This window comes from Nocardia sp. NPDC055053 (assembly GCF_053608285.1).
The window spans coordinates 1-45,783 of sequence record NZ_JBSGVD010000043.1; the positions used below are offsets into that span (position 1 = coordinate 1).

The window sequence follows — 45,783 nt, forward strand, 5'->3', positions numbered from 1 at the left end:
CGTTGCTTGCTCCTTCGTCGCCTACGCAACGGCGCCTGACCGACGGGACGGCCGCGAACCGCCGCTGACGCGGCGGCCCCTCCTCGAGGTCGGGGCGTGGTGGTTGCGTCGCCAGGATGGTGCCGGCCCTACGGCGAGACGAGGCCGTCCTTGGGTGAGCCGTTGACCCCGTTCTGCTCGCGCCAGCGGGTGGTCAGCACCTCGTTGACCTTGCGGGGGTTCTCCTGGTGGGCATAGTGCCCCGCACCCGGAATCGGCACCAGGGTCCGATCCGGCGACAGGCGTGCCCCACGGTGGATCGTGGCGGGCAGCAGATAGGGGTCGTGTTCGCCGCGCAGGCCGAGCACGGGGATGTCGATCGGGGTGCGCATGGTCGCCATGAAGCGCTTGCCGTCGGGACGCCACTGGCTGCGGAAGGACCACCGCTGGTACTCCAGCGCGCTGTGCGCGGCGCCGGGGATCCGGATGGCGGTGCGCATCCGCGCCGCGGTTTCGGCGAATTCGGCCGTGCGCGACCAGGATTCGCTCACCCGTTCGCGCAGCAGCCGCTCCACCTCGGCACCGTCGCGGCGGGTGAGCAGGTGCTCGGGATAGCGCGGCAGCTGGTAGCGCAGGAAGTCGGGCAGCCAGGTGGCGCGCTGGGCGGGATCGCGCAGGACCGCGCTCTTCAGTGCCGCGGGGTGCGGTGAGCTCACCACGGCGATCGAGCGGACCAGCCGGGGATGCAGCACCGCGGTGGCCCAGCAGACCAGTCCGCCCTCGGCGTGGCCGACGAGCGTGGCCTCGGTGTGGCCGAGCGCCCGGATGAGGCCGGCGATGTCACCGGCGAGGGTCCAGCCGTCATAGCCGCGCGGTGGCTTGTCGGTGTCGCCGTAGCCGCGCAGGTCGACGGCGACGGTGCGATACCCGTGGCCGGCGAGCCCGGTCAGCTGATGCCGCCACGACCACCAGAAGTCGGCGAAGCCGTGCAGCAGCAGCACCAGCGGGGCATCGGACCGGTCCGGGCCGTCGGCCTCGACGACGTGGAAGCGGATCCCGTTGGCGTGCACGTCCCGGTGCGTCCACGGTCCGTCGTAACGGACGCTGGACGGATCCGGGGATGAGTTGGACGACACGCCGATCGAGCCTAGTAGGCGGGTCCGGCCGTCGCGACCGGGCCCGCCCGGCGCGTCATCGGTTGGCCGACTTCTCCAGCGCGGGAGTGTGCTCACTGTGGGTGAGCGCGGCAGGCAGGACCTCGGCGGCCTGCTTGAGCGAGTTGATCGTCTTCTCCGGCGCCCGCAGCTTGCGGACCTTGAGCCAGCCGAGCAACGCGAGCAGCGCGGTGGCGGCCACCATCAGCACGAACACGATCAGGAACGCGGCCCAGCGGTACAGCCACACATCCAGCAGTTCGGCGAGGAAGAAGAAAAAGAAGAACGAGCTGAACAGCAGCACGGTCAACGCGAGAATGAAGAAGACACTGCCGGTCAGGCCCTTGCGGACCTCGGCGGTGACCTCGGCCTTGGCCAGCGCGACCTCGGCGCGCACGAGGGTGGACATCTGCTCGGTCGCGTCGCGGACGAGGCTGCCGATGCTCGCCGATCCGGGCGGGTTGGCGTCGGTCAACGGGATGGAAGTGACCGTGCGACCGTCATTTCCGCCTTGGGTGTAACTCACTTCGTCGACCCTTCTCCCTGTCCTGGCACTACTAGGCCTCACTGTCCGGTTGTAACTCGTCCGCGTCGCGGCGTGCCTGGTGCACATGTCCTCGGCGCAACAGTAGCGCCGATCCGAGCAGCGATGCTGCCATGGAGGTCACCAGGACGGCGGCCTTCGCCAGATCGATGGCGTCGTCACCGACATCGGCCAGCGCGAGTTCCGCCACCAGCAGGCTAACCGTGAATCCGATCGCACCGAGTACCGACAGGGCGAAGATGTCGCGATATTCCAGCCCCGCCGGTCGTTTCGCCACGCCGAAGCGGATCGCCAGCCAGCTGATTCCGAAGATGCCGATCGTCTTGCCGAGCAGCAGTCCGAGGATGATCGCCAGCGACAGCCGGTCGGTGAACAGCGAGCCGAACACCGCGCCGTCGAGCGGGACGCCGGAGGCGAACAACGCGAACAGCGGCACGCAGACACCGGCCGAGATCGGCTGCACGACATGCTCGAGATGGGTGGCGGGCGCCAGCTTCTCACCGGGGTCCCTGCGCACCCGGGTGAGCAATCCGAGCGCGACACCGGCCAGCGTCGGATGGATACCCGCTTCGTGCAGCGCGTACCAGCAGACCAGCGCGACCGGAATGTAGAACAACGGCGTGTGCAGCCGCTGCCGTTGCGCCAGCGCCCAGGCCGCGCAGCAGGCGATGGCGACGCCGAGCCACAGCATCGACAGCGACGCGGTGAACAGCACCGCGATGAGGATGATCGCGAGCAGGTCGTCGACCACGGCCAGGCTCAGCAGGAACACCCGCGCGCTGGCGGGGATCCGCGAGCCGGTCATCGCGAGTACGGCGAGCGCGAAGGCGATGTCGGTGGCGACCGGGATGGCCCAGCCCTTGTCCATCCCTGGCACGCCGTTGCCGACCACGATCGCGATCACGGCAGGGGTGACGACGCCGCCGACGGCGGCGATGACGGGCAGCGCGGCCCGTTTGGGGTCGGCCAGCTCACCGACGACGAATTCGCGTTTGAGCTCGAGCCCGGCGACGAAGAAGAAGATCGCGAGCAGCCCGTCCTTGGTCCAGTCGGCCAGGGTGAGATCGAGGTGCAGCGCGGAGATACTCAGATGGGTGTCGACCATCGTTTGATAGCTCGCGCCCCACGGTGAGTTCACCCAGATCAGCGCGATGGCCGCGGCGATGAGCAGCAATGCTCCACCGACGGTTTCGATGCGCAGATAGCGCGTCAGCTCATTACGAACACGGGTGATCACGGGCGGGCCTTTCGGCAGGGTGGACAGCGCTGCGGGCGCTCATCCCGTCGGAGGTTCACGACCGCATGCCGACCAGGCTTCCCGGCACACCTGACGGCGATTCTAACGGATACGGCCGGTGACATCGCACGTCACCGGCCGTATCCTGCGCGTTCGCTGCGCGCCCCGCTCAGTTGCCGCCGGTGCGGATCGCCTCGAAAACGCCGGGGTCGACCAGCGTCGAGGTGTCGCCGAGTTCGCGGCCCTCGGCCACATCGCGCAGCAGCCTGCGCATGATCTTGCCGCTGCGGGTCTTGGGCAGCTCGGGCACGATGTGGATCTCGCGCGGCTTGGCGATCGGGCTGATCTCCTTGGCCACTTCGGCCTTCAGCTCGTCGACCAGGGCCGGTCCGGCCTGCCCGGCCGCGTCACCGGTGAGGATGACGAAGGCGACGATGCCCTGCCCCGTCGTCGCGTCGGTCGCGCCGACCACGGCGGCCTCGGCCACGCCGGCATGCCCGACGAGCGCGGATTCGACCTCGGCGGTGGAGATCCGGTGACCGGAGACGTTCATGACGTCGTCCACCCGGCCCAGCACCCACAGATCACCGTCGGCGTCGAGCTTGGCGCCGTCGCCGGCGAAGTACCAGCCCTGTTCGGGGTAGCGGTCCCAGTAGGTCGCCCGGTACCGCTCCATGTCGCCCCAGATGCCGCGCAGCATCGACGGCCACGGCTTGTCCAGCACCAGGTAGCCGTTGGCTTCGGTCTCGCCGAGCTGCACCGGCTTGCCCTCTTCGTCGACGACCTTCGCCGAGATTCCCGGCAGCGGGCGCATGGCGGCGCCGGGCTTGGCCGCGGTGACGCCGGGCAGCGGGGAGATCATGATGGCGCCGGTTTCGGTCTGCCACCAGGTGTCGACGATGGGGGTTGTGTTGGCGCCGATGACGTCTCGGTACCAGCGCCAGGCTTCGGGGTTGATGGGTTCGCCGACGGAGCCGAGCAGTCGCAGAGTGGACAGGTCGTGGGCGTCGGGGATCTCGCGGCCCCACTTCATGAAGGTGCGGATCAGCGTCGGCGCGGTGTAGTAGATGGTGACGCCGTACTTTTCGATGATCTCGAAGTGACGGTGCTCGTTGGGGGAGTTCGGAGTGCCCTCGTAGACGACCTGGGTGGCGCGGTTGGCGAGGGGCCCGTAGACGATGTAGCTGTGGCCGGTGACCCAGCCGATGTCGGCGGTGCACCAGTAGACGTCGTGGCCTGCTTTGTGGTCGAAGACGTTGTGGTGGGTGTAGGCGGTTTGGGTGAGGTAGCCGCCGGTGGTGTGCAGGATGCCTTTGGGTTTTCCGGTGGTGCCGGAGGTGTAGAGGATGAACAGGGGGTGCTCGGCGGGGAATGCCTGTGCTTCGTGTGAAGGCGAAGCGAGAGCGACGGTTTCGTGCCACCACAGGTCACGGCCATCTGTCCACGGCACCTCGGTCCCGACCCGGCGCACCACCAGCACGTGCTCGACCGACGACGGCACATCACCCTTGGCGGCGAGCGCCTCGTCGACGGCCTCCTTGAGCGGCGCCGGCTTGCCGCGCCGCCACTGCCCGTCGGTGGTGATGATCAGCCGGGCCTCGGCATCGTCGACCCGCTGCCGCAGCGCGCTGGGCGAGAAGCCCGCGAACACCACCGAGTGGGTGAGGCCGAGGCGGGCGCAGGCCAGCATCGACACGATCGCCTCGGGCACCATCGGCAGGTAGATCGCGACGCGGTCGCCCGCCTCGAGGCCGAGCTCGGTCAGGTAGTTCGCGGCGCGCGAGACCTCGTCGAGCAGTTCGCGGTAGGTGATGTCGCGGGAATCGCCCGGCTCGCCCTCCCAGTGGATGGCGACCTGGTCGCCATGCCCGTCGACGACATGCCGGTCGACACAGTTGTAGGCGACATTGAGCTCACCGTCGGCGAACCAGCGCGCCACCGGGGCATCGGCCCAGTCCAGCACCTGGGTGAAGGGCTTGTGCCAGTGCAGCCGGTTGGCCTGTTCGGCCCAGAAGCCGTCGCGGTCGGTCTCGCCGCGGTCGTAGAGGGCGGCGCCCGCGTTGGCGGAGGCGGCGAACTCCGCGCTCGGGGGGTACGAGTCCTGGTGTCCTGCAGCGGTTTCGGTCATGTCGAATCAGCCTCACATGCCTGGTGCGGTCGGGTCGGGCGCGGGGGGCTCGCCCCTGCTACCTCGACAGTAGTCAACCGGGGTGCCCTGTCGGGGCGTTGTATCGGCGAGGTTTCGCGGGCAAGTTCATCCGATGACTTCGCGGACAGACCGGCCGGTCGCGGGCTATCGTTTTAACTCAACCGTTCAGCTGATGGTTCCGAGAATTGTTCATTCTTTTCTGTCGAGCATAAAGCGCGTTATGCCACGGGAATCGAACCGGGAGAGAGCGTTGAGATTCATCAAAGCGACTGCGCTGATCGCAGCGGGCCTGGCGGCCACCAGCCTCAGTCTTACTGCGTGCTCGTCCGACGACAGTGCCGACGCGAGCATTGTCACCACCAACGCGGGAGAACCGCAGAATCCGTTGGTGCCGACCAACACCAACGAGAACATGGGTGGACGCGTCGTCGACCGTTTGTTCGCGGGGCTGAAGTACTACGACGCCACCGGTGAGGCGCACGACGAGATGGCGGAGAAGATCGAGACCGCCGACCGCAAATCTTACCGGATCACGATCAAGCCGAACTGGAAATTCACCGACGGCACCACGGTGACCGCGAAGTCGTTCGTCGACGCGTGGAACTACGGCGCGCTCGCCTCCAACGCGCAGCTGCAGAGTTACGTGTTCACCCCCATTGTCGGATTCGACGAGGTGAATGCCGAACAGCCCAAGGCGCAGACGATGTCGGGCCTGAAGGTGGTCGACGACCGCACCTTCACCGTCGAACTGAAATCCCCTTCGATCGATTTCGAGAGCGCCCTCGGCTACGCCCCGTTCTATCCACTGCCCGATTCCGCCTTCAAGGACATGAAGGCCTTCGGCGAGAACCCGGTCGGCAACGGCCCCTACGCCTTCGAATCGTGGGAACACAATGTCAAGATCGACTTGAAGCCCAACCCGGATTACCCCGGTGGCCGTCCGGCCAGGAACAAGGGCCTGCGGTTCGTCATGTACCAGTCCTACGAGACCGCCTACGCCGATCTGCAGGCGGGCAATCTCGATACCCTCGACACCATTCCCGACAGCGCGCTGACCTCCTACAAGAGCGATCTCGGCGACCGCGCGATCACCAAGCCGACCGCGCAGAACCAGCACATCGGCATCCAGACCACCGTGCCGCACTTCGGCGGTGAGGAAGGCGTGCTGCGCCGCAAGGCGATCTCCATGGCGATCAACCGCCCGCAGATCATCGAGAAGATCTTCAACGGATTGCGCATTCCCGCCCGCGATTTCACCGCATCGACGCTGCCCGGTTTCAACGGCAACCTGCCGGGTGCGGAAGTGTTCGACTACAACCCGGATCAGGGCAAGAAGCTGTGGGCGCAGGCCGACGCGATCTCGCCGTGGTCGGGCAAGTACACGATCACCTACAACTCCGACGGCGGCCACCAGGCCTGGATCGAGGCCGTGGCCAACAGCGTCAAGAACACCCTCGGGATCGACGCCGTCGCCAACCCGGTACCGACGTTCAAGAACGTGCGTGACGCGGTGAACGCCAAGACGATCGGCACGGCCTTCCGCTACGGCTGGCAGGGCGACTACCCGACGATGATGCAGTTCCTGTCCTCGCAGTACTACAGCTACTCCGAGACCAACAATGTCGACTACGACAACCCCGAGGTGGACCGCCTCTTCGACGCCGCCATGGCCGCGCCGACCCAGGCGGAGTCCTACCAGCTGATCGCGCAGGCGCAGACGATCATGATCAGGGACATGGCCGACATCCCGGTGTTCGACTATGTCGCCGCCGCGGGCCGGTCCGACAGGGTGACCAAGGCTGAACTGGCCTGGAACGGCCTGTTCGACTTCGAGAACATCGAGAAATAGGCACTCGGAGCTGGGCCGGGCCACGTGAAGTGGCTCGGCCCCAGTCGTTTTCGGAGGAATGATGGCTTGGTACATACTTCGGCGCCTGCTCCAGATGATTCCGGTCTTCCTAGGCGCGACACTGCTGATCTACGCGATGGTTTTCCTGATCCCCGGTGACCCGATCAAGGCGCTGGCCGGTGAGAAACCACTGACCCCCGCCGCCGAGGCCGCATTGCGCGCCCGATATCACCTCGATCAGCCGTTCATCGTGCAGTATCTGCACTATCTGAAGGGAATTCTCACCCTCGATTTCGGCACCTCGTTCTCGGGCAGGCCGGTGCGCGAGGAACTCCAACGCGCCTTCCCGATCACCATCAAACTGGCGTTTCTCGCGGTGCTCATCGAGGGTTTCTTCGGCATCGTGTTCGGCCTGATCGCGGGCCTGCGCAAGGGCAAGCTGTTCGATTCGACGATGCTGATCGCCAGCCTGGTGATCATCGCGCTGCCGGTGTTCGTCGTCGGTTATCTTGCGCAGTACTTCCTCGGCGTGAAATGGGGGATCGCCCCGGTCACCGTCACGGGCAAGGCGAGTCTCGGCGAGTTGCTCGTGCCCGCCTTCGTGCTCGGCTCGCTGTCGTTCGCGTATGTGTTGCGGCTGACCCGTAACTCCGTGGCGGAGAACAAATCCGCCGACTATGTGCGCACGGCGACCGCGAAGGGACTCGGCCGCCGCCGGGTGGTGACCGTGCATATCCTGCGGAATTCGATGATCCCGGTGGTCACCTTTCTCGGTGCCGATCTCGGTGCGCTGATGGCGGGCGCCATCGTCACCGAGGGCATCTTCAATATTCCCGGCGTCGGCGGCACCGTGTACCAGGCGATCATCCGCGGCGAGCCGCCCACGGTGGTGTCGTTCGTGACGGTGCTCGTGGTGGTGTTCCTGGTGATGAACCTGCTCATCGACCTGCTCTACGCCGCGCTCGATCCGAGGATCCGTTATGCATGAGAGCCAACAGCATTTCGTGGCCCCCGCCGACGAGGTGGAGGTGCTCGCCACCGACCGGGTGGTCGACACGGGCACCCCGACCAGCATCTGGGGCGACGCGTGGCGGCGGTTGCGCCGCAATCCGGTGTTCCTGGTCGCGGTGGTGCTGATCGTGCTGGTACTGCTGGTCGTGGTGTGGCCGTCGCTGTTCACCAGCCAGGACCCGAAGCAGTGCCTCGGCGAGTTCGGCATGGACGGCCCACGTCCCGGTCACCCGTTCGGGTTCGACAAGCAGGGCTGCGACGTCTACGCGCGCACGATCTACGGCGCGCGGGCTTCGGTCAGTGTCGGTGTCGGAGCGGCGATGCTGTTCCTCCTGGTCGGCGGGGTGCTCGGGGCGCTGTCCGGCTTCTTCGGCGGCCTGGTCGACACGATCTTCTCGCGGATCGCCGAGATCTTCTTCGCCATCCCGATGGTGCTTGCGGCGATCGTGCTGTTGCAGCTGCTGCGGCCGACGACGGTACTGACGGTGATCCTGATCCTCGTCGCGTTCACCTGGCCGCAGGCGGCCCGGATCGCCCGTGGCGCGGTGATCGAGGCCAAGAACAGCGAATACGTCACCGCTGCCAAGGCTTTGGGTGTGTCGCGGTTGGGCACCTTGGTACGGCACGTGCTGCCGAACGCGGCGGGCCCGTTGATCGTGGTCGCCACGCTGTGGCTCGGCGTCTTCATCGTCACCGAGGCGACGTTGTCCTTCCTCGGCGTCGGCCTGCCGCCCGACATCGTGTCCTGGGGCGCCGATATCGCCCGCGCGAAGTACGAGATCCGTACCTCGCCGATCCTGTTCTACCCGGCGGCCGCGCTGGCTCTCACCGTGCTGAGCTTCATCCTGCTCGGTGACGCGGTGCGCGACGCGCTCGATCCGAAGGGGCGCACCCGATGAGCGACGACACACCACTGCTGGAGATCCGCGATCTGGATGTCGGCTTCACCACCGACGGCAAGCAGGTGCCCGCGGTACGCGGGGTGAATCTCACCGTCTTTCCTGGTCAGACCGTCGCCATCGTCGGCGAGTCGGGGTCGGGCAAGTCGACGACCGCGCACGCGATCATCGACCTGCTGCCCGGCACCGGCAAGGTGACCGGCGGGCAGATCCTCTTCGACGGCAAGGACCTCACCAAGGCATCGGCCAAGGAGATCATCGCGATCCGTGGCAGCGGCATCGGCCTGGTGCCGCAGGACCCCATGTCGAATCTGAACCCGGTGTGGAAGATCGGCTTCCAGATCAGGGAGACGCTGGTCGCCAACGGCATCGCCACCGGTGACGCGGCCCGCGAACGCTCGGTGGAGCTGCTGGCCGAAGCGGGGATGTCGGATGCGCGGCGGCGGGTCAACCAGTACCCACACGAGTTCTCCGGCGGCATGCGCCAGCGCGCGCTCATCGCGATCGGGCTCTCGTGCAGGCCGAAACTGCTGATCGCCGACGAACCGACCTCGGCGCTGGACGTCACCGTGCAGCGGCAGATCCTGGGCCACCTCGAACAGCTCACCACCGAGCTGGGCACCGCGGTGCTGCTGATCACCCACGATCTCGGCCTGGCCGCGGAACGGGCTGAGCATCTGGTGGTGATGTATCGCGGCCGGGTCGTGGAATCCGGCCCGGCACTGCGGATCCTGCGCGATCCGCAGCACGCCTACACCAAGAAACTGGTCAATTCGGCGCCTTCGCTGGCCGCGCAGCGGATGTCGTCATCGCGGGAGCGCGCCGCCGTGCGCGCACAGGCCGTCGAGGTGGCCGAGGCCGGGGACTCGATCGGTGACACCGTGCTGGAAGTGCGGGACCTGACCAAGGCGTTCAAGATTCGCGGCAAGCGGCCGTGGCAGTCCACCGACTTCGTCGCCGTCGACGAGGTGAGCTTCACCGTCGAACGTGGCACGACCACCGCGATCGTCGGCGAGTCCGGCTCGGGCAAGTCGACCATCGCGCAGATGGTGCTCGGTCTGCTCGAACCCACCTCGGGCACGGTCGCCTTCGACGGCAGGGACGTCGCGAAGCTGGACAGCAAGGGCGCGTTCGCCTTCCGTCGCCGGGTGCAACCGATCTTCCAGAACCCGTACGGCTCGCTCGACCCGATGTACTCGATCTTCCGCACGATCGAGGAGCCGCTGCGGGTGCACAAGATCGGCACCGCCAAGGAGCGGGAGGCGGTCGTGCGCGACCTGCTCGACAAGGTGTCGCTGCCGTCGTCGGTGCTGCGGCGCTATCCCAACGAGCTGTCCGGCGGGCAGCGCCAGCGGGTCGCGATCGCGCGGGCGCTGGCCCTGTCGCCCGAGCTGGTGGTCTGCGACGAGGCGGTCTCGGCGCTCGACGTCCTCGTGCAGGCACAGATCCTCACCCTGCTCAACGATCTGCAAGCCGAGCTGGGGCTGACGTATCTGTTCATCACCCATGACCTGGCCGTCGTCCGGCAGATCGCGGACAATGTGCTGGTCATGCGGGAGGGCAGGGTGGTCGAGGCCGCGACCACCGACGAGGTGTTCGCCGCGCCGGAGCAGGAGTACACCCGGGCGCTGCTCGAGGCGATCCCGGGACGGGAGCTGCTCACCGGGTAACCGGCCGTCGACGATGTGTTGGCGACGACCGGCCGAGTCGACGCGGTCGGGGTCGCCGCGTCCAAGTGGACTCGGGCGCGGCGATCGGTGGTTCCGGTTGTCGCGGGGCGAAGGGGCCGGGCGTCGGGCTGCCCGTGCGTCGCGACGCCGAAATCGCCGCGTAGTCGCAGCTCACAGGCGTACCGTGAGCGGGGTCCGAGGTGGTGCGGATCGCAGGGGCAGGAGACGCCGATGGATCGGATCGATGCCGAACGACAGGCCGAGCTGGAATCGCGCAGGCGCCGGGCGCTGACCCCGGCGGCGAAGCGACTCGCCGAGGTGCCGTGGCCGGACCGCACCTGGCCGCGGATCCGTGGGCTGGACGTGGCCGTCGGGGAGACGGTGTTCGAACGGTAGCCTCGTATGCCGTGACTGATCCGCTGCAGCCCCTGGTCGACCTGCCCGGCGTGCGTGAAGCCGCCGACAAGGCCCGCGACGCGCTCGCCGCGGTGCATCGGCACAAGTCGAACCGGCGCGGCTGGGCGACCACCGCCGCCGAAGCGGCGGTCCGCGCCGCGCGGTCCTCGGCCGCCATCGAAGGCGCGAGCACCGACCTGCCCGCCGACGGGCAGGTCAGCGATCCGGTGCTGGCCGGCGCGCTGCGGGTGGGCCAGGCGCTCGACGGTGACGCGCTGACGAACCTGGTCGGCACCTGGCAGCGCGCGCCGCTCCAGGCACTGGCCCGGCTGCATCTGCTCGCCGCCGCCGACCTGGTCGCCGACGAACAGGAACTCGGTCGGCCCCGATCCACCCCCGGTGTCGCCGAGCGTCTGGATCTGCTGGTGCAAACAGTCCAGACGAGCAAGGCGCCCGCGCCCGTCATCGCGGCGGTCGTGCACGGTGAGTTGCTGTCCCTGCGACCGTTCGGCACCGCCGACGGTGTCGTCGCGCGGGCGGCGTCGCGCCTGGTCACGGTGTCGAGCGGGCTGGATCCCCGGTGCCTCGGCGTGCCCGAGGTGTTCTGGCTCCGGCGCAGGCAGGCCTACCTCGACGCGGCCGCCGGGTTCGGGATGGGCACCGCAGAGGGTGTCGGCGGCTGGGTGCTGTTCTGCGCCGGCGCGCTCGAAGACGGTGCCCGCGAAGCGAACTCGATCGCCGACGCCGCTGCGGGCTGAGGCTCCCCACACATCGAAACGGGCGGCGTGCCGATTACTCGGTCTCGCCGCCCGCTAGCACGGAACACCTGGTTACCAAGCGTGCTCGGTGGGTTGTGTTCGGTGGCCTCGGCGATCATCCGAGCCCCGCCGGTTCATCCCCGCAACCTGTGCGAGGCGTTCGCCGACGACTGCCCGAATTTCGCAGGCCCACAACTCTGCTGCCCTTGTCGCGGCGCGCTCCGCGTGGGTACCTGGCGTCCGTGCTGGGAAGGGTGGGATGGGAGGCGAAGCCTTCTCTTCCGGCTCCGTCTTGGCCTTCCGTCCTTCCGTAACTCCATTCTTACACTGTGATGGCATTCACATCAAGGGTTTCGAAGGCATCACCGGATACGACTGTTTTCGGCGTGTCGCCTGGCGATTCGTGCTTCTCCGTCGCAGGTCAGCGACGTTTCCGCAGCAGTCGGTAACTGATGGCGCCCGCGATGATCGCGCTCAATCCGACCGCCGCCGTTGCCGCGACGGTGGTGGTCGACGGCGCCTGGAATCGCGACCACAGCGACACCGGATTGGAGAAGGTGAGCACCGGCCAGCCGCGCGCGACGGCCTCCTTGCGCAGCGCGCGGTCGGGGTTGACCGCCGTCGGGTGGCCGACCGCGCTCAGCATCGGCAGGTCGGTGATCGAATCGGAGTACGCGTAGCACCTGGACAAGTCGTAACCCTCTGCCGCGGCCAGCTTTTCGATCGCGGCGACCTTGCCTTCGCCGTAGCAGTAGAACTCGATGTCGCCGGTGTACTTGCCGTCCTCGACGACCATCCGGGTCGCCTCGGTGTGCGAGGCGCCGAGCACCTCAGCTATCGGGGTGACGATCTCCTCGCCGGACGCCGAGACGATCACCACGTCGTGCCCGCGGATCTTGTGATCGGCGATCAGATCGGCGGCCTCGGCGTAGATCAGCGGGTCGACGAGATCGTGAAGTGTCTCGGCCACAATGGATTTCACCTGCTCCACATCCCAGCCGGCGCACATGTTGGCGAGGTTTGCCCGCATTCGTTCCATCTGGTCGTGATCGGCCCCGGAAAGCAGGAACAAAAAGTGCGCGTAGCTGCTCTCCAGCACGGCGCGACGGTTGAGCAGACCCTGTGCGTAGAACGGTTTGCTGAACACGAACGCGCTCGACTTCGCGATCACCGTTTTGTCGAGATCGAAGAACGCCGCGACGCGCCCGCCGGGCACCGGCGCTCGGCCCGAATGGGCGAGTCTTGTGTCCGGAAGCGGAGTCTGGTCACGTTCGGCCGTCACGTGAACAGGATAGGCACGCCTCGCGCGGAGTGCAGGAGGCGGCCGTCCAGGGCCCTCCGTAGGGTTTGCCCCGGGGACGCCGGAGGCCGCGAATCGCCGAAAGATGGTGGCGAACGCTACTTGCGCCTGCGCCGGGGGATGGGTGTAGTATTGCTGGCACCTGGACATGGTCCAGGCGCGTTCAGCCCGACCCCCCGGGGCTGAACCCGACGGCCCCAGCCTCCTCCCCCCCGGCTGGGGCCGTCCTCTATTTCCGGGTAGGTCGAGAAAGTTCTCCACACCCCCGAGTTATCCACAATCGGCTTTCGCCGTCTTTCCGCTCGCTCGCAATTCCTCCACGCTGAGCTGCATGAACCTCCTCGCCGCACCACCCGCTGTCGGACTGGCTCCCGCGCTGGTACTCGTGCGCGACCATCGCCTGCGCGCCGAAGTGCGCCGGGTGGCGGCGGCCGCGGAACGCGCCACCGACGAGCGGACCATGCCGGTCGGCAGGCACGCGTGGTCGGGCGCTGGCATGGTGATCCTCGACACTGCGGCCGCTGCGGCAGCCGCCGCCGAGGGCTGTCCGCGGCGTCCGGGGATCGTGCTCGTCACCGAGGGGGAACCCGCGGTGCCCGACTGGCAGGCGGCCACCGCGGTCGGCGCCGAGCGGGTCGTCGCGTTGCCTGCCTGTGCGGTCGAACTGGTCGAGCAGTTCGCCGAGCACGCCGAATCCCGGACGGGGGAGGGCGTGGTCGTCGCGGTCGCAGGCGCGGGCGGTGGAGCGGGCGCGTCGACACTCGCCGCCGCTATCGCCCTACGTGCGGCCGCGCGACGGGCGCGACCCGACACCGTGCTCATCGACGGTGCTCCGCTCGACGGTGGAATCGACCTGGTGCTCGGGATGGAGAATGTCCCCGGCCTGCGCTGGCCGGACCTGGTCATCGAGGACGGCCGGGTCTCCGCGACAGCGCTGCACAACGCGCTGCCCGCTGCGGCGGCCGGGCTCGCGGTGTTGTCCTGCGGACGGCACGGCGCGGGGCGGTCACCTGCCGAGCTGACGCCTGCCGCTGTCCGTGCTGTCATCGAATCCGGCAGGGCAGCAGGCGATCTGGTCGTCTGCGATGTGTCCGCGGAGCGCGGTCCGGCGGCCGATGCGATGGTCGACGCCGCTGATCTGGTGGTCCTGGTCGTCCCTGCCCGGCTGCGCGCTGTCGCTGCCGCCGAGGTGGTGGCGGCCTATCTGGGTGAGCGAAATCCCAACCGGGGCTTGGTTGTTCGCGGTCCGGCGCCGGGTGGGTTGCGTGGTGCGGAAGTGGCCGAGGTGCTCGGGCTGCCGCTGCTGGCCGCGGTGCGCGGGCAGTCGGGGCTGGCGGCCCGACTCGAACGCGGTGGGCTGAGCGTGCGCAGGCGCGGGCCGCTGCGCGACGCGGCCGACGCGGTGTTGTCGATGGTGGGTGCGCGATGACCACGTTCGTCACCGTCGACCTGCTCGAACGGGTCCGCGAACGGCTCGCCGAGCATGCGGGCGTGCCCGATGCGGCGCAGCTGGCCGCCGCGATCCGGGCCGAAGCCGGTGGCGTGCTCGCCGACACCGACCTGCTGCGGGCGCTGCGCCTGCTGCAGACCGAGATGACCGGCGCGGGTCTGCTCGAGCCGCTGCTGCACGATCCCGCGGTCGCCGATGTGCTCGTCACCGGCCCCGGCTCGGTGTGGGTCGACCGTGGTCACGGGCTCGAACAGACCGACGTCCGGTTCGCCGACGAGGCCGCGGTCCGCAGGCTCGCCCAGCGCCTCGCCCTCGCCGCCGGACGCAGGCTCGACGACGCCCAACCCTGGGTCGACGGCAAACTCACCGGCGCCGAAGCGACTCTCGGCGACGCGTTCGGTGTCCGTCTGCACGCGGTCCTCGCGCCAGTCGCCCACGACGGCACCTGTCTGTCTCTGCGCGTGCTCCGCCCGGCCACCCAGGGCCTCAGCGCACTGGCCGCCGCCGGCTCGGTGCCTCCTGCGGCACTCCGGCTACTGACCGACATAGTCCGCGCCCGGCTGGCCTTTCTCGTCGTCGGCGGTACCGGCGCGGGCAAGACCACCCTGCTTTCCGCGCTCCTCGCCGCCGTAGAGCCGACCGAACGGATCATCTGCGTCGAGGACGCTGCCGAACTCGCCCCCGTCCATCCCCATGTGGTGCGGCTGGTCGCACGCACCGCCAACGTCGAGGGCGTCGGCGCGGTCACCGTGCGCGACCTGGTCCGCCAGGCACTGCGCATGCGCCCCGACCGCATCGTCGTCGGCGAGGTCCGCGGCGCTGAGGTGGTCGACCTGCTCACCGCCCTCAACACCGGCCACGACGGCGGCGCCGGCACCGTCCACGCCAACTCCCCCCAGGAAGTCCCCGCCCGCCTCGAAGCCCTCGCTGCCCTCGGCGGCATGGACCGCGCCGCCCTGCACAGCCAGCTCGCCGCCGCCGTCCAGGTGGTCCTCCACGTCCACCGCCGAGCCGACGGCACCCGCGGCCTCCGCGAGATCGGCGTCCTCGAACGCGACAGCGCCGGCATCCGAATCACCCCCGCCTGGCGCTCCGACAGCATGCCCACCCCCGGCGCCACCGAACTGAAGCGGCGGATCGAGGTGCGACTCGGATGAAAACCACAGGTGCCGGCGCATGGCCGATCCGCGGCAACAGCGCGTCGGCAGGGACGCATGCCGTGCGTACTGATATGTCCTCGGTCGGCGGCGATGGTGCGTCGCCGCAGGACGGTGACGGGCGCTCGGCTCAGAGCCGCACGGCGGCGGGATCGTCCAGTGCGGGCGCGGGTGGGATTCGATCGGTTCGGCTGCGCAGCTGGTTGAGGCGAGTGGTTCGGATGGCGACCGGGGTGCAACTGCGGGATCGGTTGGCGACCGATGGTCGACGGTCGGGCGGCAAGCGACGGCAATCGTCATGGGTGGGATCGAGTGTGTGCTCTTGCACGGTGGGGCATGCCGAGGGGACCTCGCGAGTCAGGGTGTCGCCGTTCAGTAGCGCGGTGCCGGCGTCGTTCTTCGGCACCGTGGGCGACGGGCCGGATCGCATGGGCGGTTCCAGATTCGATGTGGCGTTCGCTGCTGTGGATGCGGCGCTACCCAGTGACCTTGCGCTCGTTGCGGAATCGGTCCTGACTGCGACGCCGACGGCTTCCCTTCCGCGGACAGTGGTGCCGACTCACGTATCGGTAGCAGGTGCGGATTCAACGCGAAACATTCGGTGGCACAGCACTACTAGATGGCACGGGAGCCGCGATGGAGATCGGACTGCTTTGCTGCGCGGCGGCGGTGCTGATGCTGCCCGCTGCGGGCGATCGGCGGCGCTTTCGGCGGCTGTTCGAGGCGGGCGGTGTGCGTGCGGCGCGACGGATGCCTGTGGAGTGGTGTGCGGGAATCGGACTGGCGGGCACGGCCTTCGCGTTCGGGATCGGGACGGGACTGGCGGCGCTCATGGTGGGCGTCACCGTCGCGGTGCGGAATCGGCGCGGTCGTGGTGAGCGGGCACGTCGAGCGGAGTGCGGTCACCTGCTGGCCGGGCTCGAGGCCGTCGTCGGCGAACTGCGAGTGGGTGCGCATCCGAGCGCGGCGGCGGAGGCCGCGGCAGCCGAGTCGCGGGGAGAGGCGGCGCGGGTACTCGGGATCAGCGCGGGCCGCAGCAGGCTCGGGGGCTCCGGTGCCGACGGCTGGCTGCATCCGGATTCGATTGTCGCCGAGGAGTTGTCGAGGATCGCCGTCGCCTGGCGGGTGGCCGAAGAACACGGCCTCGCCCTCGCCGAGCTGCTGGCCGCGGCTCGCACCGACCTACTGGGCCGCATCCGCTTCCGCGACCGAACCGAAGCCGCTCTCGCGGGAGCCCGCGCCTCGGCCACCGTCCTGGCCGGTCTCCCGCTGGTAGGCATCGGCCTCGGCCAGCTCATGGGCGCGGCTCCCCTGACAGTGCTCTTCGGCTCACCCGCCGGCGAACTTCTCCTACCGCTCGGCGCCGCCCTCGCCTGCTGTGGACTGCTGTGGACAGATGTGATCACCCGCCGCGGAACGGCCTGAACCGGTGGGCGTCCGCTTGCGCCCGGCCTGCACGCTGTGCACAACCCCGGTGGGACAGGGGCGAGATGGGACACACGGTCGAACTGTGGCTGCGATCGGCCGGCCGACGGCGCTGCGGCAGGGCATTTCGCACTCTGGTGTGTGACGCGAAATACCTATCGCAGAGCCGTGATCGGGGATGGTGACGCCCTCGAGGCGTTTTCGGGAGGACAGAGGCGCCGCCAACTACTGACCGCGAAGCTGCAGGTGAGCATGCGGAGACAGGCCGCGGCGTCGGCATCGCCGGGTTGCTCGATACCCAAGACGCTCCAGCTGAACATCGTTGCAGCACAGGAAGTCCAGGTCCGTGGGGCATGGGCCAGGCGCCGGAGCGGAACGTGCGCGCGGCGGTCTAGACCGCACTGCGCTGCACGCCAGCGAGATCGGCGCCGGGGTCGAAGGTCTGGATTGGTCGAAACGTCATGGGGAGGGATTGCTGTGCAGGACATGGTGGGTACGCCGTCACCTTTCGCGCTGCTGGTCGCGGCCATAGCTGTGGTGCTATTGCCCGGTCGCGTGGCGGTGAGCCGGCGGATGCGGGCGCTGGGCCGGTCGCCGACGGCCACGGCGAAGGCGGGGAATGGGTCGGCGAAGGCGGATCCGCTCGGGTCGGCATCGGCGTTCGATCTGCTGGCCGCTTGTCTGCGGGCGGGGCTGCCGATCGCCGCGGCCGCGCGGGCAAGTGCGGGGACGGCGCCGCCGGTGTTGCGGGCCTCGCTGCTGCGGGCCGCCGATCTGCTGGCACTCGGCGCTGACGCGGCGACGGCGTGGGAGCGTGCCGCGGCGGATGCGGTCGGGTCGGCGGGCGCCGAGGAGGTCGAGTCGCTGGCCAGGATGGCGCGGCGCTCGGCCCGCTCGGGCTCCTCGTTGGCCGCGGCCGTCGGCGAACTGGCGGACCAGCGTCGGGAAGCCGTGGAAGACGCGGCCGGCGCGCGCGCCGAACGCGCCGGCGTGCTGATCGGCGGGCCGCTCGGCCTGTGCTTCCTGCCCGCCTTCGTGTGCCTCGGCATCGTCCCGGTCGTGATCGGCCTGGCGGATCGGGTCCTCGGCGACGGCGGACTGCTGTGACCGGCCTCGGCGAGGCCGGCGAATCGTCACCGCGCGGATCGGCCGCGTGGTGTGGAAGGAGAGGGGATCACGATGACGCTCGTACGCGCCGTATATATAGGGGCGAAGACGCGGATCACGCGCCTGCTGATCGACGACGACGGCATGTCCACCGCGGAGTACGCGATCGGCACCATCGCGGCCGCGGCGTTCGGTGCGGTGCTCTATGGGGTGGTGACGGGCGACAGCATTGTCAACGCGCTGACCCAGATCATCGACAAGGCACTCAACACGAGTGTGTAAAGCGGTGCGGCGCAGGTCATCTCACTGACGACGCGGGTGCGGTGACGGTCGAGGCCGCCATCGCCCTCGCCGCACTGGTGTGTGCGGTGGTGCTGTGCATCGGTGCGCTGCTGGCCGCGTCGACCCAGGTGCGCTGTGTCGACGCGGCTCGCGAGGCGGCCCGGTTGGCCGCTCGGGGCGACACGGCGCACGCTGTGGCCGCGGCCAGGACCATCGCGCCACCCGGCGCAGTGGTCGATATCCGCAGTGAGGGCGATCGGGTGGTGGCCGCCGTCGCCGCGGGCACACCGCTGCTCCCCGGACTCAGGTTGCGTGCCGAGGCGGTCGCGATCGCCGAGCCGGGGGTCGGGCGATGACCGGCTCGGTGGCGCGGCGGCTCGCCCGGGACGCAGGTGGCGCGACGGCCTTCGCGTGCTTGGCGCTGGCCGGGCTGATCGCGCTGACCATGGTGATCGGTCAGGTGGGTGTCGTCGTGGTCGCCCGGCATCGGGCACAGGCCGCGGCCGACCTCGGCGCGCTTGGCGCCGCGAGTGTGCTGGCAGAAGGGGCGGAGGCGGCGTGCGCCGAGGCCGGGGAGGTCGCTTGGCGGATGGGCGTGCGGGTGCGACGGTGCACGGTTGCGCAGTGGGACGTCGTGGTCGCGGTGGAGGCGAATGCGTCATTCGGAGTGTTCGGTGTGCGCACGGTCTCCGCTGCTGCTCGCGCCGGTCCGGCGGACGATAGTGCGTGACACAGAAGTGTTATCACTGGTCGGTGGATGTTCCGCACCGAGCTAATGCGGAATTCGCCGGAACGCATTCTCCGAATTCTCCCGAACATTGTTTTAGCAGGAGAGAACTAAATGAAAAGAATGATGTGGCCGACTCATATGCCCCGTTGGCAATGGGTCAGTTAACAGAAGAGTCGTCCTTTTTATTCCCGGGGGAGTCGGTCGCGGACGCGTCGGTGCTGGTCAACGCAAATATGGTCGAGCGACCAGCATTCTTGCGGTGACGTGTAGCACCAGTCACGTCACCGCCGCGGCGGCATCACGGAACAGGCGCCGGGCTCGGCTGGGCACGCAACTCGCCCAGAACAGCGACAAGAAGCCGGCCTGCGGCGTCCTTGTCCAGGGGGTTGTTCCCGTTTCCACACTTGGGTGACTGCACGCACGAGGGACAGCCGTCCTGGCACCCACAGCTGCGGATGACGCTGAGAGTGGCAGCCAGCCATTCCGCGAGCTGGGCGAAACCGCGCTCGGCGAACCCGGCGCCGCCTGGCTGGCCGTCGTAGACGAACACGGTCGGCGCGCCGGTGTCGGGATGCTCGGCGATGGAGACGCCGCCGATGTCCCAGCGGTCGCAGCCGGCGACCAGGGGCAGCATGCCGATTGCGGCGTGTTCGGCGGCATGCAGAGCGCCGGGGAGCTCGTCGTCGGAGATTCCCGCGGCGGCGAGCAGCCGGGGCGTGACGGTGTAGAGAACGGCCTTGGTGTGCAGCGTCTGGGCGGGCAGGTCGAGTTCGACCTGGTCGAGCACCTCGCCGGTGACCAGGGTGCGCAGGTAGCCGACAACCTGATTGGTGACCGCGACCTGCGCGGATGCGGTGGTGACGGCCCCGAAGACACGCTCCTCGGTCACCGCTTCGATGGTGATCGAGGTGACCTGACGGGCACTGGTGGTGAAACCGGGGTCCACCTCGTTGACGAAGGCGACGCCGCCGTCGAGGTCGAGTTCGTCGACCAGATAGGTCTCGCCCTGATGCAGGTGCACGGCTCCTTCGTGGAGGGTGGCGGGCGCCCGTCCCGCGTCGGCTGTGCCGAGTAGCCGTCCGGATTCGGCGTCGACGATGGCGACCGGTGTCCCGAGCCCACCACGCACGTCGACGGAGTCGTGGGGATGGGTGTGTGCGGTGACGTGCCAGCGTGCGGGTGTACCGCGCGTGCCGGGCCTGCGCCGGATCAGGCCCTGTCCGGCCAGGTCGGCGAGTACTTCGCCGGCCCGGAGCTCGGTCACCTCGTCGTCGGTGAGCGGCAGTTCCATGGCGGCACAGAGCAGCTGCGGCCCCAGCACATAGGGGTTGTAGGGGTCGGTGATGGTGGCCTCGATCGGCCGGTCGAGCAGTGCGGAGGGGTGGTGCACCAGGTAGGTGTCGAGCGGATCGTCGGTCGCCACCAGCACGACGAGCGCGCCCTGTAGCCGTCTGCCCGCACGCCCGGCCTGCTGCCAGAAGGACGCGACCGTGCCAGGGAAACCGGCGATGACCACGGCATCGAGACCGGCGATGTCGACGCCGAGTTCGAGGGCATTGGTGCTGGCCGCGCCGAGCAGTGTGCCCTCCGACAGCGACTGTTCGAGCTCCCTGCGGTCCTCCGCCAGGTATCCCGCACGGTAGGCGGCAACCCGTTCCTGCAGTTCAGGTGCTCTTTCGGCGAGCACACGCCGGGCATCGAGGGCGATCAGTTCGGCCCCGCGCCGGGAGCGGACGAAGGTCAGCGTGCGTGCGCCCTCGGCCACCAGACCGGCCATGATCTTGGCCGCCTCCCCGGTCGCGGTGCGGCGGACAGGAGCGCCGTTCTCCCCGGTCAGCGCCGCACTCATCGGCGGCTCCCACAGCGCGACGGTCCTGGCGCCGCGGGGTGACGCGTCCGCGGTGACGGCGGTGACCGGTGCGCCGATCAGCCTGCTCGCCGAGGCCGCTGGGTCGGCGCTGGTGGCCGAGCAGAGGATGAACACCGGGTCTGCGCCGTAGAACGCGGCGAGTCTGCGCAGCCTGCGCAGCACGAGGGCGACGTGCGATCCGAACACGCCCCGGTAGGAGTGGCATTCGTCGACCACCACATAGCGAAGGTTGCGCAGCACCCGCGCCCAGCGCTGATGCGACCGCAGCATCCCGACGTGCAGCATGTCGGGATTGGTGAATATCCAGCGCGCATTTGCCCGCACCCACTGCCTGACCTCGGCGGGAGTGTCGCCGTCATAGGCGGCCGGATGGGCCTCACGCAGGGGATTGTCGTGGATCAGCCCGCCGATGGCGCGCAGCTGATCGGCCCCTAGGGCCTTGGTGGGGGACAGGTACAGCGCGGTCGCGCGCTGGTCCTCGTGCAGCGCGGTGAGCACCGGCAATTGGTAGCCGAGGGATTTGCCGGACGCGGTCCCGGTGCTCACGACGACGTGTTTCCCGTCGACCGCGAGGCCCGCCGTCGAGGTCTGGTGCTCCCATGGTCGCTCGATCCCGGTCGCGCCAAGGGCTGTGACCAGCTCCGATGGCACCCATGTCGGCCACTCTGTGGTGCGCGCTCGCTGGGCGGGGAGCTCGGCGACATGGGTCAACGGGTTACCGCCGGCGGCCGCCTCTGCCAGGACACGATTCAGCAACGATCGACCGTAGCTCTCGCTCGCTACCGGCGATCGAACCTCGGTTCGCTCTGTCGGATTCATCCCATAGCCCTCTCGCGACACGCCGGAAGTGTGAAACGTGTGTGTGCGGCAAGCGCTACCTGCGATTTCGTAACCCAATAGCGACCTGGGTCACACCATGTTTGCTGGAAGCTCTCCCGGTTATCGTGAAGCAAACAGACTGAAAGTACGGATTCACCCAATCTGTCCCTCACCTGCGCATTCGCAAGATCAAGAATTTTGCAAATTGTCGGTAACTCGACTGTTGAATTGCTCGGAGACATGGTTCACTTGGTCCTGGTCGCAAGCTTCTGTGTTCGAGGGGACGGATCGAAAGTCCAACCATCAGCAGGATCGATGTTGCGAACGCCGTGCTCAGGCTTTCCTTGCAGGGGGACCCACAGTACAGCGGTCGGAACGGACCCGGTGGACGAACCCAGTTGTCCGCCGTTCCGGTAAGAAAGAGAAGGAACAGAATGGCACAGGGAACTGTGAAGTGGTTCAACGCGGAGAAGGGGTTCGGCTTCATCGCGCCCGAGGACGGCTCCGCTGACGTCTTCGTCCACTACTCGGAGATCCAGGGCACGGGCTTCCGTACCCTCGAGGAGAACCAGAAGGTCGAGTTCGAGGTCGGCCAGGGCACCAAGGGCCCGCAGGCCACCGGCGTTCGCGCGCTCTCCTGAGCTGCGAATCGAAACAACGCCCGTCCCCCATCTCCTGCGCGGAGGTGGGGGACGAGCCATTTCCGGGTAAAGTCGCCCGGAACTTCGCTGCTCGAGAGGGCTGCGAACCCGCGTCGCCAGCTGCCATGAACGCAGCTACCCAAGTGCGCAGGGTATAAACGTCACTGGTGGCGATGTCCGAACGTCGCGCCGTCTGCCCCAGCCGCGCACCGAGCGGACCTCCCGACGCGCGGATCTAGAAGGAAGGTGTTCGCCGGTGGCAACACGAGACCGCAGTTCAGCCGACCAGGGGCGTCCCCTGCGTCGTCTCGTGATCGTCGAGTCCCCGACGAAGGCCCGCAAGATCGCGCCGTACCTGGGCCGTAACTACACGGTCGAGGCGTCGGTGGGTCATATCCGCGACTTGCCGCGTGGCGCCGCCGACGTGCCTGCCAAGTACAAGGGGCAGTCCTGGGCGCGCCTCGGCGTCGACGTCGATCACGACTTCGAGCCGATCTATGTCGTCAGCCCGGACAAGAAGGCCAAGGTCTCCGAGCTCAAGAGCCTGCTGGCCGACGCCGACGAGCTCTATCTCGCCACCGACCCCGACCGCGAGGGCGAGGCGATCGCCTGGCATCTGCTCGAGACGCTCAAGCCGAAGGTCCCGGTCCGCCGGATGGTCTTCCATGAGATCACCGAGCCGGCCATCCTCGCCGCCGCCGCCGACACGCGCGAACTCGACAACGATCTGGTCGACGCCCAGGAAACCCGCCGCATCCTGGACCGCCTCTACGGCTACGAAGTCAGCCCGGTGCTGTGGAAGAAGGTCATGCCGCGGCTGTCGGCGGGCCGCGTGCAGTCCGTCGCCACCCGCGTCATCGTGCAGCGCGAGCGCGAGCGCATGGCGTTCCGTTCCGCCGAGTACTGGGACATCGCCGCCAAGCTCGACGCGGGCGTCGACGAGAACTCCGATTCGACCAACCCGCGCACGTTCGGCGCACGCCTGGTCCAGGTCAAGGGCGACCGGGTCGCCTCCGGCCGTGACTTCGGCTCCGACGGTCAGCTCAAGTCGGCCTCCGGTGTCGTCGTGCTGGACGAGGCCTATGCGCGCAGGCTGGCCGAGGCGCTCGACGGCGCCGACCTGGTCGTCTCCTCCGCCGAGGCCAAGCCGTACTCGCGCAAGCCGTATCCGCCGTTCATGACCTCGACGCTGCAGCAGGAGGCGGGCCGCAAGCTGCGCTTCACCTCCGAGCGCACGATGCGCGTGGCCCAGCGGCTGTACGAAAACGGCTACATCACCTACATGCGAACCGACTCGACCACGCTGTCGGAGTCGGCCATCGCCGCCGCGCGTTCGCAGGCCACCCAGCTCTACGGCGCGGAGTACGTCTCGCCGACGCCGCGGCAGTACACGCGCAAGGTCAAGAACGCGCAGGAAGCACACGAGGCGATCCGCCCGTCGGGCGACACCTTCATCACTCCCGGTCAGCTGGCCGCCAAGGTCGACCAGGACGAGTTCCGGCTCTACGAGCTGATCTGGCAGCGCACCGTCGCCTCGCAGATGGCCGACGCGCGCGGCACCACGCTGACCCTGCGCATCACCGGCACCGCGCGGACCGGCGAGGAGTGCGTGTTCTCCTCCTCGGGTCGCACGATCACCTTCCCCGGCTTCCTCAAGGCGTATGTCGAGAGCGTCGACGAAGAGGCCGGCGGTCAGTCCGACGACGCCGAATCCCGTTTGCCCGTACTGGAAGAGGGTCAGGGCGTCACCGCCGCCGAGCTGACTCCGGACGGGCACAGCACGAATCCGCCGGCGCGCTATACCGAAGCCTCGCTGATCAAGACGCTCGAGGAACTCGGCATCGGCCGCCCCTCGACGTACTCCTCGATCATCAAGACCATTCTCGATCGCGGGTACGTCTACAAGCGCGGTAGTGCGCTGGTGCCGTCGTGGGTGGCGTTCGCGGTGGTCGGTCTGCTCGAGGCGTACTTCGGCCGGCTGGTCGACTTCGACTTCACCGCCGCGATGGAGGACGACCTCGACGCGATCGCGGGCGGTCGCGAGCAGCGCGGAAACTGGTTGTCCAGCTTCTACTTCGGTGGCGATCACGGTGCCGAGGGCTCGGTGGCGCGCTCGGGTGGCCTCAAGAAGATGGTCGGCGAGCAGCTCGACGACATCGATGCCCGCGAAGTGAACTCGATCAAGATGTTCGTCGACGAGGAGGGCCGCGATGTCGTGGTCCGCGTCGGCCGGTTCGGGCCGTACCTGGAGCGGATGGTCGTCAATCCCGATGACCCGGACGGTGATCCGGTGTCGCAGCGGGCGAACCTGCCCGACGATCTGCCGCCGGACGAGCTGACGCCGGAGGTCGCCGAGAAGCTGTTCTCGACGCCGCAGGAGGGCCGCTCGCTCGGCGTCGACCCGGTGTCGGGGCACGAAATCGTCGCCAAGGAAGGACGTTTCGGCCCGTACGTCACCGAGGTGCTGCCCGAGCCGCCCGCGCCCGACCCGGCCGCGCCGCCCGCGAAGAAGACGACCAAGAAGGCGGCCGAGGTCAAGCCGCGCACCGGATCGCTGTTCAAGTCGATGGATCTGGCGACGATCACCCTCGACGACGCGCTCAAGCTGCTGTCGCTGCCTCGCGTGGTCGGCAACGACCCGGCCTCGGGCGAGGAGATCACCGCGCAGAACGGCCGCTACGGCCCGTACCTGAAGAAGGGCACCGACTCCCGGTCGCTGGCGACCGAGGACCAGCTGTTCACCGTCACCCTCGACGAGGCGCTCAAGCTCTACGCCGAGCCGAAGCGGCGTGGGCGGCAGGCGGCCAGCGCGGCTCCGCTGCGCGAGCTGGGCAACGACTCGGCGACGAACAAGCCGATGGTGATCAAGGACGGCCGGTTCGGTCCGTACGTCACCGACGGTGAGACCAACGCGAGCCTGCGTAAGGGCGACGAGGTCGAGTCGATCACCGACGAGCGGGCCTCCGAGCTGCTGGCCGATCGCCGGGCACGTGGGCCGGTGAAGAAGGCGGCGAAGAAGACGCCCGCGAAGAAGGCGGCCAAGAAGGCGCCGGCGAAGAAGACGGCGGCCAAGTCGACTGCGACGAAGACGGCCACGAAGACCGCGGTGAAGAAGACCGCCGCGAAGAAGGCCCCGGCCAAGAAGGCTCCTGCGAAGAAGGCAGCGAAAAGCGTTGGCGGCGAAGAAGGCTGACAGACGGCGTTGTCGGCGCTGTGACGATGTCCGCCGACTGCGCTGAGCAGTCACTAGAGGCTGCGACGGTCCAGATTTCGACCGATCGGCGGAGTGAACGTTCAGCGCGGTGGTCGATGGGATCCGTCGGATGGTGGCGCGGCTCGCCGAGCGCGTAGGTCGGTCCACCACTTCGAGACCGGGCATAGGCGTCGGGGCAGCCGGGTAAGGCACTTCGCCTGGGCCGGTGGCCCAACCCGTCAGGCAAGGCTGTCGTAGGGCGCGGCTAGGGTGTCTCCCGTGGCAGGTGTCTTCGATCGACTGGTCGGCCAGGACGTGGTCGAGACCGAGCTGACCGCTGCCGCCACGGCGGCGCGGGCCGGCGTCGTCACCGGGGCGATGACGCATTCGTGGCTGTTCACGGGCCCACCCGGTTCCGGCCGGTCGGTCGCCGCGCTGTGCTTCGCCGCGGCCCTGCAATGCACCGACCCCGATATCGTCGGCTGCGGTCGGTGCCACGCCTGCACCACCACGATGGCCGGTACGCACGGCGACGTGCGCCGGATCATCCCCGAGGGCCTGAGCATCAGTACCAAGGAAATGCGCGCGATCGTGCAGATCGCCTCCCGTAGGCCGAGTACCGGCCGCTGGCAGATCGTGGTGGTCGAGGACGCCGACCGGCTCACCGAGGGCGCGGCCAACGCCCTGCTCAAGGTGGTCGAGGAGCCGCCGGACCGCACCGTGTTCCTGCTGTGCGCGCCGACGGTCGACCCCGAAGACATCTCCGTCACGCTGCGCTCCAGGTGCAGGCACGTGCACCTGGTGACACCCACCGTCCCCGCCATCGCGCAGGTGCTGCGCGAGCGCGACCAGCTCGACCCGAAAACGGCCGACTGGGCGGCCGCGGTGAGCGGCGGCCACGTCGGCCGCGCGCGTCGCCTGGCCACCGACGAGGACGCGCGCAAGCGCCGTCAGCGCGCACTCGCCCTGGTCAGCGCGACGGAACGGCCCGGCGCCGCCTACGCCGCAGCCGACGAACTGGTGAAATCCGCCGACGACGAAGCCAAACTGATGAGCGCCGAACGCGACGACCGCGAACGCGACGAACTCGCCACCGCCCTCGGCGCGGGCGGCACCGGCAAGGGCGCGGCTTCGGCCACCCGCGGCTCGGCGGGCGTGCTCAAAGACCTCGAACGCCGCCAGAAGTCCCGCGCCACCCGCACCGGCCGCGACGCACTCGACCGCGCCCTCATCGACGTCGCAGGCATGTACCGCGACGCCCTCGCGATGCGCTTCGCCGGCCGCGGCGCCACCATCACCCTCACCCACCCCGACATGGCCGCCGAGATCACCGAACTCGCGTCCAACGTCCGCCCCGAAGGCCTGCTCCGCAGCATCGATGCCGTCCTGCAATGCCGGGAAGCACTGGACCTCAACGTGAAACCCCGCTTCGCCGTCGCCGCCATGGTCGCCACCCTGATCGCCGCCCGCTCCACCTGACCACCCGTTTTCGCGTTCTGCCCATTCCCGCGATAGACTCGCGTCGCCTAACGGCACGCCGCCTTAGCTCAGTCGGTAGAGCGCTTCACTCGTAATGAAAAGGTCGGGGGTTCGATTCCCCCAGGCGGCTCCACTCGGAAAGTAGCCCTAACCAGCTGCTTTCCGACCCTTCCTTCGCTTCCGGCGAGTCGGCGCAGCACCGTTCTTGTCACGCTTTGCCACAAGCGCCTCCAAAGTGCCCGCTGCGGAGACCAGAGCGTCGTCCTGTGAGTGCACATAGGTGCGCATCGTGAACGCGCTGTCAGCGTGCCCCAGCCACTCCGAGATCACCGCGATCGGCACTCCCTGAAGATGCATCAGAGTTCCGCAGGTGTGGCGAGCGTCGTGCAGCCGGATCCGGCGCACCTCGGCCGCCTTGGTGATCTTCTCCCAGTAGTCGGTCAGCGTGTCCGGGTGGTACGACGAGCCCGCCTCATCGATCACGACGTGCGTGCCAGGCCCGTACGCCTCACCGAGTGCCAGCTTCTCGGCCGCCTGCCGCTTGCGTGCTGCCCGCAGTTCCGCCTTGAGCGTCGGCGTCAGTGGCAGCGTCCGGCCGGAGTCCTCCGACTTCGGGTCGTATTCCACAGCCTTGCCGTTCACCGACACGGGTGTGGCTGACCACCGTATCTGTCACTTGATGCCACTTCGGCCGCGTCGCGTTCGGCGCCAGCCGAACTGTTCATGGCGATGCCACTGTGCTTGGAGCGACGTCCTGAAATCGGTAGTTGCGGACGTTCGAGAACGCGCGCCACGCGGCAGTCGACGCACGGCTTGCCGCCTGCTGTCGGGACTGACCAGCGGCAGGCCGTGCGTCGTGGTGGTGCTGGAGCGCCGCTAATGGCTGGCGCGATTGTCAGGAATTGCCCCTACTTCGGCTGCACCGGGAACGTCGCCGGCGCAGGGCCTTTGTCGTTGCGTGCTGGGGGAGCGAGGTTGACCTCCGGGGATTTCCACTCCTCGCCCGACTCGAGGTGCACGGTGTAGTAGGCCGGCCCGGTGACAGGCTCGGTCACAGGAAGGGTGATGCTGGCACCCGCGGATTTCCCGGGGCCGGGCAGTAGCTCGATCCGCGCTATGGGCTGGGGGGCATGTATCACGACGGATTTCACGGCCGGGGATATCTTTGCGGGGTTCGGGCCTGTGAGCCGCCACCGACCGAAGGTCTCCTCGAGCTCGTAATCCAGTGGGGGTAGCTGCTGGGCTTCTGTGATGGCTTCGTCGCTCATGTGCGTGCTCCTTGGTCATCAACGGGCAGTCACCGACTGTTCGGCAACTGTGTATCCGGTAGCGCAACATCTGCCTGATCGCCGAAGGTCGTTTGTGACCCAGGGCATCTCGGCGCGATCGACCACCTCAAGGTTCCCATAAAGCATCAGCCCGTGCATTCGAATCCATTGCTCAGCTGGGTTGCCACCTCGTCGGCCGTATGGGACCTTCCAGCCGGGCCCGCCATGCCCCAAGACAACGCCTGCTTGGCAGGACGAACGGCCAGAAGTCAGCCGGTCGTCCACCCTGCTGTACCCGCATATCGGCATGAGCGAACGTTCGAAGGCGGGCAACTCACCTGGAACCGAAGTTGTCACGGCGTTGCCACATCTCACCCAAACGGCCCCGGACGCAGCAAGACCCCCACAGAAGTATTTCGCCACTTCACGTAGGGGTACGGACGTCAGCAGACCACCAGTGGACACGAGGATTTCGACTCGTAATGAAAAGGTCGGGGGTTCGATTCCCCCAGGCGGCTCCAGCTCAGAGGCCCTTTCCGGTTCGCCGGGGAGGGCCTTTGTCGTTTCAGTGTGCCAACAGTGTGTCAACCGGGGGGAAGATCGCCCCGCGGCTCACTGATAGGGCGCGGCCCCCGTCGCCTCAACTCGTCCGCGTGCGTGTCGGAGTTGACCGACAGCGACATGGCCGGGTCGTGCCCGGCCAGGCCGCGACGATGTGGACCGGGATGCCCAACGCGAGCATCAGCGACGCCGAGGTGGTTCCGTAGCCCCCTTGGCTGGAGGACACCACTTCGGCCCGGCGAACGGCACGAACTCGGCCAGGACGCCGAGCAGGGTGAAGCCGCCCAGCCAGGACGACGCCGGGTGAGGCCGATGGGCCACAACGTGGGACATAGGGAATGGGACATCGCACGGCCTCGAGCTACGACGATCCCGTCGAGCCGGTCGCCGCCTGCTCGCTGTGCGCCAGTACGTGAGTGATCGGGACGCCCCGCGGACCTGCCACTGTGCCCCCGATGGCGTTGCCGACCCACGACGCCACGAAATGACCTGCACAATGTGGAGGCCGATGAGGGTCTTCATGCCACTGCTCCTTGGTTCTCGAATTCGTGGCGGTACAGAGAGATTCGATCGTGGCCGTGACGGTAGTTCTGGGGGACGACAGTGTTCGCGAATCTTTGTAGCATCGGGTTCATGAAGCGTGAAAGCATGTCTTTCGTCGGCGCTGTGGCCATCGCCGCTGCGGTAGTCGGTGCCCCCTCAGTCGCTGCTTTTCCTCTTCCGCTGCCTTCCGGGTCGTCGATGCCGCTGCCGACCGGGTCGTCGGAGGGGCAATGGGCGATCATCGACGGTACGGGGATGATCGAGAACCTGGACCGATGCTGGGCGAGCGGTTTCCCGCGCGAGGTGACCTACGAGAATCGAAGCGACCGAACGCTTCTGGTGTTCTCGACACCGGACTGCACGGGGACGCCGGTGGCGACGGTGGCGCCTCGCAGCATCGCTAATTACTACAGCTGGTCGATGGTCGCCGCTAGGTAGTAGAGCCGGCAACAACGTCAAAGGTCCCTTCCGGATTCCGGGAGGGGCTAGGTGGCCGTAGCGGGCGGAGTAGATGCCTGTGTGGGTGAGGTTGTAGGTGTCGGTGTGGTCGAAGAGGGCGTAGGTGAGGAGTTGGTGCGACGCCTCGGAATAGGCCGCGTCGGTAGACGTCGGTGCACAGGGCGAGGGCCCAGCAGGCTCGGCTGAGTTGGCAGGGCGGCGGAAAGGTTCGTGTAGACGTGCACAGGCCGCCGTCCGACGAAAGGGTCGAGCGCTGACTCGATGGTGCCACGCCTACGGATTCGCCCTGGTAGCGCCACCAGCAGGGTTGCAGAATTCTCTTTGCATAGATATTTGTGCAAAGAGTACTGTGCAAGTATGGCCGACGAAGTACCGTCCAGGGAGATCACCGATCCCGCCGCTCTTCGCGCGCTCGCGCATCCCCTCCGTCAGCGCATCCTGCGCGCACTCGCCGAGAAGGGCCCGGCGACGGCGACCGCGCTGGGTGCCCAGCTGGGTCAGAACACCGGGGCGACCAGCTATCACCTGCGTCAGCTCGCCGAGCACGGGTTCATCGAGGAGGCGCCCGAGCTGGCCAAGGGGAAGGAGCGGTGGTGGCGGTCGCCGCCGAAGGATCTGCGGTACCGGATGGACAAGGATCAGTCGCCGGAGATGCGGGAGCTGCTGGAAGGGCTTGTCGCACAGCACATCAGCGACGATGTCGAGATGTTCCAGCGGTTCCGGGCCGAACGCGCGGAGCTCGGGGAGTGGGCTGACACCATGCCGTTCTCGCGCGGCGCGATCTACGCGACCAGGGAGGAACTCGACGCCTTCTGCGAGGACTATCTCGCCCTGCTCAAGCGCTTCCAGGCCACGCACGCCGAGGGCAGGCCGGGGGCGCGCCGGGTACTCACCCGATTCATCGCCTTCCCGGCGCCGGGGATGGACAGCGAGTAGATCATGCTTCTTCGAATTGCCCTGGCCGCCACCATATTCGCCGCATTGCTGATCGGCGCCCCGCTCGCGCACGCGAACGACCACACCACCACCGACATCACCTTCACCCGCTCCGACGGGACGACGACCACCGGCACGATCCACGCACCCGCCGGCGCGACCGGCAGGCCTGGCATCGTGCTCGTCCACGGCTCGGGCACCGCCCGCGGCCCCCAATACGCCCAGGTCGCGGAAGCACTGGCACGGCAGGGCATCGTCGCGCTGCACTACGAGAAGCGCACCGAGGACTACACCCCAGCCCACCGCGACTTCTCCCTGCTCGCCGACGACGCACTGGCAGGCGTCGCCGCACTGCGGAATCGGCCCGAGGTGAACCCCGCCCACGTCGGTCTCTGGGGGCTCTCGGAAGGCGGCTGGGTCGCTCCGCTCGCCACCTCGCGCTCGGCCGATGTCGCCTTCCTGATCACCATCGGCGCCAACTCGGGCGCGCCGGCGGCACAGCAGACCTGGGCCAACGAGACCAGATTCGCGGCGGCGGGCGTCCGCGGATCGATGATCGATGTGCTGGCGCGCAACGGAATCCGGCAGATCGCGGGTGCCGGACAGTTCGCGCAGGCCGACTACGATCCGCTGCCGGTGCTGGCCCGGATCGAGCAACCGGTACTCGCGATCTGGGGTGACAAGGACCGGCTGACCCCGCCGGGCGACAGCCTGCGCGGCTTCCAGGAGACCTTCGATCGCGCGGGCAAGACGAACTACACCCTGCGCACCCTGCCGAACGCCCAGCACGGCGGCTTCACGACGACCGACGGATTCGACAGGGGCGAGGAGTTGGCTCCCGGCTACGCCCAGCTGATGGGGAATTGGGTGAACGGGCTGCCCGGCTCCGCTGCAAAACAGGCGGATAAACTTGCGGTGCAAGGGCAGTCGGTGTCGCCCCTGACACCGCTGGCGTGGTGGGAGTCGACCGCCGCCCAGCTGGCACTGCTGGCGGGAACCCTGCTCGCTCTCGCCGGATACGCGCTGACCGGCGTGGCCAAAGCCTGGCGCCTGCCGAACGCCCTGCCCGCGCGAATCCTGGTGGGGGCAGCGGGGATCGGCATCGTCGGCACGGTCGCGCAGCTGTTCTACGTCGCCTCGACCCGGGCGACCTCGTTCGGGCCATTGCTGTTCGGGCGCACCCTGTCCTGGGTGGCGCTGCAGCTGATCGCGGCGTGCGCGGTGATCGCGCTCGGCTTCGTCATCGCCCGTCGGGGGCGGATGCTCGACGGCGCGGGTGCGGGCGCGCGGATCCGCTGGGCGCTGGTGGTCTGCGGCGGCATCGGATTCACGCTGTGGGCGCTGTACTGGGGCCTGCTGTTGCCCTGAGAACACCGGCGCCCGTTCGGGTCACCCCACCACGCACCGTTGCTCGGCAGGGGCCTATTTCACAATCACCGACAGGTTCTGCGGCGTCGGTCCATGAAAGGGGTCGCCGGTCATCAGTAGCACCGTCGAGTTGCCGGGCGTCGGCGCGGAGAGCAGCACCACGTCCGGCGGGCCTTCGGGCGCGAGTACACGTCCGTTCGGTAGTGGGGTCGCGTTCTGGTACACGCCGAGCACCACGGAGCCCGATGTCACCCGCGCTCCCGCGGCGGGTAGCAGCACGATGTCACCGGGCGCCAGCTCCAATCTCTCCCCGACCGGACCTGCGCGGAGGTCAACCAACCGTGGCATAGGCCTGCGCAAGCGCGGATTCCACGCTCACATCCTCGGCCTCGTCCCAATCCGCGGCCTGGGCGAAGATGGGCCCGCCCCTCGGATAGATGGACCGAGCGAAGGCGAAGTCGATGGCGTTGATGTCCGAGCCGCCGCGAATCGGCTGCCCGTCCGTGGTGATCTGGCCGGGCAACTGGTAGCACATGATCGAATCCTGATCGGCGTGCGGCGTAGCCATGATCGAGCGTTCGTCCAGCGGGGTCAGGACGTTCGACCGCGTCTGCTGTTCGCTCCACCCGAAGGTGTCACGGAAATAGGCGATCGTCTTGGCGACATCGAGCCGATTGATCAGCGCGCGGCGCAGATGCTCATGCGGGAAGCCGAGCGTGTGGCCCGTCTCGTGGCGTACGACCCGCTTGTACTCGGCCTCCGACGTATTCATCGTGAACCCCTGCAGGTTCATCGTCGGACGGTTCTGCGGAATCAGCAGTACGTCCGTGCCGAGATAGGACCAATAACCTTGTCCGGTGCGGGAAATGCGCACCTGGCCGGTGCCGTTCGTCAGGACGAAGTTGACGCCGATGCCCCAGGCGTTCATATGGCTGAGAATGCGCTGTTTGAGGTCGGCCCCGGTCGTCTCCATGAAACTGACCGACAATGTGCGCCGCTGAAAGCCCCAGTACTTCGAACTCAGTACCGCCAGCTCGGCCACCTGCGGCAGGCCGCCTTCCGCTGCCGCGCCCTGGGTGAGCGGCGCATTCACCGGATTGATCTGCGCGGCGATTTCCGCCGCGCGCTCCTGCATCCGGGACGGCAGCGTCGGAATGACGCAGCCCGCGTCCTCTGGAGGGGAAGCGGTGGCGGTGAAGTCGTAGAGACCGTCGCTGTTGTGTTCGTGGTCGGGTTTCTTGGCCATGGGGTCCTCCTCATCGGGTATCAACGTGGATGCGACTGTCGCACGAAGAAAACGACGAGGTCCCGAGTAGTCGACTACTCGATCTGGGGTCCCCTCCAGGCACAAGAAAGGCCCCCGACCTGGGTAGTCGGGGGCCTCGAGTTGCTCCTGAGCCGATCGCCGTTGACCGGGCTCAGGAGAACCGACTCGGGTCAGCGGGCGGCGACGTTGCGGCGGGTGGCCCGAGAGTTGGTGGCGGAAAGCAGGATCTGGTGCAGGATGGCGTCGAAGGCGACGCTGTCCTCGATATTGCCGAGATGGCCGTGCGGGAGCACGTGCACATCGGCCAGGTGGCCGGTGCGGCGCAGGATGTCGACGATCGGGCGGGACATGCGCTGCGGGAGCAACCGGTCCTGGGCGCCCGCGATCACGGTCGTCGGCACGGTCAGGTTGGCGGTGCCGGCCGACAGATCCATGTCGGCCATCGCGGCGGCGTGGCGGCCACGGGCGAGCGGACGGCAGGAGCGGATGATGCCGACCGCGAAGTCGACCTCGTCGTCGGAGGCCTCCGGGGTCATGATGCGGTTGCGGAACACCTGCTCGGTGAACCAGCCGCCGGGGATCGGCACCGGCGCGAACAACAGCGACTCGCTGACCGGCTGCGGCATCCGGATCGGAGCGCCGAGGAAGGTGACCGGGTACTCGGCGAGGGTGAGCTGCTTGTTCAGCAGCGGCAGCAGATCGGTTTCCTCGCGGATGCCGCCGTTGGCGGTATTGGCCAGCAGCACGGCGGCGGCCCGCTCGGATACCTGCTCGGGGTGGTGCTTGGCCCAGGCCTGGATGGTCAGACCACCCATGCTGTGCCCGGCAAGGACGGCCTGCTCACCCGGGCGCAGCGTCGCGTCCAGGACAGTGGCGAGGTCGTCGGCCAGGGTGTGCTCGCTGGGGGCGACGGTGCCGAGGGTGGACTCGCCGTGTCCGCGCTGGTCGTAGCTGACCACGCGGTACTCGCCTGCGAAGGCGCTGATCTGCGGGTTCCAGTATTCGATGCTGCACGCCCAGCCGTGGATCAGGACCAGGGTGGGGGCGGTGTCGGGACCGTAGACGTGGACCCTGAGGTCGGCGCCGTCGGCGGTGGTCACCGGGACGACCCGGTGTTCGACGGCGGGGGCGTTGAGTTTCGCTGTCGCGAAACTGCGGGTACGCAGCCCCGCACGGAACTGTGCGGTCAGTGCGCCTACCGTCATCATCGACTTCGCAAGCATGTCGGCACTCCTTTGTGTCGTAGGCCACCGTACAGTGCGAGCTCGGGTGCTAGCTAGTGTTAGCGGGTCGCAGTGTCCCATTTGTTGTGAACTGGGTTACCGGACGCGCAGACACTGTGAAATCGCACGAAATCGCCGGAAAATTACAGCGAGTCACCGCGATCCGGGCATGCTGGCGGCCTCGACCGGCCCCGGCTACCGTAGGAGCGTGGACAGCACGCCCGTCATGGCCGAATTCTCCGGCGCACCGCACCGGGAACCGGCGCGTCCGTTCTGGCAGCGGATGGCCCCGCCGCTGATCGCCGCGGGACTTGGTGTCGGCACGCTGGCGCTGCTGCACTTCCGCGACCCGCACGTCGAGGGTTCCTACGGGCTGTGCCCGGTGTACGCGCTGTTCGGGGTGTACTGCCCCGGCTGCGGCGGGATGCGGGCGATGCACAATCTCACCGACGGCCGGATCCTCGATTCGCTGCAGAGCAATGTGCTCGTCGTGCCGCTGGTCCTCGCGTTCGCGGTGTTCGTCGTCGACTGGCTGGTGCGCGCCCGGCGTGGCCGACGGTGGCGACTGCCGGGGCTGAACCCGGTGCTCGTGTGGTCGTTCTTCGGCCTGCTCGCTGTCTATACCGTTTTGCGCAACACGCCGTGGGGAACCTGGCTCACGCCCGTCTGATACTGGTATCCGCGCCGTTGTGCGGGCAATCTGGAGGCATGCGCGATTCACTGAAGGATCGAGTCCGACAGAAGTTGTTGCGCCAGCTCGCCGAGGACGGCCCCGACCCCGAGCGTGACGACGCACGCAGCATCTCGGTGTCCGATGACCTCGAGGCGCTCGAGATGGTGCCGTCCGACGATCCCCTCGTCGAGGAACTCGCGCAGCGCTACCTGGTGTTCTGAGTCCCTATCCGCCCAGCGGCGGTAGCTGCGGCAGTGGCTTGGTCCCGAGCCAGACCGCGAACAGCCCGCGCAGCGGCGCCACGCTGTAATGGCCTGCCAGATCCACGAACTCCTCGGTGGTGACCGAGGCGTGGCGATAGCGCGAGGTCCATTCCCGGATCAGTTGGAAGAACAGATGGTCGCGCAGTTCCAGGCGCAGGGTGTGCAGGGTGAGCGCGCCGCGCTTGTAGACCCGGTCGTCGAACATGTCCTTGGGGCCGGGGTCGCCGACGATGATGTCCTGCGGCTGGCGGGCCAGATTGGCCCGCGCTGCCCTGGCCAGCTGGTCGGCGGTCGGGCCACCGGAGGCCTCCGACCAGATCCACTCGGCGTAGCAGGCGAAGCCCTCGTGCAGCCAGATATCGCGCCACTGCTTCAGGGTCAGGCTGTTGCCGAACCACTGGTGGGCCAGCTCGTGCGCGACCAGCCGTTCCGAACCGCGTTTGCCGTCACAGTGATTGGCGCCGAACACCGAGATGCCCTGCGCCTCGATCGGGATGTCGAGCTCGTCGTCGGTGACGACCACGGTGTAGTTCTCGAACGGGTACGGGCCGAACCGCTCGGTGAACAGCGCCATCATCTCGGGCTGGCGGGCGAAGTCGTGGTCGAAGTTCACGCGCAGCCGCGGCGGGACGACGGCCTGCATCGGCACCGGCTCGCCGGGCGCGCCGATCCGGTGCTTGCGGTAGTTGCCGATCTGGATCGTCGCCAGGTAGCTCGCCATCGGCTCCGGCGCCTCGTACACCCAGGTGGTCTGGCTGGCCTTGGCCTGCTTGCGCATCAGGGTGCCGTTGGCGACGGCGTAGAACGGGCTGTCGGTGGTGATCGAGATCCGGTAGGACGCTTTGGAACTCGGGTGGTCGTCGCACGGGAACCAGGACGCCGCGCCGTTGGGCTGACTGGCGACGAGCGCACCCTCGGTGAGCTCCTCCCAGCCGACCTCGCCCCACGGCCCGCGCACCGGTTTGGGGGTGCCCGAGTAGTGGACGGTGATCTCCAGGACACCGCCCGCGGGGATCTTCTGCTGCGGGGTGACGGCGAGCTTGCTCTGCTGATGGCTGAACTTCGCGGCCTTGGCCCCGTTGACGAACACCTTCGACACCGTCAGCGCCTGCGACAGGTCGAGTGTGAACCAGGCCCGCACCGTGGTGGTGACCGCGATGATCACCGCGCGCCCGGCCAGCCGGTTGCTGGCGGGCTTGTAGCTCAGCTCCAGCTCGTACCTGGACACGCGGTAGCCGCGATTACCGTTCTGCGGCAGGTAGGTATCGATCGGATCCTCGTAGAACTTGCTCCGCATCAGGCGGCTCCGCGCTGCCTCGACTCCGGCATCGATGCGGTGCCGGTCCACGGCGAGATGGGGTTGCCCCACCAGCGGGTCGACGGCGGAACCACGTCGCCGCGCATCACCAGCGACGCCGGTCCGATGGTGGCGCCGGCGCCGATGTGGGCGGCGGGCAGGGCGACACAGTGCGGGCCGAGGGTGGCGCCCGCGTCCAGCGTCACGGTGTCCATGGACATGATGCGGTCGTGGAACAGATGGGTCTGCACCACACAGCCGCGTTCCACGGTCGCGCCGTCACCGAGTGTCACGAGGTCCGCCTCCGGTAGCCAATAGGACTCGCACCATACCCCGCGGCCGATCTTGGCACCGAGTCCGCGAAGCCACAGATTCATCACGGGTGTACCCGTCGCCGCGCGTGCGAACCAGGGCGCGGCGACGGTCTCGACGAAGGCGTCGGAGACCTCGTTTCGCCACACGAACGAGCTCCACAGCGGGTGCTCGACGGCGCGGATCCGCCCGACCAGCAACCACTTCGCGCCGACCGCGAGAGCCCCGGCGACCGCGCCCGCCGCCATCAGCACCAGGCCCGACAGCAGCGCCGCGACGAGGTAGTCGGAATGCTGGGCGATCAGGGCGAGCACGAACAGCACGCCGAGGCCGATGGCGAAGGTCACCATCACCGGGATCAACCGGCACGTCTCGACGAAGGCGCGGGCCAGCTTCAGCCGCAGCGGCGGATCGAAAGTGCGTGAGGTGTCGCTGGATTCGGCCGCGCGGCGCAGACGAACCGGCGGGCTGCCCAGCCAGGACGAGCCGGCCTTGGCCTTGCTCGGCGCGGCCGAGAGCACCGCGACCAGGCCGTTCTTGGGCACCCGGCGCCCGACCGCGGTCATGCCGGAGTTGCCGAGGAAGGCGCGCTTGCCGACCTTGGCCTCGCCGATCCGCAGCCAGCCGCCGCCGAGTTCGTAGCTGGCGATCATGGTGTCGTCGGCCAGGAAGGCGCCGTCGGCGACCACGGTGAACTTGGGCAGCAGCAGCACCGTCGAGGCTTCGACGTTCTTGCCGATCCGCGCGCCGAGCAGGCGCAGCCACAGCGGGGTCAGCAGGCTGGCGTAGAGCGGGAACAGGAAGGTGCGCGCCGAGTCGAGCAGGCGTTCGGTCGCCCACACCTGCCAGCCGGTCCGGCTGCGCACCGGGTGGTAGCCCTCGCGCAGGCCGATCCCGAGCAGGCGCACGGCGATCACGGTGGCGGCGGCGTACACGCCGAGGCTGAGCAGGGTCGCGACCGGCAGGATCGCGAAGCCGCGCAGCGCGGCGGCGCCGATGGTGGTCTCCTCGCGGACCCACCAGGCGATGAAGGTGCCGCCGACGGCGAGACCGAGGACGGGCATCGCGGCCAGCGCCATCGACGACAGGCCGAACACCACCAGCCAGTGCCTGGCGCGTTCCGGTGCGTGGTCGGGCCAGCGGCGCGGCGCCTTGCCTGCCTTCGTCGCGGGCGAGCCCGCCCATTCCTGTTCGGCCTTGACCTTGCCCGACACCGCGGACCCGGGGGCGATCTCGGCCTTCTTACCGATCTTGGTGCCGGGCAGCAGGATCGAGCGGGCGCCGATCACCGCGCCGTCGCCGATGGTGATGCCGCCGATGTGCACGACGTCGCCGTCGACCCAGTAGCCGGACAGATCCACCTCGGGTTCGACGCTTGCGCCGTCGCCGAGGTCGAGCATGCCGGTCACCGGCGGCAGGGTGTGCAGGTCGACGCCCTTGCCGATCCGCGCGCCGAGCGCACGGGCGAACGGCACCATCAGCGGTGCGCCGGACAGGCTTTCGGCGCCACTTGCCTCGGACAGCCGCACGGCCGCCCACAGTCGCAGGTGGACCGACGAGCCGCGTGGGTAGGTGCCCGGCTGAAGACCAGCCAGCAGGACCCGCGCGCCCGCCACGCACAGTGTCATCCGGCCCAGCGGCGAGATGAACAGGACGAACGCCAGCACGATCCACCACCAGGACAGCCGCGGCAGCCACGGCAGCGAACCGGACCAGCCCGCGATCGCCGACACCACGGCCAGCCAGGTGACCCACTGCAGGCCGGTGAGGGTGGTCAGCGGAATCGTGGCCAGCACCTGGGTGATCTGCGCGCGCAGCGGAGTCGGCGCGACGACCCGCGCGTCGACGGCCGCGACCGGCGCGCTGCCGTCGAGCAGCTCGACGAGCGAGCCGAGGCGCGGATGGTCGTAGAGGTCGGCGACGGTGACATGCGGATACTGCTCACGCAGCGCGCCGACCAGCTGGGCCGCCGCCAGCGAGCCGCCGCCCAGATCGAAGAAGTCGGCATCGAGGTCGGTGGCTTCGGCGCCGAGGATGGCGTCCCACAGCCCGGCGACCCAGGCCGCGGTGCCGCCGAGGCCGCCGGATTCGGTGGGTTCGTCGGTGCTCGGCAGCGGCCAGGGCAGGGCATTGCGGTCGACCTTGCCCGAGGTGCGCGTCGGCAGGTCGGGGACGACCGCGAGGCGCGGCACCAGCGGGGCCGGAAGTTGTTCGGCCAGTATCTTTCTGGCCATCGTGACGTCGAAGTCGGGTCCGGCGCCGGTGAGGTAGCCGACCAGGATCTTGTTGCCCGCCTTGGTCGTCCGGATCGCGGCCGCCGCGCCGCTGACGCCGGGCAGGTGCTGCAGGGCGTTGTCGATCTCGCCGAGTTCGATGCGCCTGCCGCCGATCTTGATCTGGTCGTCGGCGCGGCCGAGGAAGATCAGGCCGTCGCGGTCGTTGCGGACCAGATCGCCGCTGCGGTAGGCGCGTTCCCAGCCGAGCGAGGGCAGCGGGGCGTACTTCTCGGCGTCCTTGGCCGGGTCCAGGTAGCGGGCCAGGCCGACGCCGCCGATGACGAGTTCGCCGGTCTCGCCTTCGGGCACCGGATTGCCCTGCGGGTCGACGACGGTGAGGTCCCAGCCGTCCAGCGGCAGGCCGATGCGGATCGGCATCTTCCCGTCGAGCAGCGCGGCACAGGCGACGACCGTGGCCTCGGTGGGGCCGTAGGTGTTCCACACCTCGCGGTCGGCGCCGCCGGCCAGTCGTTCGGCCAGTTCCGGCGGAACGGCTTCGCCGCCGAAGATGAGCAGCCGCACCGAGTCCAGCGCTACGGCGGGCCAGGTCGCGGCCAGGGTCGGGACGGTGGAGACGATGCTGATCTCCCGGCGCATGAGCCACGGGCCGAGGTCGGCGCCGGTGCGGACCAGGTCGCGCGGGGCGGGGACCAGGCAGGCGCCGTGCCGCCAGGCCAGCCACATCTCCTCGCAGGAGGCGTCGAAGGCCACCGAAAGGCCGGCCAGCACGCGGTCGCCGGGGCCGATCGGCGCGTGCTGCAGGAACAGCCTCGCCTCGGCGTCGACGAACGCGGCGGCATTGCGGTGGGTCACCGCGACGCCCTTGGGCGTGCCGGTGGAGCCGGAGGTGAAGATGATCCAGGCGTCGTCGGCGGGGGTGGGCAGGGTGTTCCAGTCCGAGGCCGGTGCGCGTCCAGCGGCGGCGGTGGCCGACTCGATGCCATCGGCGGTGGCCAGGGCGCTCACCCTGGCCTCGCCGAACACCAGCCTGGCGCGTTCCTCCGGGTCGTCGGCGTCGACGGGCACATAGGCGGCGCCGCAGTAGAGGGCGGCCAGGATCGTCACGTACAGCGCCGCGCTGCCCGAGGGCATCCGCACGCCGACCCGGTCGCCCGGTCGCACGCCCGCCGCGGTGAGCTCGGCCATCCTGGCCTCGATCGCGGCGATCAGTTCCATATAGCTGAGCACGACGGTGCCGTCGTCGATGGCGGGTGCGCCGGGATGAGCCAGGGCGGTGCTGGTCAGGATGTCCACCAGGGTGCGTGGCGGCGCGGCCAGGTCGGCGCGCAACAGTGGGTCACGCAACCGGCCGGCCGGGTCCTCAGTGCGTGGCTCGAGCATGGCGCTCAGTCCACCTCTCATCGGTTGACCCCCATCGGTGTCGTCTGTTGTTTCACGGTCGGGTTACCGGAGGGCAAACGGGATGGTCACCAGGTGCCAACGGTACTCGGAGAAGGTGTGGCGCTACGGCACCGTGAGGCGTGCCGCGGCGCGGATCACGACGGCGATTCCGGGATTTCGCCGAGCGCGGTGAGCGTCAGCCGGTGCAGTGCGCGCTGTTCGTCGGCGTCGAGCCGCTCGAGCACCCGCGCGGTGGCATCGGCGATGAGGCGGTCGGTGCGCTTGCACTGCTTGCGCCCGGCATCGGTGATCCGCAGCCGGTACTTGCGGCGGTCCTTGCCGTCGCGGGTGCGCTCTACCAGGCCTGCGCGTTCGAGCGCGTCGACCAGCCGGACGACTTCGCTGCGGTCGATACCGAGCGCGTCGCCGACCTTCTTCTGTGTCAGGTCGGCGTTCTCCGCGATGAAGGTGAGCACCCAGTGATCGCGCAGCGGCACGTCGATCTCGGCGTGCAGTGCCTTGGTGAGCCGTCCGAGCGCGTACACCGGGTAGCGCGGCAGGCCGCGGACGGAGTTCGTGTTCGTGGACATGACGGCCACTCTAACAAATAGTGGGGAGACTCAATCATTTGGGTCATCCATCATGGATTGGGCAGATCATTGGGCTGTGATTGCGTAGTGGGCAACCTGACGGCAATCAATGCCTGTGCTCAGGGTGGCCGGTCATGTTGCGGGCGTTGGTATTACGTCGTCGGCGCGCGTGATGTTCCGGCGTGGGGCTGTCGCGCCGATCTTCGCGACGCCCGGCCGCTTCGGTTCGGGCGTGGCGATTCGGGTGGTTGACAGGTCGCGGGATCGTCTGTCACTCTCGTCAACAGGTCACGAGTACCAGCGACAAGCCCCGGCTAGCTGGTCGGCAACCCTCCTCCGCGGTGGGGTGCTCCGGGTGACGACCAGGCCGCCGTCCGCAGTGGGCGCGGCAAGCGCGGACTCGCAGCACCCTTTTCGGGAACGAGTCCCTGAGCCGACGGGATTTCGTCATGACCGCAGTAATCGACCCCACCTGTGCCCTGGCCGCCGTGTCCGGCGCCGACCTGCAGGTTCCGCTCGTGCAAGGCGGGACAAGCACCTACGCCAACTTCGACTACGCGGCGAGCGCGCCCGCGTTGCGGCAGGTCACCGACCGGATTTCGCGGCTGCTGCCGTACTACGCCAGCGTGCACCGCGGCGCCGGCTACGCTTCGCGGATCTCCACCGAGTGCTACGAGGCCTCCCGTGGCGCGGTCGCCCGGTTCGTCGACGCCTGTGACGACCAGGTCGTCGTGTTCACCCGCAACACCACCGATTCGCTGAACCTGCTGGCAGGCTGCGTGCCCGGCGAGACCGTCGTGCTCGATATCGAGCATCACGCGAACTTCCTGCCGTGGACTGCGCACGGGCGTCGCGTCGTGCAGGCCGCCGACACCGTCGAGGAGACGATCCGGCGGGTCGTCGCCGAATTGTGCAGCAAGCCCGCCGCGTTGCTCGCGGTGACCGGGGCTTCCAATGTGACCGGTGAGGTGCTGCCGCTGGAGCGGCTGGCCACCATCGCCCACCTGTGTGGCGCGCGGATTCTCGTCGACGCGGCGCAGCTGGCCCCGCATCGCCGGATCTCCTTGCGCGAGAACGGGATCGACTATCTCGCCTTCTCCGGGCACAAGCTGTACGCGCCGTTCGGCGCCGGTGTGCTGGTCGGCAAGCGGGACTGGCTCGACGCGGGCGCGCCGTACCTGGCCGGTGGTGGCGCGGTGCGCGAAGTCGGTGTGGAACAGGTCGAGTGGGCCGCGGCGCCGCAGCGGCACGAGGCGGGCTCGCCGAATGTGCTCGGCGCAGCCGCCATCGCCGCCGCCTGTGACGCGCTGGCCGCCATAGATTCCGCCGAACTCGTTGCCCACGAACGCTTCCTGGCCGACCGTCTGCGCGACGGCTTGTCCGCGATCCCCGGCGTCGACATCGTCCGCATCTGGTCCGACAGCCCCGACTGCGTCGGCATCGTCGCCTTCACCGTCGCCGGCTACGCCCCCGGCCAGGTCGCCGCCTACCTCTCCGCTGAACACGCCATCGGCATCCGCGACGGCCGTTTCTGCGCCCACCCCCTCCTCGCCCGCCTCGGCCTTGACGCCGCCCTCCGCGCCAGCATCGGCCTCGGCACCACCGCCACCGACGTAGACCGCCTGATCACGGCCGTCGCCACCCTCACCGAATCCGGCCCGACCTGGACCTACGCCACCACCGAAGGCCTCTGGAACCCCACCCCCGAAACCCGCCCCCTCACCGCCGATTCCCCCGCGGGCGCCGCCCCCTGCCTCATCGGCTGAACCGGCACACCATCGCGGGCGGGCCCAACAGCCCGCCCGCTTCGGCATACCGTCCTCGAGAATGTTTGACGCGCCGCAGAACTGGGTAACGGGCCTCTGGCCAGTCGCGATGAAGCCCCGCAGAAGTGCTCAGACACCTAAGGGGAAATCGTGACTCGACCGAATCAGCCGCCCGATCCGTGGGCTCGTCCGCCCAGGCCACAGGACAAGAAGCGCCGCTGGCCCGTGGTGGCCGGGATCGGAGTTGCCGGCGTGCTCGGTCTAGCCGCGATCGGCGGTCTTGCCGAGGACGAGTCGGTGCCCGCGGCGCGGACCTCGGTCACCTCGACTACCCGCATCGCCGAAACATCTACGACTACAACCACTTCGACGACAACAACCCCGCCGCCTACCAGTACGACAACCACCGTCGTGCCCCTGCCGACCACCACCGTCGACATCCCGGCGGCCCCGATCGCCCCGACGACTACGGTCGAACTGCCACCTCCGCCGCCGGTAATCGCCCCTGCGCCGACGACGGAAGTGCCGGTACCGGCACCGCGTATCGCGGCGGTCCCCGAACCGGAAGCGCCGCCCGCCCCCAGTGCCTACTACCGGAACTGCGCCGCCGCCCGCGCCGCCGGTGCGGCCCCTCTGCACCGCGGCGAACCCGGCTACCGCTCAGATCTCGACCGCGACAACGACGGCGTGGCCTGCGAGTAGAGCGCCGTCCCGCTCGGTGCCGAGGGTGGCAGGCTACTCGCCGTAGTGCCCGCCGACCGCGATCACGACGATCTCAGCGTCGGTGACGTAGTAGATCATTCGATGCTCGCGAGTGATACGGCGTGACCAGTTACCTGCCAGGTGGTGTTTCAGCGGCTCTGGTTTTCCGATGCCGGTGAACGGATCGGACAGTGCGGCCGCGATCACCTTGTTCGCGGCCTTCAGTACTGTGCGATCCCTAGTGAGCCACGAGGTGTAGGTCTCCCAGCCGTACGCGCTGAAGACCAGCTTGCGATCAGGCATCGGGATCTATCAGCTCGTGCGCTTCGAACTTTCCTTCGCGTGCGTCACGGGCGGACTCGAGCAGTCGCACGCCGCCGTGCGTGGCAAGGACGTAGAGGGTCTCCTGGATGGAGTTCCAATCGGACTCAGCGACCAGTACTGCATTTTCACCCGACTTGGTGACGACAGTGACGGTGTCATGGTCGTCGTTGACCTGCTGAACCAGTTTGAACAGGTTCTGGCGGGCGGTGGAGATCGGTAGTGCAGTCATGCGAGCCTCACTGGGTAGTCGTACGAAATATTGTACGACTACGTGCGCTCAGGTGTCGAGGGCGGTGGGGCGGTGGTATTTGCCGTTGTAGTAGAGGAGGGGGGCGGCGGTGGGGGATTCGTGGGTTTGGTCGTGGACTCGGGTGACGAGGCCGACCGCGAGGGTGTGGTCGCCGATGTCGATGAGTTGGTGGAGGGTGGTGCGGAGCCAGAGGGGGGTGCCGTGCAGGACTGGTTCGCCGGTGTCGAGGGTGGTCCACAGGGAGCGGTCGGTGAAGCGGTCGGCGGCGGTGCGGGAGAAGCGGTGGGCGAGGTGGTGCTGGTGTTCGCCGAGGAAGTGGATGACGACCGAGCCGGCGGCGCGCAGGGCGTCGATGCTCGACGAGGTGTGGGCGATGTTGAACGACACCAGGGGCGGTTCCAGGGAGAGCGAGGCGAACGACGTCGCCGTGAAGCCCACCGGCCCGGTCTCGGCGCCGATGGTCACCACGGTGACTCCGGCCGGATAGTGCCGCATCGATTCCCGGTACTGCTCGGCGGTGATTCCGCTCAGATCATCGGGGACCACCAGGTCGGCCGGGGTTCGTCGCACTTCACTCACCGCCCCAAACTACGCCCGCGCCGCGACCTCGCACAGGGGCCGGTCGGCCCGGTTGACGCACATCACGCGCCGCCGGCCTCAGTCGATCTCGATCGGCAGGCCCGCGGTGATGCGGACCAGTTCGCGGAAGTTGGTGCGGAACACCGTGTTCGGGTGGCCGCCGGCGGCCCAGACCTCGGGGTGGGCGGCGAGGGCGGTGTCGACCCAGGTGGGGAGGTTGGTCGGGTGGCCTACGGGGGCGGTGCCGTCGATGTGCTGGCCGGTGATGCGCTCCACCAGGGCGGTGGGGGCGGGGATCAGGGTGCCTTCCAGGCGTTTGCCGATGCGGGTCAGGTCGACCTGGTGATGGCCGGCGACCAGGATCAGGACCGGGTCGTCGTCGAGGAGGAAGACCTGGGAATTGGTGATCGCGGTGGGGTGGGCGCCCATGGCCCTGGCGGCATCGGCCGCGGTGGGGGCCGGCGTCTCGGGGGAAACGATGACGCCGTGGTGCCCGCGGGCGATGAGGGTATCGGCGACGCGGCATGCGACCGCCGGAAGAGACGACCTGCGCATGAAATCCAGAGTAAGGCGATTGCGGGAAATAGGCTGTGTAACTGGAGCGCTGGCGCGCTCGAGTTCGCGGCCCCTCCTGTCCCGTCGGTCAGGCACCGTTGCTTGCTCCTTCGTCGCCTACGCAACGGCGC

Annotated in this window: 41 protein-coding genes, 1 tRNA gene and 1 riboswitch; of the genes, 24 read left to right on the forward strand and 18 right to left on the reverse strand. The window is 68.5% G+C overall.

Annotated elements, in window-relative coordinates:
- Positions 1-128: 128 nt before the first annotated feature.
- The 4 genes from ACWF82_RS30000 to acs form a co-directional block, all read right to left on the reverse strand.
- Positions 129-1,115 carry an alpha/beta fold hydrolase gene (locus tag ACWF82_RS30000; RefSeq protein WP_452506613.1) on the reverse strand — a complete coding sequence of 329 codons (987 nt, stop codon included), beginning with the start codon at positions 1,113-1,115 and terminating at the stop codon, positions 129-131.
- Between the two features lie 55 nt (positions 1,116-1,170).
- Positions 1,171-1,659, reverse strand: a complete 489-nt coding sequence (locus tag ACWF82_RS30005) for a phage holin family protein (RefSeq protein ID WP_452506614.1) — start codon at positions 1,657-1,659, stop codon at positions 1,171-1,173.
- 31 nt (positions 1,660-1,690) lie between these two features.
- A complete protein-coding gene (nhaA, locus tag ACWF82_RS30010) occupies positions 1,691-2,914 on the reverse strand; it encodes a Na+/H+ antiporter NhaA (RefSeq protein WP_452506616.1) in 1,224 nt (407 codons plus the stop codon).
- A gap of 169 nt (positions 2,915-3,083) precedes the next feature.
- Positions 3,084-5,042 carry an acetate--CoA ligase gene (gene acs / locus ACWF82_RS30015; protein WP_452506618.1) on the reverse strand — a complete coding sequence of 653 codons (1,959 nt, stop codon included), beginning with the start codon at positions 5,040-5,042 and terminating at the stop codon, positions 3,084-3,086.
- Between the two features lie 241 nt (positions 5,043-5,283).
- On the opposite strand from acs, the gene ACWF82_RS30020 reads away from it, so the two are divergent.
- The 6 genes from ACWF82_RS30020 to ACWF82_RS30045 all read left to right on the forward strand — a co-directional run bounded on the left by ACWF82_RS30020 (position 5,284) and on the right by ACWF82_RS30045 (position 11,646).
- Positions 5,284-6,912 (forward strand): peptide ABC transporter substrate-binding protein, encoded by a 1,629-nt coding sequence (locus tag ACWF82_RS30020; RefSeq protein ID WP_452506619.1) that lies wholly within the window; start codon positions 5,284-5,286, stop codon positions 6,910-6,912.
- A gap of 61 nt (positions 6,913-6,973) precedes the next feature.
- Positions 6,974-7,900 (forward strand): ABC transporter permease, encoded by a 927-nt coding sequence (locus ACWF82_RS30025; RefSeq protein ID WP_452506621.1) that lies wholly within the window; start codon positions 6,974-6,976, stop codon positions 7,898-7,900.
- Positions 7,893-8,822 carry an ABC transporter permease gene (locus ACWF82_RS30030; RefSeq protein WP_452506623.1) on the forward strand — a complete coding sequence of 310 codons (930 nt, stop codon included), beginning with the start codon at positions 7,893-7,895 and terminating at the stop codon, positions 8,820-8,822. The genes ACWF82_RS30025 and ACWF82_RS30030 overlap by 8 nt, the downstream gene beginning before the upstream one ends.
- Positions 8,819-10,492 (forward strand): dipeptide ABC transporter ATP-binding protein, encoded by a 1,674-nt coding sequence (locus tag ACWF82_RS30035; protein WP_452506625.1) that lies wholly within the window; start codon positions 8,819-8,821, stop codon positions 10,490-10,492. The genes ACWF82_RS30030 and ACWF82_RS30035 overlap by 4 nt, the downstream gene beginning before the upstream one ends.
- 231 nt (positions 10,493-10,723) lie before the next feature.
- On the forward strand, positions 10,724-10,888 hold the full coding sequence (locus tag ACWF82_RS30040) for a hypothetical protein (RefSeq protein WP_379078752.1): 165 nt from the start codon (positions 10,724-10,726) through the stop codon (positions 10,886-10,888).
- 11 nt (positions 10,889-10,899) lie between these two features.
- Positions 10,900-11,646: an oxidoreductase gene (locus ACWF82_RS30045; protein WP_452506627.1), complete on the forward strand. Its 747-nt coding sequence runs from the start codon at positions 10,900-10,902 to the stop codon at positions 11,644-11,646.
- Between the two features lie 421 nt (positions 11,647-12,067).
- Here the strand turns inward: ACWF82_RS30045 and ACWF82_RS30050 are convergent, their stop codons facing one another.
- Positions 12,068-12,928 carry an HAD family hydrolase gene (locus ACWF82_RS30050; RefSeq protein ID WP_452506629.1) on the reverse strand — a complete coding sequence of 287 codons (861 nt, stop codon included), beginning with the start codon at positions 12,926-12,928 and terminating at the stop codon, positions 12,068-12,070.
- A 349-nt stretch (positions 12,929-13,277) separates the two neighbouring features.
- Between ACWF82_RS30050 and ssd the strand changes: the two genes are divergently transcribed.
- The 7 genes from ssd to ACWF82_RS30085 all read left to right on the forward strand — a co-directional run bounded on the left by ssd (position 13,278) and on the right by ACWF82_RS30085 (position 19,097).
- A complete protein-coding gene (gene ssd / locus ACWF82_RS30055; protein WP_452506631.1) occupies positions 13,278-14,375 on the forward strand; it encodes a septum site-determining protein Ssd in 1,098 nt (365 codons plus the stop codon).
- The gene (locus ACWF82_RS30060) at positions 14,372-15,553 is read left to right on the forward strand and encodes a TadA family conjugal transfer-associated ATPase (RefSeq protein WP_452506633.1); all 1,182 of its coding nucleotides are present in this window, start codon (positions 14,372-14,374) and stop codon (positions 15,551-15,553) included. Before ssd ends, ACWF82_RS30060 begins: the two co-directional genes overlap by 4 nt.
- Positions 15,554-16,189: 636 nt before the next feature.
- Positions 16,190-16,978, forward strand: a complete 789-nt coding sequence (locus ACWF82_RS30065) for a type II secretion system F family protein (RefSeq protein WP_452506635.1) — start codon at positions 16,190-16,192, stop codon at positions 16,976-16,978.
- A 486-nt stretch (positions 16,979-17,464) separates the two neighbouring features.
- A complete protein-coding gene (locus tag ACWF82_RS30070) occupies positions 17,465-18,085 on the forward strand; it encodes a type II secretion system F family protein (RefSeq protein ID WP_452506683.1) in 621 nt (206 codons plus the stop codon).
- Between the two features lie 72 nt (positions 18,086-18,157).
- The gene (locus ACWF82_RS30075) at positions 18,158-18,367 is read left to right on the forward strand and encodes a DUF4244 domain-containing protein (RefSeq protein WP_452506637.1); all 210 of its coding nucleotides are present in this window, start codon (positions 18,158-18,160) and stop codon (positions 18,365-18,367) included.
- A 41-nt stretch (positions 18,368-18,408) separates the two neighbouring features.
- Positions 18,409-18,723 (forward strand): TadE family type IV pilus minor pilin, encoded by a 315-nt coding sequence (locus ACWF82_RS30080; protein ID WP_452506639.1) that lies wholly within the window; start codon positions 18,409-18,411, stop codon positions 18,721-18,723.
- Complete coding sequence (locus ACWF82_RS30085) at positions 18,720-19,097, forward strand: Rv3654c family TadE-like protein (protein ID WP_452506641.1); 378 nt, start codon at positions 18,720-18,722, stop codon at positions 19,095-19,097. Before ACWF82_RS30080 ends, ACWF82_RS30085 begins: the two co-directional genes overlap by 4 nt.
- Before the next feature lie 298 nt (positions 19,098-19,395).
- Here ACWF82_RS30085 and ACWF82_RS30090 read toward each other — a convergent pair whose 3' ends face one another.
- Positions 19,396-21,786, reverse strand: coding sequence for a DEAD/DEAH box helicase (locus ACWF82_RS30090; protein WP_452506643.1), 2,391 nt, complete (start codon positions 21,784-21,786; stop codon positions 19,396-19,398).
- Positions 21,787-22,220: 434 nt separating this feature from the next.
- On the opposite strand from ACWF82_RS30090, the gene ACWF82_RS30095 reads away from it, so the two are divergent.
- From ACWF82_RS30095 to ACWF82_RS30110, 4 genes are all read left to right on the forward strand, one after another.
- The gene (locus tag ACWF82_RS30095) at positions 22,221-22,427 is read left to right on the forward strand and encodes a cold-shock protein (protein ID WP_019044597.1); all 207 of its coding nucleotides are present in this window, start codon (positions 22,221-22,223) and stop codon (positions 22,425-22,427) included.
- Positions 22,428-22,683: 256 nt separating this feature from the next.
- Complete coding sequence (topA, locus tag ACWF82_RS30100) at positions 22,684-25,620, forward strand: type I DNA topoisomerase (protein ID WP_452506645.1); 2,937 nt, start codon at positions 22,684-22,686, stop codon at positions 25,618-25,620.
- 279 nt (positions 25,621-25,899) lie between these two features.
- On the forward strand, positions 25,900-27,099 hold the full coding sequence (locus tag ACWF82_RS30105) for a DNA polymerase III subunit delta' (RefSeq protein WP_452506647.1): 1,200 nt from the start codon (positions 25,900-25,902) through the stop codon (positions 27,097-27,099).
- A gap of 57 nt (positions 27,100-27,156) precedes the next feature.
- Positions 27,157-27,232, forward strand: a tRNA-Thr gene (locus ACWF82_RS30110).
- Between the two features lie 14 nt (positions 27,233-27,246).
- Here the strand turns inward: ACWF82_RS30110 and ACWF82_RS30115 are convergent.
- Together ACWF82_RS30115 and ACWF82_RS30120 are read right to left on the reverse strand one after the other, a co-directional pair.
- Positions 27,247-27,741: a site-specific integrase gene (locus ACWF82_RS30115; RefSeq protein WP_452506649.1), complete on the reverse strand. Its 495-nt coding sequence runs from the start codon at positions 27,739-27,741 to the stop codon at positions 27,247-27,249.
- 266 nt (positions 27,742-28,007) lie between these two features.
- Positions 28,008-28,367, reverse strand: a complete 360-nt coding sequence (locus ACWF82_RS30120; protein ID WP_452506651.1) for a hypothetical protein — start codon at positions 28,365-28,367, stop codon at positions 28,008-28,010.
- 1,194 nt (positions 28,368-29,561) lie between these two features.
- Here ACWF82_RS30120 and ACWF82_RS30125 point away from each other — a divergent pair.
- From ACWF82_RS30125 to ACWF82_RS30135, 3 genes are all read left to right on the forward strand, one after another.
- A complete protein-coding gene (locus tag ACWF82_RS30125; protein WP_452506653.1) occupies positions 29,562-29,909 on the forward strand; it encodes a hypothetical protein in 348 nt (115 codons plus the stop codon).
- Between the two features lie 378 nt (positions 29,910-30,287).
- Positions 30,288-30,866 carry an ArsR/SmtB family transcription factor gene (locus ACWF82_RS30130; protein ID WP_452506655.1) on the forward strand — a complete coding sequence of 193 codons (579 nt, stop codon included), beginning with the start codon at positions 30,288-30,290 and terminating at the stop codon, positions 30,864-30,866.
- A 3-nt stretch (positions 30,867-30,869) separates the two neighbouring features.
- The gene (locus ACWF82_RS30135; protein ID WP_452506657.1) at positions 30,870-32,234 is read left to right on the forward strand and encodes an alpha/beta hydrolase family protein; all 1,365 of its coding nucleotides are present in this window, start codon (positions 30,870-30,872) and stop codon (positions 32,232-32,234) included.
- Between the two features lie 54 nt (positions 32,235-32,288).
- On the opposite strand, the gene ACWF82_RS30140 is transcribed toward ACWF82_RS30135, so the two are convergent.
- The 3 genes from ACWF82_RS30140 to ACWF82_RS30150 all read right to left on the reverse strand — a co-directional run bounded on the left by ACWF82_RS30140 (position 32,289) and on the right by ACWF82_RS30150 (position 34,724).
- Positions 32,289-32,537 carry a hypothetical protein gene (locus tag ACWF82_RS30140; RefSeq protein ID WP_452506659.1) on the reverse strand — a complete coding sequence of 83 codons (249 nt, stop codon included), beginning with the start codon at positions 32,535-32,537 and terminating at the stop codon, positions 32,289-32,291.
- A gap of 28 nt (positions 32,538-32,565) precedes the next feature.
- Positions 32,566-33,480, reverse strand: a complete 915-nt coding sequence (locus ACWF82_RS30145; RefSeq protein ID WP_452506661.1) for a M12 family metallopeptidase — start codon at positions 33,478-33,480, stop codon at positions 32,566-32,568.
- A 191-nt stretch (positions 33,481-33,671) separates the two neighbouring features.
- On the reverse strand, positions 33,672-34,724 hold the full coding sequence (locus tag ACWF82_RS30150; RefSeq protein WP_452506663.1) for an alpha/beta fold hydrolase: 1,053 nt from the start codon (positions 34,722-34,724) through the stop codon (positions 33,672-33,674).
- Positions 34,725-34,932: 208 nt separating this feature from the next.
- Here ACWF82_RS30150 and ACWF82_RS30155 point away from each other — a divergent pair, with 208 nt between their 5' ends.
- The gene (locus ACWF82_RS30155) at positions 34,933-35,394 is read left to right on the forward strand and encodes a DUF2752 domain-containing protein (RefSeq protein WP_452506665.1); all 462 of its coding nucleotides are present in this window, start codon (positions 34,933-34,935) and stop codon (positions 35,392-35,394) included.
- Positions 35,395-35,432: 38 nt separating this feature from the next.
- Positions 35,433-35,618, forward strand: a complete 186-nt coding sequence (locus ACWF82_RS30160; protein WP_452506667.1) for a hypothetical protein — start codon at positions 35,433-35,435, stop codon at positions 35,616-35,618.
- 4 nt (positions 35,619-35,622) lie between these two features.
- Here the strand turns inward: ACWF82_RS30160 and ACWF82_RS30165 are convergent, their stop codons facing one another.
- From ACWF82_RS30165 to ACWF82_RS30175, 3 genes are all read right to left on the reverse strand, one after another.
- Positions 35,623-36,957 carry a M1 family metallopeptidase gene (locus ACWF82_RS30165; RefSeq protein WP_452506669.1) on the reverse strand — a complete coding sequence of 445 codons (1,335 nt, stop codon included), beginning with the start codon at positions 36,955-36,957 and terminating at the stop codon, positions 35,623-35,625.
- Positions 36,957-40,886 carry a Pls/PosA family non-ribosomal peptide synthetase gene (locus tag ACWF82_RS30170; RefSeq protein ID WP_452506671.1) on the reverse strand — a complete coding sequence of 1,310 codons (3,930 nt, stop codon included), beginning with the start codon at positions 40,884-40,886 and terminating at the stop codon, positions 36,957-36,959. The genes ACWF82_RS30165 and ACWF82_RS30170 overlap by 1 nt, the downstream gene beginning before the upstream one ends.
- Positions 40,887-41,041: 155 nt before the next feature.
- Complete coding sequence (locus tag ACWF82_RS30175) at positions 41,042-41,476, reverse strand: MarR family winged helix-turn-helix transcriptional regulator (RefSeq protein ID WP_452506673.1); 435 nt, start codon at positions 41,474-41,476, stop codon at positions 41,042-41,044.
- Between the two features lie 286 nt (positions 41,477-41,762).
- Positions 41,763-41,877: riboswitch (SAM riboswitch) on the forward strand.
- A gap of 48 nt (positions 41,878-41,925) precedes the next feature.
- Here ACWF82_RS30175 and ACWF82_RS30180 point away from each other — a divergent pair.
- Positions 41,926-43,242, forward strand: a complete 1,317-nt coding sequence (locus ACWF82_RS30180; protein ID WP_452506675.1) for an aminotransferase class V-fold PLP-dependent enzyme — start codon at positions 41,926-41,928, stop codon at positions 43,240-43,242.
- A gap of 150 nt (positions 43,243-43,392) precedes the next feature.
- Positions 43,393-43,944, forward strand: coding sequence for an excalibur calcium-binding domain-containing protein (locus ACWF82_RS30185; protein ID WP_452506677.1), 552 nt, complete (start codon positions 43,393-43,395; stop codon positions 43,942-43,944).
- A 33-nt stretch (positions 43,945-43,977) separates the two neighbouring features.
- On the opposite strand, the gene ACWF82_RS30190 is transcribed toward ACWF82_RS30185, so the two are convergent.
- The 4 genes from ACWF82_RS30190 to ACWF82_RS30205 all read right to left on the reverse strand — a co-directional run bounded on the left by ACWF82_RS30190 (position 43,978) and on the right by ACWF82_RS30205 (position 45,652).
- On the reverse strand, positions 43,978-44,247 hold the full coding sequence (locus ACWF82_RS30190; RefSeq protein WP_452506679.1) for a Txe/YoeB family addiction module toxin: 270 nt from the start codon (positions 44,245-44,247) through the stop codon (positions 43,978-43,980).
- Positions 44,240-44,497, reverse strand: coding sequence for a type II toxin-antitoxin system Phd/YefM family antitoxin (locus ACWF82_RS30195; RefSeq protein WP_378845572.1), 258 nt, complete (start codon positions 44,495-44,497; stop codon positions 44,240-44,242). The genes ACWF82_RS30190 and ACWF82_RS30195 overlap by 8 nt, the downstream gene beginning before the upstream one ends.
- A 48-nt stretch (positions 44,498-44,545) precedes the next feature.
- A complete protein-coding gene (locus ACWF82_RS30200; protein ID WP_452506685.1) occupies positions 44,546-45,013 on the reverse strand; it encodes a flavin reductase family protein in 468 nt (155 codons plus the stop codon).
- A 162-nt stretch (positions 45,014-45,175) separates the two neighbouring features.
- Positions 45,176-45,652: a YbaK/EbsC family protein gene (locus tag ACWF82_RS30205; protein WP_452506681.1), complete on the reverse strand. Its 477-nt coding sequence runs from the start codon at positions 45,650-45,652 to the stop codon at positions 45,176-45,178.
- Positions 45,653-45,783 lie beyond the last annotated feature (131 nt).

Coding starts and splice junctions, on each gene's coding strand:
- acs (WP_452506618.1), bottom strand. CDS start 5,042: ATGACCGAAACCGCTGCAGGACACCAGGACTCGTACCCCCCGAGCGCG.
- ACWF82_RS30020 (WP_452506619.1), top strand. CDS start 5,284: ATGCCACGGGAATCGAACCGGGAGAGAGCGTTGAGATTCATCAAAGCG.
- ACWF82_RS30025 (WP_452506621.1), top strand. CDS start 6,974: ATGGCTTGGTACATACTTCGGCGCCTGCTCCAGATGATTCCGGTCTTC.
- ACWF82_RS30030 (WP_452506623.1), top strand. CDS start 7,893: ATGCATGAGAGCCAACAGCATTTCGTGGCCCCCGCCGACGAGGTGGAG.
- ACWF82_RS30035 (WP_452506625.1), top strand. CDS start 8,819: ATGAGCGACGACACACCACTGCTGGAGATCCGCGATCTGGATGTCGGC.
- ACWF82_RS30040 (WP_379078752.1), top strand. CDS start 10,724: ATGGATCGGATCGATGCCGAACGACAGGCCGAGCTGGAATCGCGCAGG.
- ssd (WP_452506631.1), top strand. CDS start 13,278: ATGAACCTCCTCGCCGCACCACCCGCTGTCGGACTGGCTCCCGCGCTG.
- ACWF82_RS30060 (WP_452506633.1), top strand. CDS start 14,372: ATGACCACGTTCGTCACCGTCGACCTGCTCGAACGGGTCCGCGAACGG.
- ACWF82_RS30065 (WP_452506635.1), top strand. CDS start 16,190: ATGGAGATCGGACTGCTTTGCTGCGCGGCGGCGGTGCTGATGCTGCCC.
- ACWF82_RS30070 (WP_452506683.1), top strand. CDS start 17,465: ATGGTGGGTACGCCGTCACCTTTCGCGCTGCTGGTCGCGGCCATAGCT.
- ACWF82_RS30075 (WP_452506637.1), top strand. CDS start 18,158: ATGACGCTCGTACGCGCCGTATATATAGGGGCGAAGACGCGGATCACG.
- ACWF82_RS30085 (WP_452506641.1), top strand. CDS start 18,720: ATGACCGGCTCGGTGGCGCGGCGGCTCGCCCGGGACGCAGGTGGCGCG.
- ACWF82_RS30090 (WP_452506643.1), bottom strand. CDS start 21,786: ATGAATCCGACAGAGCGAACCGAGGTTCGATCGCCGGTAGCGAGCGAG.
- ACWF82_RS30095 (WP_019044597.1), top strand. CDS start 22,221: ATGGCACAGGGAACTGTGAAGTGGTTCAACGCGGAGAAGGGGTTCGGC.
- ACWF82_RS30120 (WP_452506651.1), bottom strand. CDS start 28,367: ATGAGCGACGAAGCCATCACAGAAGCCCAGCAGCTACCCCCACTGGAT.
- ACWF82_RS30125 (WP_452506653.1), top strand. CDS start 29,562: ATGAAGCGTGAAAGCATGTCTTTCGTCGGCGCTGTGGCCATCGCCGCT.
- ACWF82_RS30130 (WP_452506655.1), top strand. CDS start 30,288: ATGGCCGACGAAGTACCGTCCAGGGAGATCACCGATCCCGCCGCTCTT.
- ACWF82_RS30135 (WP_452506657.1), top strand. CDS start 30,870: ATGCTTCTTCGAATTGCCCTGGCCGCCACCATATTCGCCGCATTGCTG.
- ACWF82_RS30145 (WP_452506661.1), bottom strand. CDS start 33,480: ATGGCCAAGAAACCCGACCACGAACACAACAGCGACGGTCTCTACGAC.
- ACWF82_RS30150 (WP_452506663.1), bottom strand. CDS start 34,724: ATGCTTGCGAAGTCGATGATGACGGTAGGCGCACTGACCGCACAGTTC.
- ACWF82_RS30160 (WP_452506667.1), top strand. CDS start 35,433: ATGCGCGATTCACTGAAGGATCGAGTCCGACAGAAGTTGTTGCGCCAG.
- ACWF82_RS30165 (WP_452506669.1), bottom strand. CDS start 36,957: ATGCGGAGCAAGTTCTACGAGGATCCGATCGATACCTACCTGCCGCAG.
- ACWF82_RS30170 (WP_452506671.1), bottom strand. CDS start 40,886: ATGCTCGAGCCACGCACTGAGGACCCGGCCGGCCGGTTGCGTGACCCA.
- ACWF82_RS30175 (WP_452506673.1), bottom strand. CDS start 41,476: ATGTCCACGAACACGAACTCCGTCCGCGGCCTGCCGCGCTACCCGGTG.
- ACWF82_RS30180 (WP_452506675.1), top strand. CDS start 41,926: ATGACCGCAGTAATCGACCCCACCTGTGCCCTGGCCGCCGTGTCCGGC.
- ACWF82_RS30190 (WP_452506679.1), bottom strand. CDS start 44,247: ATGCCTGATCGCAAGCTGGTCTTCAGCGCGTACGGCTGGGAGACCTAC.
- ACWF82_RS30195 (WP_378845572.1), bottom strand. CDS start 44,497: ATGACTGCACTACCGATCTCCACCGCCCGCCAGAACCTGTTCAAACTG.
- ACWF82_RS30200 (WP_452506685.1), bottom strand. CDS start 45,013: ATGCGGCACTATCCGGCCGGAGTCACCGTGGTGACCATCGGCGCCGAG.
- ACWF82_RS30205 (WP_452506681.1), bottom strand. CDS start 45,652: ATGCGCAGGTCGTCTCTTCCGGCGGTCGCATGCCGCGTCGCCGATACC.